The 51,083-nt window shown below is 72.7% G+C and carries 48 protein-coding genes and 1 pseudogene; 28 read left to right on the top strand and 21 right to left on the bottom strand.

All coding sequences use genetic code 11. From position 1 onward, the window contains the following. From ACFWIA_RS29390 to kdpF (ACFWIA_RS29350), 9 genes and pseudogenes are all read right to left on the bottom strand, one after another. Positions 1-311, bottom strand: a pseudogene (locus tag ACFWIA_RS29390) (histidine kinase); the annotation flags it as partial. Positions 312-321: 10 nt separating this feature from the next. Next, a complete protein-coding gene (locus ACFWIA_RS29385) occupies positions 322-1,005 on the bottom strand; it encodes a response regulator (RefSeq protein WP_387010261.1) in 684 nt (227 codons plus the stop codon). A gap of 85 nt (positions 1,006-1,090) precedes the next feature. Then, positions 1,091-1,756, bottom strand: coding sequence for a potassium-transporting ATPase subunit C (locus ACFWIA_RS29380; RefSeq protein ID WP_387010259.1), 666 nt, complete (start codon positions 1,754-1,756; stop codon positions 1,091-1,093). A 5-nt stretch (positions 1,757-1,761) separates the two neighbouring features. Continuing rightward, a complete protein-coding gene (kdpB, locus tag ACFWIA_RS29375) occupies positions 1,762-3,915 on the bottom strand; it encodes a potassium-transporting ATPase subunit KdpB (protein ID WP_387010257.1) in 2,154 nt (717 codons plus the stop codon). Next, the gene (gene kdpA, locus ACFWIA_RS29370) at positions 3,915-5,576 is read right to left on the bottom strand and encodes a potassium-transporting ATPase subunit KdpA (RefSeq protein WP_387010255.1); all 1,662 of its coding nucleotides are present in this window, start codon (positions 5,574-5,576) and stop codon (positions 3,915-3,917) included. Before kdpA ends, kdpB begins: the two co-directional genes overlap by 1 nt. A gap of 8 nt (positions 5,577-5,584) precedes the next feature. Beyond that, positions 5,585-5,674, bottom strand: coding sequence for a K(+)-transporting ATPase subunit F (gene kdpF / locus ACFWIA_RS29365; RefSeq protein ID WP_385493318.1), 90 nt, complete (start codon positions 5,672-5,674; stop codon positions 5,585-5,587). Then, positions 5,671-5,901 carry a hypothetical protein gene (locus tag ACFWIA_RS29360; protein ID WP_387010252.1) on the bottom strand — a complete coding sequence of 77 codons (231 nt, stop codon included), beginning with the start codon at positions 5,899-5,901 and terminating at the stop codon, positions 5,671-5,673. The genes kdpF (ACFWIA_RS29365) and ACFWIA_RS29360 overlap by 4 nt, the downstream gene beginning before the upstream one ends. A 37-nt stretch (positions 5,902-5,938) precedes the next feature. Further along, positions 5,939-8,539 carry an ATP-binding protein gene (locus ACFWIA_RS29355; protein WP_387010250.1) on the bottom strand — a complete coding sequence of 867 codons (2,601 nt, stop codon included), beginning with the start codon at positions 8,537-8,539 and terminating at the stop codon, positions 5,939-5,941. 28 nt (positions 8,540-8,567) lie between these two features. Further along, positions 8,568-8,657 carry a K(+)-transporting ATPase subunit F gene (kdpF, locus tag ACFWIA_RS29350; protein ID WP_385493321.1) on the bottom strand — a complete coding sequence of 30 codons (90 nt, stop codon included), beginning with the start codon at positions 8,655-8,657 and terminating at the stop codon, positions 8,568-8,570. A 306-nt stretch (positions 8,658-8,963) separates the two neighbouring features. Here kdpF (ACFWIA_RS29350) and ACFWIA_RS29345 point away from each other — a divergent pair, with 306 nt between their 5' ends. The 5 genes from ACFWIA_RS29345 to ACFWIA_RS29325 all read left to right on the top strand — a co-directional run bounded on the left by ACFWIA_RS29345 (position 8,964) and on the right by ACFWIA_RS29325 (position 14,133). Next, complete coding sequence (locus ACFWIA_RS29345; RefSeq protein WP_387010248.1) at positions 8,964-9,809, top strand: polysaccharide deacetylase family protein; 846 nt, start codon at positions 8,964-8,966, stop codon at positions 9,807-9,809. Positions 9,810-9,862: 53 nt separating this feature from the next. After that, a complete protein-coding gene (locus ACFWIA_RS29340; RefSeq protein WP_387010246.1) occupies positions 9,863-10,303 on the top strand; it encodes an SRPBCC family protein in 441 nt (146 codons plus the stop codon). A gap of 41 nt (positions 10,304-10,344) precedes the next feature. Further along, on the top strand, positions 10,345-11,229 hold the full coding sequence (locus tag ACFWIA_RS29335; protein ID WP_387010244.1) for a hypothetical protein: 885 nt from the start codon (positions 10,345-10,347) through the stop codon (positions 11,227-11,229). Positions 11,230-11,389: 160 nt separating this feature from the next. Next, positions 11,390-13,168, top strand: a complete 1,779-nt coding sequence (locus ACFWIA_RS29330) for a PucR family transcriptional regulator (protein ID WP_387010242.1) — start codon at positions 11,390-11,392, stop codon at positions 13,166-13,168. Positions 13,169-13,320: 152 nt separating this feature from the next. Continuing rightward, complete coding sequence (locus ACFWIA_RS29325) at positions 13,321-14,133, top strand: hypothetical protein (RefSeq protein WP_387010240.1); 813 nt, start codon at positions 13,321-13,323, stop codon at positions 14,131-14,133. Between the two features lie 43 nt (positions 14,134-14,176). Here ACFWIA_RS29325 and ACFWIA_RS29320 read toward each other — a convergent pair whose 3' ends face one another. After that, the gene (locus ACFWIA_RS29320; protein ID WP_387010238.1) at positions 14,177-15,040 is read right to left on the bottom strand and encodes a GntR family transcriptional regulator; all 864 of its coding nucleotides are present in this window, start codon (positions 15,038-15,040) and stop codon (positions 14,177-14,179) included. 144 nt (positions 15,041-15,184) lie between these two features. On the opposite strand from ACFWIA_RS29320, the gene ACFWIA_RS29315 reads away from it, so the two are divergent. Both ACFWIA_RS29315 and ACFWIA_RS29310 read left to right on the top strand, forming a co-directional pair. Continuing rightward, a complete protein-coding gene (locus tag ACFWIA_RS29315; protein WP_387010236.1) occupies positions 15,185-16,123 on the top strand; it encodes a (2Fe-2S)-binding protein in 939 nt (312 codons plus the stop codon). A gap of 187 nt (positions 16,124-16,310) precedes the next feature. Beyond that, complete coding sequence (locus ACFWIA_RS29310) at positions 16,311-17,366, top strand: DUF2637 domain-containing protein (protein ID WP_387010234.1); 1,056 nt, start codon at positions 16,311-16,313, stop codon at positions 17,364-17,366. Positions 17,367-17,473: 107 nt separating this feature from the next. On the opposite strand, the gene ACFWIA_RS29305 is transcribed toward ACFWIA_RS29310, so the two are convergent. After that, positions 17,474-17,878 carry an ATP-binding protein gene (locus tag ACFWIA_RS29305; RefSeq protein WP_387010267.1) on the bottom strand — a complete coding sequence of 135 codons (405 nt, stop codon included), beginning with the start codon at positions 17,876-17,878 and terminating at the stop codon, positions 17,474-17,476. A gap of 251 nt (positions 17,879-18,129) precedes the next feature. Here ACFWIA_RS29305 and ACFWIA_RS29300 point away from each other — a divergent pair, with 251 nt between their 5' ends. Both ACFWIA_RS29300 and ACFWIA_RS29295 read left to right on the top strand, forming a co-directional pair. Continuing rightward, positions 18,130-18,963: a hypothetical protein gene (locus ACFWIA_RS29300; protein WP_387010232.1), complete on the top strand. Its 834-nt coding sequence runs from the start codon at positions 18,130-18,132 to the stop codon at positions 18,961-18,963. Between the two features lie 101 nt (positions 18,964-19,064). Beyond that, a complete protein-coding gene (locus ACFWIA_RS29295; protein WP_387010230.1) occupies positions 19,065-19,895 on the top strand; it encodes a hypothetical protein in 831 nt (276 codons plus the stop codon). A gap of 105 nt (positions 19,896-20,000) precedes the next feature. Here the strand turns inward: ACFWIA_RS29295 and ACFWIA_RS29290 are convergent, their stop codons facing one another. Further along, entirely contained in the window at positions 20,001-21,743 is a 1,743-nt protein-coding gene (locus tag ACFWIA_RS29290; protein WP_387010228.1) for a pyruvate dehydrogenase, read from the bottom strand. A gap of 133 nt (positions 21,744-21,876) precedes the next feature. Beyond that, on the bottom strand, positions 21,877-23,676 hold the full coding sequence (locus tag ACFWIA_RS29285) for a protein phosphatase 2C domain-containing protein (protein WP_387010226.1): 1,800 nt from the start codon (positions 23,674-23,676) through the stop codon (positions 21,877-21,879). 461 nt (positions 23,677-24,137) lie between these two features. On the opposite strand from ACFWIA_RS29285, the gene ACFWIA_RS29280 reads away from it, so the two are divergent. Together ACFWIA_RS29280 and ACFWIA_RS29275 are read left to right on the top strand one after the other, a co-directional pair. Further along, entirely contained in the window at positions 24,138-25,142 is a 1,005-nt protein-coding gene (locus ACFWIA_RS29280; protein WP_387010224.1) for a helix-turn-helix domain-containing protein, read from the top strand. Positions 25,143-25,178: 36 nt separating this feature from the next. Then, positions 25,179-25,661, top strand: coding sequence for a DUF456 domain-containing protein (locus ACFWIA_RS29275; RefSeq protein ID WP_387010223.1), 483 nt, complete (start codon positions 25,179-25,181; stop codon positions 25,659-25,661). A 123-nt stretch (positions 25,662-25,784) separates the two neighbouring features. Here the strand turns inward: ACFWIA_RS29275 and ACFWIA_RS29270 are convergent, their stop codons facing one another. The 3 genes from ACFWIA_RS29270 to rsgA all read right to left on the bottom strand — a co-directional run bounded on the left by ACFWIA_RS29270 (position 25,785) and on the right by rsgA (position 28,988). Then, the gene (locus ACFWIA_RS29270) at positions 25,785-26,309 is read right to left on the bottom strand and encodes a methylated-DNA--[protein]-cysteine S-methyltransferase (protein ID WP_387010221.1); all 525 of its coding nucleotides are present in this window, start codon (positions 26,307-26,309) and stop codon (positions 25,785-25,787) included. 5 nt (positions 26,310-26,314) lie between these two features. Further along, positions 26,315-27,751, bottom strand: a complete 1,437-nt coding sequence (locus ACFWIA_RS29265) for a DNA-3-methyladenine glycosylase 2 family protein (RefSeq protein WP_387010265.1) — start codon at positions 27,749-27,751, stop codon at positions 26,315-26,317. Positions 27,752-27,890: 139 nt separating this feature from the next. Continuing rightward, on the bottom strand, positions 27,891-28,988 hold the full coding sequence (gene rsgA / locus ACFWIA_RS29260; RefSeq protein WP_387010219.1) for a ribosome small subunit-dependent GTPase A: 1,098 nt from the start codon (positions 28,986-28,988) through the stop codon (positions 27,891-27,893). A 426-nt stretch (positions 28,989-29,414) separates the two neighbouring features. Between rsgA and ACFWIA_RS29255 the strand changes: the two genes are divergently transcribed. Next, complete coding sequence (locus ACFWIA_RS29255; RefSeq protein ID WP_387010217.1) at positions 29,415-29,963, top strand: hypothetical protein; 549 nt, start codon at positions 29,415-29,417, stop codon at positions 29,961-29,963. A gap of 48 nt (positions 29,964-30,011) precedes the next feature. Here the strand turns inward: ACFWIA_RS29255 and ACFWIA_RS29250 are convergent, their stop codons facing one another. Beyond that, entirely contained in the window at positions 30,012-31,379 is a 1,368-nt protein-coding gene (locus ACFWIA_RS29250; protein WP_387010215.1) for a radical SAM protein, read from the bottom strand. Between the two features lie 216 nt (positions 31,380-31,595). Further along, positions 31,596-33,158, bottom strand: a complete 1,563-nt coding sequence (locus ACFWIA_RS29245; protein ID WP_387010213.1) for a carboxylesterase/lipase family protein — start codon at positions 33,156-33,158, stop codon at positions 31,596-31,598. A 194-nt stretch (positions 33,159-33,352) separates the two neighbouring features. Between ACFWIA_RS29245 and ACFWIA_RS29240 the strand changes: the two genes are divergently transcribed. Further along, positions 33,353-33,745: a VOC family protein gene (locus ACFWIA_RS29240; protein WP_387010211.1), complete on the top strand. Its 393-nt coding sequence runs from the start codon at positions 33,353-33,355 to the stop codon at positions 33,743-33,745. A 61-nt stretch (positions 33,746-33,806) separates the two neighbouring features. Here ACFWIA_RS29240 and ACFWIA_RS29235 read toward each other — a convergent pair whose 3' ends face one another. The 3 genes from ACFWIA_RS29235 to ACFWIA_RS29225 all read right to left on the bottom strand — a co-directional run bounded on the left by ACFWIA_RS29235 (position 33,807) and on the right by ACFWIA_RS29225 (position 37,068). Continuing rightward, positions 33,807-34,484: a helix-turn-helix domain-containing protein gene (locus ACFWIA_RS29235; RefSeq protein WP_387010209.1), complete on the bottom strand. Its 678-nt coding sequence runs from the start codon at positions 34,482-34,484 to the stop codon at positions 33,807-33,809. Positions 34,485-34,494: 10 nt separating this feature from the next. Beyond that, the gene (locus ACFWIA_RS29230) at positions 34,495-35,460 is read right to left on the bottom strand and encodes an AraC family transcriptional regulator (protein WP_387010207.1); all 966 of its coding nucleotides are present in this window, start codon (positions 35,458-35,460) and stop codon (positions 34,495-34,497) included. A 132-nt stretch (positions 35,461-35,592) separates the two neighbouring features. Further along, positions 35,593-37,068 (bottom strand): YihY/virulence factor BrkB family protein, encoded by a 1,476-nt coding sequence (locus ACFWIA_RS29225; protein ID WP_387010205.1) that lies wholly within the window; start codon positions 37,066-37,068, stop codon positions 35,593-35,595. Between the two features lie 17 nt (positions 37,069-37,085). Here ACFWIA_RS29225 and ACFWIA_RS29220 point away from each other — a divergent pair, with 17 nt between their 5' ends. The 15 genes from ACFWIA_RS29220 to ACFWIA_RS29150 all read left to right on the top strand — a co-directional run bounded on the left by ACFWIA_RS29220 (position 37,086) and on the right by ACFWIA_RS29150 (position 50,972). Then, positions 37,086-38,747, top strand: a complete 1,662-nt coding sequence (locus ACFWIA_RS29220; RefSeq protein ID WP_387010203.1) for an acyl-CoA dehydrogenase family protein — start codon at positions 37,086-37,088, stop codon at positions 38,745-38,747. A 242-nt stretch (positions 38,748-38,989) separates the two neighbouring features. Next, complete coding sequence (locus ACFWIA_RS29215; protein WP_387010263.1) at positions 38,990-40,330, top strand: GAF domain-containing protein; 1,341 nt, start codon at positions 38,990-38,992, stop codon at positions 40,328-40,330. A gap of 59 nt (positions 40,331-40,389) precedes the next feature. Next, complete coding sequence (locus tag ACFWIA_RS29210) at positions 40,390-40,959, top strand: GNAT family N-acetyltransferase (protein ID WP_387010201.1); 570 nt, start codon at positions 40,390-40,392, stop codon at positions 40,957-40,959. A gap of 115 nt (positions 40,960-41,074) precedes the next feature. Next, positions 41,075-41,158: a putative leader peptide gene (locus tag ACFWIA_RS29205; RefSeq protein WP_353961789.1), complete on the top strand. Its 84-nt coding sequence runs from the start codon at positions 41,075-41,077 to the stop codon at positions 41,156-41,158. A gap of 210 nt (positions 41,159-41,368) precedes the next feature. Beyond that, a complete protein-coding gene (locus ACFWIA_RS29200; RefSeq protein WP_387010199.1) occupies positions 41,369-43,078 on the top strand; it encodes a nitrite/sulfite reductase in 1,710 nt (569 codons plus the stop codon). Then, on the top strand, positions 43,075-43,254 hold the full coding sequence (locus ACFWIA_RS29195; protein ID WP_385493355.1) for a hypothetical protein: 180 nt from the start codon (positions 43,075-43,077) through the stop codon (positions 43,252-43,254). Before ACFWIA_RS29200 ends, ACFWIA_RS29195 begins: the two co-directional genes overlap by 4 nt. Then, complete coding sequence (locus ACFWIA_RS29190; protein WP_387010198.1) at positions 43,251-44,006, top strand: phosphoadenylyl-sulfate reductase; 756 nt, start codon at positions 43,251-43,253, stop codon at positions 44,004-44,006. Before ACFWIA_RS29195 ends, ACFWIA_RS29190 begins: the two co-directional genes overlap by 4 nt. Continuing rightward, positions 43,988-44,614, top strand: coding sequence for an adenylyl-sulfate kinase (gene cysC / locus ACFWIA_RS29185; RefSeq protein ID WP_387010196.1), 627 nt, complete (start codon positions 43,988-43,990; stop codon positions 44,612-44,614). The genes ACFWIA_RS29190 and cysC overlap by 19 nt, the downstream gene beginning before the upstream one ends. After that, positions 44,611-45,588, top strand: coding sequence for a sulfate adenylyltransferase subunit CysD (gene cysD, locus ACFWIA_RS29180; protein ID WP_387010194.1), 978 nt, complete (start codon positions 44,611-44,613; stop codon positions 45,586-45,588). Before cysC ends, cysD begins: the two co-directional genes overlap by 4 nt. 2 nt (positions 45,589-45,590) lie before the next feature. Beyond that, positions 45,591-46,964 carry a sulfate adenylyltransferase subunit 1 gene (locus ACFWIA_RS29175; RefSeq protein WP_387010192.1) on the top strand — a complete coding sequence of 458 codons (1,374 nt, stop codon included), beginning with the start codon at positions 45,591-45,593 and terminating at the stop codon, positions 46,962-46,964. A 2-nt stretch (positions 46,965-46,966) separates the two neighbouring features. After that, positions 46,967-47,122 (top strand): hypothetical protein, encoded by a 156-nt coding sequence (locus ACFWIA_RS29170; protein ID WP_387010269.1) that lies wholly within the window; start codon positions 46,967-46,969, stop codon positions 47,120-47,122. Between the two features lie 126 nt (positions 47,123-47,248). Continuing rightward, entirely contained in the window at positions 47,249-48,370 is a 1,122-nt protein-coding gene (locus ACFWIA_RS29165) for an aliphatic sulfonate ABC transporter substrate-binding protein (RefSeq protein ID WP_387010190.1), read from the top strand. A gap of 29 nt (positions 48,371-48,399) precedes the next feature. Beyond that, on the top strand, positions 48,400-49,188 hold the full coding sequence (locus ACFWIA_RS29160) for an ABC transporter ATP-binding protein (protein WP_385493361.1): 789 nt from the start codon (positions 48,400-48,402) through the stop codon (positions 49,186-49,188). After that, positions 49,175-50,188: an ABC transporter permease gene (locus ACFWIA_RS29155; protein WP_387010188.1), complete on the top strand. Its 1,014-nt coding sequence runs from the start codon at positions 49,175-49,177 to the stop codon at positions 50,186-50,188. Before ACFWIA_RS29160 ends, ACFWIA_RS29155 begins: the two co-directional genes overlap by 14 nt. 4 nt (positions 50,189-50,192) lie before the next feature. Continuing rightward, positions 50,193-50,972 (top strand): sirohydrochlorin chelatase, encoded by a 780-nt coding sequence (locus tag ACFWIA_RS29150; RefSeq protein ID WP_387010186.1) that lies wholly within the window; start codon positions 50,193-50,195, stop codon positions 50,970-50,972. Positions 50,973-51,083 lie beyond the last annotated feature (111 nt).

The raw sequence follows: 51,083 nt of genomic DNA, 5'->3' as shown, positions 1-51,083 counted from the left end.
TTCGCATTCCGCGACCCCGGCACATTCGTATGCGCCAACTCATCCACCAACGCCACCACAGGACGCCGCGCCAACACCGCCCCCACATCCATCTCAGAGAACACCGCACCCCGATACCCCAACTCCACCCGCGGCACCTGCTCCACCCCGTGCAACATCACCTCCGTACGAGGCCGCCCATGATGCTCCACGAAAGCCACCACACAATCCGTACCCCGCTCCACCCGCCGATGCGCCTCCGACAACATCGCATACGTCTTCCCCACACCCGGCGCCGCACCGAGGTAGATCCGTAGCTTCCCGCGTCCCATCCGTTGGTCCTCACCTCTCGAAGCGGTAGCCCATGCCGGGCTCCGTGATCAGATAGCGGGGGTGTGAGGGGTCGGGTTCCAGTTTGCGGCGCAACTGGGCCAGGTACACCCGCAGGTAGTTCGATTTTCCGCTGTGCGAGGGGCCCCACACCTCGCGCAGCAGTTCCCGCTGGCCGACCATGCGGCCGGGGTTGGTCACCAGGATCTCCAGGACGTGCCATTCGGTGGGGGTGAGTCGGATGTCCCGGCCGGCGCGGGCGGCCCGTTTGGCGACGAGGTCGACGGTGAAGTCGTCGGTGGTGACCAGGGGCGGGTTCAGGCCGCCGACGACGCTGCCGCCGCGTCGTACGGCGGCCCGTAGCCGGGCCAGGAGTTCGTCCATGCTGAACGGCTTGGTGACGTAGTCGTCGGCGCCGGCGTCGAGGGCCGCGACCTTCTCCTCGGGCGTTCGGCGGGCCGACACCACCACGACGGGGACCGGGCTCCGTCCGCGCAGCACCCGGAGCACGGCGACGCCGCTCATGTCGGGCAGCCCGAGGTCGAGGAGCACGGCGTCCGGTGGTCGGTCGGTGGCCCGGCTGAGGGCGGTGACGCCGTCGGCGGCGGTGTCGGTCTCGTAGCCGCGGGCTCTGAGAGTGATGACCAGTGCAGTGACGAGTTGGGGATCGTCCTCCACCACCAGGACCCGGGTCATCGGTGTGCGGCCTCCTCGGTCGGGGCGCCGTGCGGGTGGCCCGGGTCCGGCACCGCGCTGGGCGGGCCGGACCCGGGTCCCGGCGTCAGCGGCGGGTGAGTTCCTTGAGGGCGACGTTCAGTTCGAGGACGTTCACGGTGGGCTCCCCCATGAAGCCGAGCAGTCGGCCCTGTTCGTGTGCGTCCACGAGTTCCTGGACCCGCTCGACGGGCAGCCCGTTGCGGGCGGCGACCCGGCGGACCTGGAGGTCCGCGTACGCGGGGGAGATCGCCGGGTCGAGACCCGATCCCGAGGAGGTCACCGCGTCGGCGGGGACGTCACCGGGGGCGACCGGGTGGCCGGGCACCGAGTTGTCCTTGACCACCGCGGCCTGTGCGGCCTTGACCTGTTCGATCAGCGCCGGGTTGTCGCCGGCCAGGTTGGTCGCACCGGAGAGGATCAGGCGGTACTGGGTGTTGACGGAGTTGGTGCCGAGGCCGTTCTGGGGCCGGCCCTGGAACCACTTGAGGTCGGCCGTCGGGGTCCCCTCGCCCTCCTTCAGCGGCAGGTTGTACGCCTGCCCGATGAGCGCCGAGCCGACCACCTTGCCGTCGGACGTGATCTCGGAGCCGTTCGCCTTGTCCCGGAAGAGGCCCTGGGCGACGCCGGTGACCGCGAGCGGGTAGAGCACGCCGGTCACCAGGGTGAGCACCAGCAGGGCGCGCAGTCCGGCGGTCAGCAGCCGGGCGGTGTTCGATACGGAGGTGTTCATGGCGGTCAGCCGATCCCGGGGATGAGGGAGAGGAGCAGGTCGATGGCCTTGATGCCGATGAAGGGCGCGATCAGTCCGCCGAGGCCGTAGATGCCGAGGTTGCGGCGGAGCAGCTTGTCGGCGCTCACCGGTCGGTAGCGGACGCCGCGCAGGGCGAGCGGGACCAGCGCGATGATGACGAGCGCGTTGAAGATGACCGCGGACAGGATGGCCGAGTCGGGCGAGTCGAGCCGCATCACGTTGAGGGTGTCGAGACCCGGGTACACGGCGGCGAACAGCGCGGGGATGATCGCGAAGTACTTGGCGACGTCGTTGGCGATGGAGAAGGTGGTGAGGGCGCCCCGGGTGATGAGGAGTTGCTTGCCGATCTCCACGATCTCGATGAGTTTGGTCGGGTTGGAGTCGAGGTCGACCATGTTCCCGGCCTCCTTGGCGGCGGAGGTGCCGGTGTTCATCGCGACGCCCACGTCCGCCTGGGCGAGGGCGGGGGCGTCGTTGGTGCCGTCCCCGGTCATGGCGACGAGCTTGCCGCCGGCCTGTTCCCGCTTGATGAGGGCCATCTTGTCCTCGGGGGTGGCCTCGGCGAGGAAGTCGTCGACTCCGGCCTCGTCGGCGATGGCCTTGGCCGTCAGCGGGTTGTCCCCGGTGATCATGACGGTCTTGATGCCCATGCGACGCAGTTCGGCGAACCGTTCGCGCATGCCCTCCTTGACGACGTCCTTGAGGTGGATGACACCGAGGACGCGGGCGCCGCGGTCGTCCTCGACGGCGACCAACAGGGGCGTTCCGCCGGCTTGGGAGATCCGTTCGGCGGCGGTGTCGGCGTCCGGGGCGAGGGTGCCGCCCTGGTCGCGGACCCAGGTGAGGACCGAGCCGGTGGCGCCCTTGCGGATCTTGCGGCCGTCGACGTCGACGCCGGACATCCGGGTCTGGGCGGTGAAGGAGATCCACTCGGCGCCCGCCAGTTCGCCCTGGTGGCGCTCGCGCAGTCCGTACTTCTCCTTGGCGAGGACGACGATCGAGCGGCCCTCGGGGGTCTCGTCGGCGAGGGAGGACAGCTGCGCCGCGTTGGCGACCTCGGACTCGGTGGTGCCGGCGACCGGGACGAACTCGGCGGCCTGGCGGTTGCCGAGGGTGATGGTGCCGGTCTTGTCGAGGAGCAGGGTGGAGACGTCGCCCGCGGCTTCGACGGCGCGGCCCGACATGGCGAGCACGTTGCGCTGCACCAGTCGGTCCATGCCGGCGATGCCGATGGCGGAGAGCAGGGCGCCGATGGTGGTGGGGATCAGGCAGACGAGCAGCGCCACCAGGACGACCATGGACAGTTCGGTGCCGGCGTAGTCGGCGAACGGGGGGAGGGTGACGACCGCGAGCAGGAAGACGATGGTGAGCGAGGCGAGCAGGATGTTGAGCGCGATCTCGTTCGGGGTCTTCTGGCGGGCGGCGCCCTCGACCAGGCCGATCATCCGGTCGATGAAGGTCTCGCCGGGTTTGGTGGTGATGGTGACGACGATGCGGTCGGAGAGGACCTTGGTGCCGCCGGTGACGGCCGAACGGTCGCCGCCGGACTCCCGGATGACGGGGGCGGACTCGCCGGTGATGGCGGACTCGTCCACGGAGGCGACGCCTTCGACGACGTCGCCGTCCCCGGGGATGATGTCGCCGGCCTCGCACACCACCCGGTCCCCGACGCGCAGTTCGGTGCCGGGCACTTGTTCCTCGCCGTGGCCGTCCTGGGTGAGGCGGCGGGCGACGGTGTCGGTCTTGGCCTTGCGGAGGGTGTCGGCCTGGGCCTTGCCGCGGCCTTCGGCGACGGCTTCGGCGAGGTTGGCGAAGAGCACGGTGAGCCACAGCCAGGCGGAGATGGTCCAGCCGAACCAGTCGCCGGGGTCCGCGAGGGAGAACCCGGTCGTCAGGACCGAGCCGACGAGGACGACGAACATGACGGGCGACTTGACCATCACGCGGGGGTCGAGCTTGCGGAAGGCGTCGGGCAGCGACCTCACCAGTTGCGCGGGGTCGAAGAGTCCGGCGCCGACCCGTCCGGCGTCCTGGTGCCCGGTCGGGACGTCCTGGTGGGGCGCCCGGCTCGGGGAGGCACTGGGGGGCGCGGGAACGGTCATGGGGTCACCTGCGGGGTTGTCGGTGCGCGGGGTCATCAGGCCAGCCCTTCCGCGAGCGGGCCGAGGGCCAGGGCGGGGAAGTACGTGAGCCCGGTGATGATGAGGATGGTTCCGGCGAGCAGCCCGGTGAACAGCGGCTTCTCGGTGCGGAGGGTGCCGGCCGTGACGGGCACGGGCTTCTGTTCGGCGAGGGAGCCGGCGAGGGCGAGGACGAACACCATCGGGATGAACCGGCCGAGGAGCATCGCGAGGCCGATCGTGGTGTTGTACCACTGGGTGTCCGCGGTGAGTCCGGCGAAGGCGGAGCCGTTGTTGTTGGCGCCCGAGGTGAAGGCGTAGAGGACTTCGGAGAAGCCGTGCGCGCCGGGGTTGAGCATGGAGTCGGGCGGGGTGGGCAGGGCCATCGACGCGGAGGTGAAGACCAGGACCAGGGTCGGGGTGACGAGGAGGTAGCAGGCGGCGAGTTTGATCTCGCGGGTGCCGATCTTCTTCCCCAGGTACTCGGGGGTCCGGCCGACCATGAGTCCGGCGAGGAACACGGCGATGACGGCCATGATGAGCATGCCGTACAGGCCGGAGCCGACGCCGCCGGGCGCGATCTCGCCGAGCATCATGCCGAGCATGGTGATGCCGCCGCCGAGGCCGGTGTACGAGGAGTGGAAGGAGTCGACCGCGCCGGTCGAGGTGAGGGTGGTGGACACCGCGAAGATCGCCGAGGCGCCGACGCCGAACCGGGTCTCCTTGCCCTCCATCGCGGCGCCCGCGATCTCGTAGGCGGGCGAGCGGTGGGCGAACTCGGTCCACCACATCAGGGCGATGAAGGCGACCCAGATGGTGACCATCGTGCCGAGGATCGCGTAGCCCTGGCGCACCGAGCCGACCATGACGCCGAAGGTGCGGGTGATCGAGAACGGGATCAGCAGGATCAGGAAGATCTCGAAGAGGTTGGAGAACGCGTTGGGGTTCTCGAACGGGTGGGCGGAGTTGGCGTTGAAGTAGCCGCCGCCGTTGGTGCCGAGTTCCTTGATGGCCTCCTGGGAGGCGACCGCACCGCCGTTCCACTGCTGGCTGCCGCCGGTGAACTGGCCGACCTCGTGGATGCCGGCGAAGTTCTGGATGGCTCCGGTGGCGACGAGCACGATCGCGCCGATCACCGCGAGGGGCAGCAGGATGCGCACCACTCCGCGCACCAGGTCGGACCAGAAGTTGCCGAGTTCACCGGTGCGGGAGCGGGCGAAGCCGCGGACGAGGGCGACGGCGACGGCCATGCCGACGGCGGCGGACACGAAGTTCTGCACCGCCAGGCCACCGGTCTGGACGACGTGGCCCATGGCCTGTTCGCCGTAGTACGACTGCCAGTTGGTGTTGGAGACGAACGAGGCGGCCGTGTTGAACGCCTGGTCGGGGTCGATCGAGGCGAAGCCGAGGGAGCCGGGCAGGCTGCCCTGGATTCGTTGCAGCAGGTAGAGGAAGAGGACGCCGACGGCGGAGAAGGCGAGGACGCCGCGGAGGTAGGCGGGCCAGCGCATTTCGGCGCTCGGGTTGGCGCCGATGCCCTTGTAGATCCACTTCTCGATCCGCAGGTGGCGGTCGGAGGAGTAGACGCGGGCCATGTGGTCACCCAGCGGGCGGTAGGCCAGGGCGAGCGCGGCCACCAGCGCCAGGAGCTGGAGCACTCCAGCGAGTTCGGGGCTCATGACCGGGCTCAGAACCTCTCCGGATAGATGAGGGCGAGGACGAGGTAGCCCAGCAGGGCGACGGCCACGATCAGGCCGATGGTGTTTTCGACGGTCACAGCTTCGTCACCCCCTTGGCGACGAGCGCCACCAGCGCGAAGACCGCGATCGTGGTGACGACGAAGGCCAGGTCGGCCATCGTGAGCTCCTGGGTTGAGATCGGTCGACCAGGTCGACCGAATGCAGTCGGATAAGCGGACTGTTTGAGGAAACCTGCTATCCCGCCTCCGACCACCGCCGTTGACGCTCCTCTTACGGCGCCCCGCACGGTATTGACGGCTCCCATACGCGTTCCCGGCCTGCCGCTCTGACCTGCGGAAAGATCACCTGAACGGGGGCCGGTCGGCCGCGCGGTCCGGCTCCGGTGCGCTCCGCGCCACGGGCAGGCGCAGCACCATCGTCAAGCCGCCGCCCGGGGTGTCCTCCGGGGTGAGGGTGCCGTCCATGGCCTCGGTGAGCCCCCGCGACAGGGCGAGGCCGAGGCCGAGTCCGCTGGTGTTGTCGGTGTCGCCGAGCCGTTGGAAGGGCTCGAAGATCCGCTCCCGTCCGGCCGCGGGCAGCCCGGGTCCCCGGTCCGCGATCCGCAGCTCGACCCGGTCGGCGAGGGCGCTGGCGGTGAGCAGCACGGGGTGCACGGGCGGAGCGTGGTGCACCGCGTTGGCGACCAGGTTCGCGAGGACGCGCTCCAGCAGCGGAGGGTCGGCCAGGACGTCCGGGACCCGTTCCAGGTTGCGGACCTCGACCGTCGGCAGCCCGCCGGGCAGGGACTCCAGGGCCGGGGCGATGACCTCCTCCAGGGCCGTGGGACGCAGGCACAGGGTGAGCGCCCCGGCCTCCAGCCGGCTCAGGTCGAGCAGGTTCTCCACGAGGGCGCTGAGCCGGGCCATGGAGGTGTCGGCGGTGGCGAGGAGTTCTTCGCGGTCCCGGGCGCTGAACTCGACGTCCCGGCTGCGCAGCGAGGTGACGGCGGCCCAGCCCGCGGCCAGCGGGGTCCGCAGGTCGTGTCCGACGGCCCGCAGCAGCGCCGTCCGCATCCGGTCGGCGGCCCGTACCGGCTCTATCTCGGCTGCGGCCCGGGCGAGTCGGTCCCGTTCGACGGCGGCTCCCGCGTGCGCGGCGAACGCGACCAGCACCCGCCGCTCGGAGGCCGCCAGGGTGCGTCCGCGCAGCACCAGCCGGGTGTCGGGCCCGGCGGCGACGGTGGTGACGGCTTCTTCGGCGGGGTCGGAGGGGGCCCGGGTGCCGGTGGGCGGGGTGGTCGTGGTGTCCGCGAGGAGGAGCCCCCGGGCCGCCGGACGGATGTCGACGAGTTCCACCGAGGTGACGCCGAAGGTCTCCCGGGCCCGGTCGAGCAGGGCCGGGATGGTGGCGTCGCCGCGCACGATGCTGCCGGCGAGGGAGGAGAGGGTCTCGGCCTCGGCGGTGGCGCGGGCCGAACGTCTGGACAGCCGTAGCGAGCGGTCCACGACGGCGGCGACGGTCGCGGCGACCACGGCGAAGACGGCGAGGGCGATGAGGGCGTTGGCGTCGTGGAGGGTGAAGCGGCCGACGGGCGGGATGAACCAGTAGTTGAGGAGCAGGGAGGCGGTGACCGAGGCGACGACGGCGGAGGTGACCCCGCCGATGCAGGCGACGGCGCCCACCGCGAGCAGGAACAGCAGGGCCTCGCTGGTGAGGTCGAGCGCGGCGCGGGCGGCGTCCAGGTCGAGCAGCAGGGTCAGCAGGACGGGGAGCAGGAGCCCGGCGACCGGTCCGGCGGCGGTGCGCGCCGGTGGCAGGGTCCGCCGTCGGGAGGGCAGCAGGGTGCCGCGGCCGGCGCGCTCGTGGGTGACGATGTGGACATCGATGTCGCCGGAGAGCGCGACGATGGTGTCCCCGGTGCCGCGTCCCGTGAGGAAGCGTTCGACCCGGCCCCGGCGGCTGGTGCCGAGCACCAGTTGGGTGGCGTCCTCGGCGCGGGCGAACTCGACCAGGGCGGTGGGCACGTCGTTCCCGACGACCGAGTGGTACGTCCCGCCCAGGCTCTCGACGAGTCGTCGTTGCCGGGCCAGCGCGCCGTGCGAGGTGCCGGCGGCGAGTCCGTCGCTGCGCGTCACGTGGACGGCGAGCAGGTCGCCGCCGGCGGCCCGGTCCGCGATCCGGGCGGCGCGTCGGATCAGGGTGTCGCCCTCGGGGCCGCCGGTCAGGGCGACGACGACCCGTTCGCGGGTCTCCCACACGCCCCCGATGCCGTGCGCGGTGCGGTACTCGTGCAGGGCCTGGTCCACCTGGTCGGCGAGCCAGAGCAGCGCGAGTTGGCGCAGGGCGGTGAGGGTGCCGGGCCGGACGTAGCTGGCGAGCGCGGCGTCGACCTCGTCGGGCGGGCAGATGTCGCCGTGCACCAGTCGGCGGCGCAGGGCGTCCGGCGGGACGTCGACCAGCTCGATCTGGTCGGCGCCGCGGACGAACTCGTCGGGCACCCGCTCGGGTTGCGGTACGTCGGTGATCTTCTCCACCACGTCGCTGAGGGACTCCAGGTGGCGGACGTCCACGGTGGTGGCGACGTCGATGCCGGCGGCGAGCAGGGCCGCCACGTCCTGCCAGCGGTGGGGGTGGGGCGAGCCGGGCGGGTTGGCGCGGGCGAGGTCGTCCACCAGGGCGAGGCCGGGGCGGCGGGCCAGCAGGGCGCCGAGGTCGAGTCCGGGCGCGGCGCCCGGGGCGCGGGGCAGTGCGGTCAGTCCCCCGGTCAGGGCCAGGGTGCGGGGGCGGCCGTGGGACTCGACGATCCCGATGACGACGTCCGTGCCGCGGGCCGCCCTGCGGTGGGCCTCCTCCAGCATCCGGCAGGTCTTGCCCGCGCCGGGCGCGGCGCCGAGGAACACTTTGAGACGGCCGGGGCCACTGCTGCGGCCCGGGGGTGCGGGGGGCACGTGGGTGTGATTCATGGGCGGGGCGCGAGGGACCGGGCCCGGCTCAGAACCGTTCCGGGAAGATCAGGGCGATCACGAGGTAGCCGATCAGACTGAGGGCGACCAGCAGGCCCACCACGTTCTCGACGGTCATGGGAGCGACTCCTTCAGGGTGCCGCGGACGCGCTCGCAGCGGGTCCGGCGGGCGGGGGTGGTGCTTCCACGGAACCCCGGGCGGAGCGGGCGCGTACCGGTCTTGACGGTGCCTTGTCGGCCGGGCCGGTGACGTTGACACCCTGTTGACGCGCGGACGCGGGCGGGTTCCGCCGGACGGGTGGGGTCGCCCACCGCTCGCCGTGGGGCCTCGGCGACCGGGCGGAGAGCGGTCCCCGTCAGTCGGTGCACCCAACACCTACCCCGCTATGAACCCCGTGTATACACCGTGCGTATAGTGACGGCCATGCACGAGACCGATCAGCTCGACGCCACGACGGCGCCCCAGGAATCCACCACGGCGGACAAGACGGAAAAACGACGTTTCAGGTTGCGTCCGCGCACGGTGGTGATCGCTGTGGCGGTCCTCACAGCCGGGGCGCTGGCCGCCGTGGGCATCGTCGACTGGCTCCGCATCGACACGGAGTCGCCCGCCGACGTCCGCTCCGCCGCGGGCGACGACGGCAAGGGCGCCTTCGGCTCCGTCGACTGCCGCGAGAAGAAGTGCATAGCCCTGACCTTCGACGCGGGCCCGGGCAAGTACACCCCGCGACTGCTGCGCATCCTGAAGGAGGAGAAGGTCCCCGCGACCTTCTTCCTGCTCGGCCGCAAGCACATCGACACCTACCCCGAACTGGTCAAGCAGATGGCCGCGGAGAAGCACGAGATAGCCAGCCACACCTGGACGCACCGCAACCTCACCGACCTCTCCACCGACGAGGTGCGCGAGGAACTGGAGCGGACCAACACCGCGATAGAGAAGCTGATAGGCCGCAAGCCGACCCTGATGCGACCGCCGCAGGGGCGGACCGACGACGACGTGAACGAGATATCCCGCGACCTCGGCCTCTCCGAGGTGCTGTGGACCGTCACGGCCAAGGACTACAAGACCAACGACTCGGACCTCATCGAGGAGCGCGTCCTCGACCAGGCGGGCCGCGACGGCATCATCCTGCTGCACGACATCTACCGCGGAACGGTGCCCGCCGTGCCCGGCATCATCACCAAACTGAAGTCCCAGGGGTACACCTTCGTCACGGTGCCCCAGCTCTTCGCACCGGGCGTCCCGGAACCGGGCAAGGTCTACCGCTGAGCCCCGCGGCCGATGAGCCGGGGAACCCCCGACCGGGGACCTACCATCGGGGCATGGCCCTCGTCGCGCTGGAACGCACCACCCCTCTCGGGCCCGTCGAGGCCTGGGAACGGCTGGTGGACTGGGAACGGCACGGTGCGTTCGTCCCGTGCACCCGGCTCACCGTGACCACCGCCCCGCCCGTGGGCCGGGGCACCCGACTGGTGGCCAGGACCGCGATCGGCGGGCTCGGGGTCGACGATCCGATGGAGATCGTCGAGTGGGTGCCGCCGCAGCAGGACCGGGCCGGGCACTGCCGGCTGGAGAAGCGGGGGACGTGGGTGCGCGGCTGGGCCGAGATCCACGTCCGGCCCGACCCCCGCGGCAGCCGGGTGTCGTGGCGGGAGGAGATCGGCGTCCGCGGAGTGCCCTCCTGGGGCGACCCGCTGCTCGCGGCGGCCGGCCGCTCGATGTTCGGGCGCACCGTCAACGGACTGCTACGCGGGCGGCGTTAACCCGCCACCCTCCCCACACCACACGCACATATCATCCGTTCATGTCACCGCGCAGCAACTCGCCCACCCCGGAGACCGTCCTCGTCCACGACGGCACGACCGCGCGGTTCGACGGGGCGCGACTGCTCATCGTGCGCCAGCGCACCACCTGGACCATTCCGGTGCGCGCCCTGCGCTCCACGGACCTGCGGTCCGACGGCACGGTGCGGGTGGAGATCAGCGGCCCGGCCGACGCCGCCGCACACGGCCTCGATCCCGTCCTGGAACTGCGCGGGCCCAACCGCCGGGCGGCCGAGGCCTTCTTCGCACAGCTACGGCCCGCCATCGCCCGGGCGGTCACCCACTCCAACGGCCACTCCCTGGTGGACCGGTACGACGCGTCCTCGACCCGCAGCGAACTGTCGCCCGGGATGCGCCGCGCGCTCCTCATCACCGGCCTGGTCCTGCTGTACTACGCGGTACTCGTCGTGACCGACTGGTTCGTGACCCGGACCCTCTGGCTGGCCATGATCCTCACCTTCGTGAGCGGCACCGCCGGAATCGGCGGCGGGATCACCCTGTGGCGGGTCGGGCGCCGGTTCCGGTCGCTTCGGCTGCTGCGCCGACGCGGGATCACCGTGGTCGGCACGGCCACCGGCCGGGTGCGGATCTGGAGCGACGGGCTCCACCTGTGGGAGTTCTCGCTGATGGACTTCACCACGGTCGACGGGAGGCGGATGAAGGAGGTGCACTCCGTCGTCACCGTCTGGTGCCTGTCCGAGGCGGCACGGGGCCCCGTAGAGCTGACCTACGACCCGGAGCACCCCACCCGGGCCAGCCGGCGCCCCACCGTCGGCTTCGTCGCCCGGACGCTGCTGCTGGCCACGATCGGCCTGGTGCTGTGCGGGGCCTTCGTCCTCGCGCACCTCGTGGCGTTCACCGCCTGAGTGGCCGCCGAGGCCCCCGGCGGTTGGCTGGCCCGCACCCCGGTCTTGTAGATTCGTATGAAGAACAGGACACGGGGTTCCCACGGCTCCCGGACGTTCGACCGGAACCACAGGGCGCCGGTCACCTCGGAACACAGACGGACGGATCGGCGGCGACACCATGCGGCTGCGCGCACTGTTGGACACGGACGCGCTGGGGCTGCGGCTACTCGGCGGCGAGGACGAGCTGGACCGCACGGTGCGCGGGGTGATGACCACCGACCTGCGGGACCCCAGCCGCTATCTGTCGGGCGGCGAGCTGGTGCTCACCGGGCTCGCCTGGCGGCACGACCCCGACGACTCCGAACCGTTCGTCCGCATCCTGGCCGCCGCAGGGGTCGCCGCGTTGGCCGCCGGCGAGGCCGAACTCGGGGACGTGCCCGAGGACCTCGTACGGGCCTGTGCCCGGCACCGGATACCGCTGTTCGCGGTCAACGAGCGGGTGGCCTTCGCGACCATCACCGAACACGTCGTCCGGCAGGTGTCCGGCGAACGCGCGGGCGACCTCGCGGCCGTGGTGGACCGGCACCGACGGCTGATGACCCCCGGCCCCGCCGGCGGCGGCCCGGACGCGGTGCTGGAGCTGCTCGGCACCGACCTGGACCTACGGGCCTGGGTGCTGTCGCCGACCGGTCGACGGATCGCGGGGCCGCACACCGCCGGACGCACCCTGTCCGAGGAGGCGTCCGCCGCCCTCGCGACGGCCCACCTGGCCGCGGCCCGCACGGGCCGCCGCGGCCCGTACCGGACCCGGGTCGGTGACGCCCCCTACGCCCTGTTCCCGGTGCGCGGCGGACGCGGCGGCGCACCGGCCGGCGGCCCGGGCGCCCACGAAGGGGCACTGGCGGAGTGGGTGCTCGCGGTCGCGGCGGACACCTCGGACTGGCCCGAGGAACGACTCGACCTGCTGCACGGGGTGACCCAGCTGATCGCGGTGGAGCGGGACCGCAGGGACGCGGCGCGCACCGTGCGGCGCCGGCTCGCCCACGAGGTGCTGGAACTGGTGCGCTCGGACGCCGCACCGACCGAGATCGCGGCACGGCTCAGGGTGGCCGCCCCGGTCCTGCTGCCCGGACTCGCCGGGGCACCGCGCTGGCAGGTGGTGGTGGCCCGGGTCCAGTGGGCGGGAGCCCGGGACCAGCGCGACGAACGCGAGGAGCGGAGCACCGAGGCGGGCGACGGCGAGCGCAAGGGCGCCGAGGAGCGCGGCCGGCTCGCGCGGGCCCTGCTGGAGGAGATCCTGGTCGACCCGCTCGCCACCGGCACCGAGCCCGCCGATCGGATCGCGGTCGCGTACACCGGGGACGAGGCCGTCGCCCTGGTGCCGCTGCCCTCCACCGCCGCCGGATCGCCCGAGCCGACCGACGCCACGGAAGCCGATGCCGGTGACGGCGCCCGGGGCGGCGAGCTGGTGGCCGATCTGCTGTTGCGGTCGGTGCGGGAGCCGCTGGCCGCGGGGCTCGGCGCGGACGGACGGCTCACGCTCGGGGTGAGCGCGGCCGTGCACTCGGCCGAGGGACTGCGCGGGGCGCTGGAGGAGGCCCGGCACGCCCGGCGGGTCGCCGCCGCACGACCGGGACCGGTCAGCGCGGCGGGCCACCAGGAACTGGCCTCGCACGTCCTGCTGCTGCCGTTCGTCCCGGACGACGTGCGCCGGGCGTTCACCGCACGACTGCTCGACCCGCTGCGGGAGTACGACCGTCGGCACCGGGCGGACCTGGTGGAGACCCTGGAGGCGTTCCTCGACTCCGACGGCTCCTGGACCCGCTGCGCGGCCCGGCTCCACCTCCACGTCAACACGCTGCGCTACCGCGTCGGGCGTATCGAGCAGTTGACGGGACGGGACCTGTCCCGGCTGGAGGACAAACTCGACTTCTTCCTCGCCCTGCGGATGAGCTGACGCCCCAAGGGCCCCGTCCGTTCCGCGGCGTCGCTTCTACCCCGGTCGAGCGGGTTTCGCACCCCGAGGCTTTGTGAAAACTTTCACCCACCCCCTTGGCCCGGCCCGCCGATCCGTGCTGAGATTCCGCATCGGCTCTGGAAACGCGGGACATGCTCGGGGAGGGCAATGTGGCGTTTACCGCCATGTCTGGTTCAGGAACGACCGAGGGTGACGATCCGCTCCAGATCGCCGTATGGCGGTTGCGTTCACGCGCCTGTTGGAGCGACGCCGCGGCACTGCTGGAACGACGGGCACGGGCGGACGCGGGAGCCGCGCTCCAGCGGGTCGCCCTGTTCGTCGAACGGTGCCTCTACACCGAACAGGGATGGGCGGAGGCCGAGGACGCGCTGCGCACCGCCGAGGCACTCGCCCGCAGCGACGACGAACGCGGCGCCGCGGCCTGCGAACGCGGACAACTCGCGTACGCGGCGACCCTCCTCGGGGTCCGGGACCGCGCCGACGAGGCCCGGTCCGCCCTGGGGCGGGCCGCCGCGCTGATCGCGCCCGGAGCGCCGGCGCGCGCCCTGCTGGACTACCGCCGGGGTCTGATCGCCGAGAACCTGGCGGACTCCCCGCAGGCCGCCCGCGCCGCCTACCGGCGCGCCCACGCCGGGGCCACCGCCGCCGGGGACGCGCTGCTGCTCTCCTTCACCTGGCGCCAGCTCGCCGGGCTCGCCCTCCAGGACGGCGAACTCGCGGAGGCTCGGCACGGCTTCGCCGAATCGCTGCGCATCCGCGAGGAGCTCGGCTACCTGGTGGGCACCGCGCCGGCGCTCGCCTCCCTGGCCACCGCCGAAACGGAGCCGGAGGCGACCCGGCTGCGCCAGGAGGCGGGACGACTGCTGCGGCTGCTCGGCGGCGTGCCCACCTGGTTGGCGCAGCAACTGGCGACGGCCCAGGTGGCCGCGGCGAAGCCGGTCTAGCGGCGGGCAGGACCCGACCCGGCAGCGGGCGGCGGGCGCGGGGTCAACAGCCCGCGAAGTGGGCCCGGACCAGCGCCCCGACCGCGGCGGCGTCACGGGCCGTGAGGGCGTCGAGGAGGGCGGCGTGCTGGGCCGCGTCGGTCATCAGGTCGACCCTGCGCATCGACAGCGGCCCGCTGAGCAGGGGCCACTGCGCCCGGCGGTGCAGGTCGTCGACGACCTGGATGAGCTGCTGGTTGCCGGACGGGGCGAGGAGGGCGCGGTGGAAGGCGCGGTCGGCCTCCGCGTAGGCCGCCAGGTCGCCGTCGGCCGCCGCGACCGTCGTCGCGTCCGCCAGGGGACGCAGTGCGACCCAGTGGGACGCGGGCACCACGGTGATCAGCCGCAGCATCACGGGCACCTCGATCAGCGCCCGGACCTCCGCCAGTTCGGCGAGTTGGCGGGCGCTGCGCTCGACGACGCGGAACCCCCGGTTGGGCACCACCTCGACGGTGCCCTCGGCGGCGAGTTGCTGCATGGCCTCGCGCACGGGGGTGGCCGAGACGCCGAGGCGTTCGCCGAGCGCGGGCGCCGAGTACACCTCGCCGGGTACCAGTTCCCCCTCCACGAGGGCGACCCGCAGCGCGGCGAGCACCTGCCCGCGCACGCTGGCCCGGACCACCGGCCTGGGGCGCCGGGGCAACGGGGGCTCCCCGTGGGTGTGCTCGCCCCGGGCCGTCGGGTCCGGGGCGGGGGAACGCGGCTGCGGGGGTATCCGGGCGGGCGGGGCGGCGCGCTCGGGGCGGTGGCCCGGCGCCGGGTTCGCTAACGGGCGCGGGGCGGTACCGAACGGCGGGCTGGACGCCTCGTCGCCCGCCGCGCCGGGGCCTGTCGAGCCCCGTGCGGGGAGCGGTCCGGGACGGGTCATCGTGGTCCTCCTCCGGCGCTCGTGCGCTGCGGCGGCCACTCGGCCGCACCCGGAGAACGATAGGGGGCGGGCCGTCACTTCACACCACGATCATATCGGGTAAGGTTACCCTAACCTGTAGGCATTCGTGATTCGGTGGTCCCCATGAGCGCACCCGCACCGGCCGCGGACGCCTCCCGTCCGGGTGACGCCCCCCGGGGCGCCCCGGTCGAAGACTGCCTGCTCGGCGGGGGCGTGCCGGCCGTCCCGCCCCCGCCCCACCCCTCCCCCGTCGCCGCGGCGTACGCCCGACTGACCGAGGTGTTCCCGGGACTGCGGATCGACGAGCTCGCGCCCGGGGAGCAGCAGCCGGAGGGCGGCGGCTGGGTGTCCGCCACGCGGCTGGCCGAGGGCGGCAGCGCTCTCGACGCCTTCCTCGCCTGGGACGAGGCGCAGGTCCGCAAGGACTACGGCCAGCCGGCCCGCCCCGACGTCGTGGCGACGTTCGGGCTCCACCGCTACGCGTGGCCCGCCTGCCTGCTGGTCACCGTGCCGTGGTTCCTGCACCGCCGGGTCCCCCGGTTCCCGGCCGGACGTGTCTCCTTCCAGCGGGCGCTGGGCCGGATGTCGGTGCGCACCGGGGCGTTCGCGTGCCTGCCCGACGACCCGCTGTCGGGCCACCCCGACGCCCGGGTCGTGGCCGACGAGGAGGCCCTGCGCGAGGAGGTGCGGGCGGCGGTCGCCGAACACCTGGAGCCGCTGCTCGACGGATTCGGTCCGCGGATGCGCCGCCGGGGCAGGGCGCTGTGGGGCATGGCGACCGACGAGGTCGTCGAGAGCCTCTGGTACGTCGCGCACCTGATGGGCGAGGAGCAGCGGGCCATGCGCGAGCTGGAGGCGCTGCTGCCCGGTGCGACGCGACCGTTCGTCGGGGCGGCCGGATTCCGGACGTTGACGGGTCTTCAGGGGCAGTCTTTGCCAACCCGCGACCGCGCGAGCTGCTGTTTGTTCTATACGCTGCGGCCCGAGGAAACCTGCGTCACGTGCCCCCGGACGTGCGATGGCGATAGGGTGTCAAGGCTCAGTGAGGCAGCTTCCTCCTGAACGACCCGTACCGGTACTGTGATGCGAACTCAACTCGCATCACTCGCGCGGGAGTTCGGGTGGGCGGCGGCACGTGGCGGTTCCCCACACCCCCTTGGCGTTCTCTTGCACCGAAACCTCCTGAGCAACCCCGGGTTTGAGGAACGATGGCGCCCGAAAAGCCCTACTGCGACGCAAGGGACGCGTGATGAGATTGACCGACATATCGCTTAACTGGTTGCTTCCGGGCGCCGTACTGCTCCTGGGCATACTGGCGGCGGTAGCGGTGCTGACGCGGTCCAAGCGGGCCAAGGACCCCGCCAACAAGGCCGTGGACGACTCCTGGGAGCGCAGCGAGGAGCGCCGGCGGCGCAAGGAAGCGATGTACGCCACCGCTTCCTACGTGTTGCTGTTCTGCTGTGCCGCGGTCGCTGCCGCGCTGTCCTTCCACGGGCTGGTGGGCTTCGGCCGGCAGAACCTGAACCTGTCCGGCGGCTGGGAGTACCTCGTCCCGTTCGGTCTGGACGGCGCGGCCATGTTCTGCTCCGTCCTCGCCGTGCGCGAGGCCAGCCACGGTGACGCGGCGCTCGGTTCGCGGCTGCTGGTGTGGACGTTCGCCGGTGCGGCGGCCTGGTTCAACTGGGTGCACGCACCGCGCGGCCTCGACCACGCGGGCGCTCCGCACTTCTTCGCCGGGATGTCCCTGTCGGCGGCCGTGCTCTTCGACCGCGCGCTCAAGCAGACCCGTCGTGCTGCGCTCCGCGAGCAGGGCCTGGTGCCCCGTCCGCTGCCGCAGATCCGGGTGGTCCGCTGGCTGCGTGCGCCGAGGGAGACCTTCGCCGCTTGGTCGCTGATGCTGCTCGAAGGCGTCCGCACCCTCGACGAGGCCGTGGACGAGGTGCGCGAGGACCGTCGCCAGAAGCTGCACAACCGTCAGGTCCGGCGTGAGCAGGAGAAGCTGAAGCGTGCTCAGCTCAAGGCCATAAGCCGTAGCCACCACCGGGGCGTCCTGACCCGCGGTGGCCGCCAGGTGGAGGTGCAGCCCGCGGTGACGGCGGGCACGGGGTCGGCCCAGTCCGGCGCGGACCCCGCTATACCGGAGGAACAGCTGCCCTCTCCCACTTCCCCGCGTTCCCTCACCCCCGTCCGCCGCGGCGGTGAACCCATCACCGTCGACTTGACGGCCGAGGACGACACCCAGGCCCTACCGAGGCTCGATTCGCTGGAGCGCAAGCTCAAGGACCTGGAGCAGCAGTTCGGCTGAGGACCTTTCACGGGTTCCGGCCGGTCCGGGAACGGGCGCCTTCCGGGGCGGTGGCACACGGCGCGAGCCGGGGCCACCGCCCCGGCGTCGTTCCCGCCACCGCCGGTTCAGGGGTGGCCGGCCTCCAGCTCGAACCAGACCGTCTTGCCGATGCCGAGGCCCCGTACGCCCCACCGGTCGGACAGCGATTCCACCAGCATCAGCCCCCGGCCGCCCGTCGCCTCGTGCGGCACCGGTCCCCGGGGGCGCGGGCGGTAGCGGACGAAGTCCCGCACCTCGACCCGTAGCCGCCTCGGTCCGGCGGCCACCCGCAGCACGGCGGCACGGTCCGTGTGGACCAGTGCATTGGTGACCAGCTCGCTGGTGAGCAGTTCGGCGGTCTCCGCCTGGCCGGGGCGCCCCCAGTGACCGAGGAGTTCCCGTACCGCGCGGCGCGACTCCGGGACCGCCCGCAGGCCGTCCGTCCGGGAGAACCTCCGCTTCAGCCGCCGCACCCTCGCCCGCCCCGCCATGGCCCCCGCCCCCATGCTGTGTCCGCCTCGCCTTCCGCGCATCGTTCGAACGCCTACACCGGAATGCATGCCCGCCACGGTCGCCAGCACACCTGGGGGTCGCCGGCCCGCGCCCGGCTGACCACGGCGATTACCTGACGGGTAATCGCCACGCCCCCGGGGGGTGGAACAGACTTCGGGCATCACGACGGAGCGCGCGATGCAGGCGCTCGTTGTCGTCCGAGCACCTGCCCATCGGGAGAAGAACCACAGTGAAGCGCCTCGTCTCCACCGCCCTCGTGACCGCCCTCGGCACCGCCGCCCTGGCGGTCCCCGCCTCCGCCGCCCCCGCGGACGGGGTGCCGACGACCGACTTCAGCGTGACGGCCACCGGACCCGAGCGGGCCACGCCGGGCGAGACGGTGGAGTACGTCGTCACCGTCACCAACAAGGGGCCCGGCGCCGCCCCCACGATCGTCGGCGTGTGGCTACCCAAGGGCTCCAGCGAGATCACCTACGCCTCCCGGCGCGTGGCGAGGAACTCGATCATGCTGAACACCTTCAACCCGGGCGAGGTCCGGAAGTTGAAGATCACGGCGAAAATGGGCAGCCGAGACAACCAGATGGAGCTGCCGGCGGCCTTCGGAACGTACTCGGGGCCGAAGAACGAACCCTTCTACAAGGAATCGAACATGGGGGACGACTACTCCCACGTGACGACCGTCAACGAGAAGGGCGATCCCTTCCAGGGCCCCGACGCCCAGCTCGGCTTCACCGGGGAGATCGGCGCCGGGGACCAGGAGGGTGACCTGGTCACACAGCAGCTGACCTTCACCAACACCGGTCGCCACCGCACCTCGGTCCTCGAACTGTCGGGCCGCGTCCACCCTGGGTCAGGCACCATCGTCGAGGTGACCGGGCTGGAGGACGCCCGCGGAGTGATCTCGACGGTGGGCTTGCAGTACACGGTGCCCGCCCTCGACCCCGGCAAGACCCGTGTGGTCGTCATCACGACGAAGATCACGCCCACCGCCGGGGGGATCGGCGGCAAGTACTTCGTGGGCGCGGCCAAGGGCGGCGACCAGGAACTCGACCTGCGCCGCTGACCCGTCCCCCGCCCCCGCCCCTTCACCGGGGCCACCGAGACGCGCTCCGGGGCCCGTCCCACACCCGGGCCCCGGAGCGTCCTTCCACACTGGAGCACACCGTGCGACGCCTCACCTCCACCACGATCGTGACCGCCCTGGGCGCCACCGCGCTGCTGGTCCCCGCCAGCGCGGCCCACGCCCACGAATACGAGTACGACACCGTCCAGACCGACATCGGCGTGACGGCCGTCGGCCCGGAAGCGGCGACCCCCGGGGATGCGGTCACCTACACCCTCAAGGTCACCAACTGGGGCCGCGCGGCGACCTCCACGTTCGTGCGGCTCACCCTGCCGACCGGGACCACCGACGCCACCCACGAGGACCGCCCCGTCGTGACCAACCGGCTCCTGGTGAACAATCTGCCCCCCGGCGAGACCGACACGTTCAAGGTCACGGCCAAGATCGGCAGCCACGGGAACGCCAAGGACCTGCCCGCCAACTTCGTGGTCGACGGGGGCGAGGGTGACTTCCCCCTCTACCGGGACACGAACCCGAGCAACGACACCGTCAACGTCACCACCAAGAACACCAAGGAGGTCGTCGGGCCCCGGCTCAGCCTGAAGGGCGTGCTCAAGGGCATCAAGCAGACTGGGCGGACGCACGTGCACAAGGTCACGGTCACCAACACCGGTGACGCACCGACCGAGCGGGTCCAGTTCACGGGTTCGATGCACCCCAAGTCCAAGGGCGTCTTCGGGGTGCAGGGAGTGAAGGGCGCCAACGGCACGTTCAACTCGACGGGGCTGAGCTACTCGCTGCCCGCACTGAAGCCCGGCGCCTCGCGAGTGATCACCGTGGGCGTGCGGACGACCAAACAGCCCGGTGGCTTCGGCGGGTTGTACACGGCGGGGGCCGGCACCACGGACGTCGACCTCGACCTGCGCGGCTAGGCCCTCCCCTACGGGCCCGGCCCCGGGGCCGGTGTTCCTGCCGGGCCGGGGGGCTCGACAGGACGAACCGGGCCGCCCCGACCTGGAGCGAGCTGACCGGCTCGCTCACGGTCGGGGCACGTTGCGGAGGTTGGAGCGTGCCATCTGGACCATCCGGCCGACCCCGCCGTCCAGCACCATCTTGGAGGCGGAGAGGGCGAAGCCGGTGACCATCTCGGCACTGATCTTCGGAGGGATGGACAGGGCGTTGGGGTCGGTGACGACGTCCACCAGGGCCGGGCCCTTGTGTCGGAACGCCGCCTTCAGCGCGCCGGGGAGGTCCTTGGGCTTCTCCACCCGTACCCCGTAGGCACCGCAGGCCCGGGCGACGGCGGCGAAGTCCGGATTGACGTTGTCGGTCCCGTACGAAGGCAGACCCGCGACCAGCATCTCCAGGTCCACCATGCCGAGCGACGAGTTGTTGAAGAGGACCACCTTCACCGGCAGGTCGTGTTGTACGAGGGTCAGGAAGTCGCCCATCAGCATGGTGAACCCGCCGTCCCCGGACATCGACACCACCTGACGGTTCCGGTCGACGAACTGCGCACCGATCGCCTGCGGCAGCGCATTGGCCATCGAACCGTGCGAGAACGAACCGATGATGCGCCGGCGGCCGTTGGGCGAGAGGTAGCGGGCCGCCCACACGTTGCACATCCCGGTGTCGACCGTGAACACCGCGTCCTCGGCCGCCAGGTCGTCGAGGACGGAGGCGACGTACTCGGGGTGGATGGGGACGTGCTTGTCCACCTTGCGGGTGTACGCCTTGATGACGCCTTCGAGGTCGTCGGCGTGCTTCTTCAGCATCTTGTCGAGGAAGCGGCGGTTGCGCTTCTCCGCGACCCGCGGCAGCAGGCACCGCAGCGTCTCCCGGACGTCCCCCCACACCGCGAGGTCCAGTTTGGAACGCCGTCCGAGCCGCTCGGGGCGCACGTCGACCTGGGCGATCCGCGCCTTGTCCGGCAGGAACGCGTTGTACGGGAAGTCCGTGCCGAGCAGGATCAACAGATCGCACTCGTTGGTCGCCTCGTAGGCCGCCCCGTACCCGAGCAGACCGCTCATGCCCACGTCGTACGGGTTGTCGTACTGGATCCACTCCTTGCCGCGCAGGGCGTGGCCGACCGGCGCTTTGATCCGTCCGGCGAACTCCATCACCTCGGCGTGCGCCCCCGCGGTGCCGCTGCCGCAGAAGAGCGTGACCTTGTCGGCGGCGTCGATCATCCGGACCAGCTTGTCGATCTCCCCGTCGCCGGGCCGGACGGTGGGCCGGGAGGTGACGAGCGCGCTCTCGGCGGCCCGGTCCGGTGCGGGTTGGTCGGCGATGTCCCCGGGGAGCGACACCACGCTCACCCCGCCCTGTCCGACGGCGTGCTGAATGGCCGTCTGGAGCAGCCGGGGCATCTGCCGCGGGTTGGAGATCAGTTCGCTGTAGTGGCTGCACTCCCGGAACAGCTGATCGGGGTGGGTCTCCTGGAAGTACCCCAGACCGATCTCGCTGGACGGGATGTGGGAGGCGAGGGCGAGCACGGGCGCCATCGAACGGTGGGCGTCGTACAGGCCGTTGATCAGGTGCAGGTTGCCCGGCCCGCAGGACCCGGCGCAGGCCGCCAACTGCCCGGTGACCTGGGCCTCAGCACCGGCAGCGAAGGCGGCGGTCTCCTCGTGGCGGACGTGCACCCAGTCGATGTCCGAGCTGCGCCGGACGGCGTCGACCACCGGGTTCAGGCTGTCGCCCACCACCCCGTACAGCCGTTTGACGCCCGCGCGCGTGAGGATGTCGACGAACTGTTCGGCGACGTTCTGCTTGGCCATGGATCCACGTGCCCCGTCCGTGCCGCGGGCGGCGGTCCGCGGAGCCGCACGCCCTGAGTTTCCGGTCGTCCACGCCGGCTTCCCGTTTCCGGTCGCGGTATGCGTTGGCTCCATGAAGGCACAGGTGACGGGTTCACGCCTCCCAGACCGCTGCCGCCGTCCTGTCGTCGGCGTAGCCCTTGACCCGGACGGTGGCGTCCGCGAGGAAGGCGGCGAGGCCCGGTGGTCCGTCTACCCAGCGCCCGGCCAGGTGGGTGGCGAGGGCTTCCTCGCCGCGCAGCGGTGCGGCGAGGCCCTCCGAGCAGAGCAGCAGGGCATCCCCCGGGCGGGCGACGGAGGCGCGGAAGCGGAACGGGTCGCGGGCGGGTTCGGGGGCCGGTCGGTACGGGCTCGGGGGCGTGCTGATGCGGAGGTCCATGGTCAGGCGGTCGTCCCCGGCGGGCTCGGCCGCGTCCTCGGTCGAGGAAGCGGGCCCCGGCCCGGGCCCAGGCGCGGTCCCGGGACCGCCGGCGGGATCGCTCGGGGGCGAGCCGAAGCCGACGACCGGTTCCCCCACGGTGTCGGTGAGCCGCGGTTCGATGTCCTGCCAGACGCCCTCGCGCAGCCGGAACAATCCGCCCTCCCCCGCGCCGAAGAACACCCGGACCCGGCAGCCGGGGTCGGCCGGGAGCAGCAGACAGCGCAGGCTCGCCACGGGCTCCTCGGCGGCGTCGGGGTCGCCGGCCCGGGCCCGTGAGGTGCCGAGGCTGCGGTCGGTGAGCCGGTGCAGTCCGGACTTCAGGTCGCCCCGGCTGCCGGCGCGGATGTCCGCCGCGAGCCGCGCGTGGTTGCGGCCGACGGCCCGGGCTATCCGCTCGGTCGCTTCGGCGGCGGCCCGGTGGGCACCCGCCGCGGCGCGCGCCCCGGTCGCCACGGCGATCAGCACCAGGGCCTGTTGGCCGGTGCCGAAGCGGGCGGTCAGCAGGGCGTCCCTGCGGTGCTCGCCCCGGTACCGGGCGGAGTCGCCCCGGGTGGAAACGGCCCGTAGGGTGCTGGCGCCGTAGCGGGCTCCGTCCAGGACCGTGTCGGCGACGAGGTCCCGCAGGGTGTCCGGGTCAGCGACGGGCAGTGCGGTCGGCTCGGCCTCGTAGGTGGGTGGCCGGTCGCCCAGGTGACCCACCTGCGACGGAAGCGGAACGGGGGCCACCGTCTCGTCACCGGCGCCTCCCGGTGCTCCGGAGGGGTCGCCCTTGCCCCGGCCGAACCGCCCCAACCGGAAGGTGCGGGGTTCGGAGGCGGAGCCTTCGGGCTGCCAGGGCGGGCGGGAGCTCCGCGGTACCCGGGGGTCCGCGGCGGCCGGTGGGCGGACCGCCGGGGCATTCGCGGCATCCGGTGCGGGCGGTGCATCCGGTGCGGGTGAGGCGGGTGAGGCGGGTGCGACGGATGACGGCTTGGTTCCGGGCGGGGGCGACGCGGCCCGGGGCGCGGTGTCCGTCCGGGCGGGCGCCGTCGGGTCCGGCGGGGCGGAGTCGCGGGGAGCGGGGGTCTTCTCGGGCGCGACTACTGACGGGCGGTCGCACGGCGCGACGGACGCTTCTTCGCCCCTCGGGTCCGGGGTGGTGGCGGCCCCGGACGTGCCGGAACCTTCCGCATCGGCGGCGGCGTCGGACGTGCCCTCGGATGCGGACACGGCGGCGGTCGCGCCGGTGGTTCCGGCGTCGGCTGCGTCAGTGGCTGCGCCGGTGGTCGTGTCCGTGGCTCCGGGGGCGCGCGACGGCGGGACCGGGCCCGCGGATTCCGCCGGCGCCACGGCTTGCGTCCCGGTGGTGCGCGAGGCCCCCGCGCCGTCCTGACCGTCCGCGGGGCCCGGGGCCACCTGCGGCCAGCCGGCGTACAAGTCGCCCCACCAGTCGTCGTCTTGGCGGGCCGACGGCCGCTCCCCCTGCTGGCTCATGCCGACATTGTCCACGGCTTCCGGCGCCCGAAAACGGTCATTCAGAAAATCAGCCGATCCATAAGAAGATGAATCGACAAAGCGAGCCTTCGTCGAAGGTGCGCCCCCGATCGGCGCCCCGCCCGCGGCCGTCGTCCCACCTCAGCGCCGTGCGCCGACGGCCGATCGGCCCTCCGTCGCGCTCACGACCCCCATCGGGCGCACCGCAGGGAAGCCGGCGCGAACGCCGGCGCAGGCGTACGGACGCCGTTCGCCCGGTCGCCCAAATTGGCCGAAGTGCATCCGTTCCCGATCTCACGACACCCCACGACACCCCTCAGGCCCACGAACATCACGGAACCACCACAACCACCTCATTCCGGGCGGGGTCGAGCAACCGGGAGGGGCCGCCTTGCGCCCGGGACGGGAAAAGCGGCGATGATGAACGCGAACGGTGAACGTACGGGGAGGAAAGCCGTCTCATGCTGTCCGCGTTGGGCCTGGACGAGGTGCACGAAACGGCGTACCGCGCCCTGGTTTCGGTGGGCGCCGCAGACGTGCCCGATCTGGCCCGCCGGCTGACCCTCGGCGAACCCGCCACCGACCGGGCGCTGCGCCAACTGGAACGGCACGGGCTCGCCGCGCAGGCGACGGGACGGCCCGGCCGGTGGGTGGCCGCTCCCCCCGAGGTCGCGCTGGGCGCACTGCTGGCCCGACGGCGCCAGGAACTCGAACGCGCCGAACTGTCGGCGGCGTTGCTCTCCCAGGAGTACCGGGCGCGGGAGGTGGAACCCGCCGTCCACGACCTGGTCGAGGTGGTCACGGGGCGGGGCGCCATCGCCCAACGCTTCCTCCAGCTCCAGCTCGGGGCGACCGAGGAGGTCTGCGCCCTGGTGACCGGCGACCCGATCGCCGTCTCGGGGGCGGACAACGAGGCCGAGGCCGAGGCGGCCGGCCGGGGCGTGGCGTACCGGGTGGTGGTCGAGCAGGAGGTGCTGTCCCGACCCACGGGAGTGCGTGACCTCTCCGCGGCGCTCGGTCGGGACGAGGAGATCCGGGTCGCCGACCGGGTCCCCACCAAGCTGCTGATCGCCGACCGGTCGCTGGCGATGGTGCCGCTGACCGCGCGGACGGCCGAGCCCTCGGCGCTGGTCGTGCACGACTGCGGTCTGTTGGAGTCCCTGTCGGGACTGTTCGAAGCGGTGTGGCGGCACGCCCTGCCGCTGCGGTTGGGCCGGGGCGGCACGGTCGCGACGCACCCGCAGGGCACCGGTGAGGACCCGGACGGCCCGGACAGCACCGATCTGGAGGTCCTCTCCCTGCTGCTGGCGGGCCTGACCGACGCGAGCGTGGCCAAGCAGTTGGACCTGGGGCTGCGCACGGTGCAACGACGGGTCCGGCGGCTGATGGAACTGGCGGACGTGACGACCCGGCTCCAGCTCGGCTGGCACGCCTACGAGCGCGGCTGGGTGGCCCGCACCCGCTGACGGGCGCCGGTGGACGCCCTCCGGCACGCTGGGCTGATGGGAGCGTGGGAACTCCTCCTGGTCGGTGTGGTGCTGTTGATCGGCCTGTGCGGAGTGATGGTGCCGGGCGTGCCGGGATCGTGGCTGGTCTGGGCGGGCGTGGCCTGGTGGGCCGTGCAGGACACCCGGACGGTGGCCTGGGGGTTGCTGGTGGGCGCGACGGTGGTGCTGCTGGTGGCGCAGGCGGTGCGCTGGCAGCTGCCGCCGCGCCGGCTGCGGCAGAGCGGGACCACCCGACGGATGGCCCTGGGCGCGGGGGCGGGCTCGCTCCTGGGGTTCTTCCTGGTGCCGGTGGTGGGCGCGCTGCTCGGCTTCGTCGGGGGCGTCTACCTGGCGGAACGGGTGCGCCTGGGCAGCCACGGCGAGGCCGCCGCCTCCACCCGCAACGCACTGCGGGTGGGGGGCTGGAGCGTGCTCGTGGAGTGGTTCGCCTGTCTGCTGGTCATCGGGGCGTGGCTGGGGGTGCTGGTGTGGGGGTGACCTGCCACGAGGGCCTGTCGTCGAGGGCCTGTCGTCGAGGGCTTGTCGTCGAGGGCTTGTCGTCGAGGCGCCGTCGTCACCCGGACGGCCCAGCGGAGCGCGGTCCCGTGCGGTCGGGCCGCGTCATGCGTGCGGACGGGCGCCTTCGAGGTCCAGCAGGAACGTCTTGCGGTCGAGGCCGCCCGCGTACCCGGTCAGCGAGCCGTCGGCGCCGATGACCCGGTGGCAGGGGCGCAGGACGAGCAGCGGGTTGGCGCCGATCGCACCGCCCACCGCGCGGACGGCGGCCCGGGAGGCGCCCACCTGCGCGGCGATCCGCCCGTACGTGGTGGTGGTCCCGTACGGGACCGCGTCGAGGGCGTCCCAGACCCGCCGGCGGAAGTCGGTGCCCGCCGGGCGCAGTGGGAGCCGGAACGCGGTCAGTTCCCCGGCGAAGTAGGCGGCGAGCTGCTCGCGGGCCGCCCGGAAGGGTTCGTCCGCGCGGCGGCGTGCGGGTCCCGCGGACCGGCCGCCCTTCTGCCCGGGGACGGACAGGGAGGTGAGGGCACCGTCCTCGTCGGCGGTCAGGAGCAGCTCCCCGAGGGGGCTGTCGACCGTGGTCCACGGGGATTCGGTGGCCCGGAGGGATGCGGTGGTCGCTGCGGTCATGGTGATCACGTACTCGCTTTCGCAGGGGCGGGGCATGGCTCGCCAGCGGCTCGGGCCGCGTGCAGGTGCCGTAGGGCGTAGGACCGCCAAGGGCGCCAGGTGTCCGACACCGGCACGTCGGGCGGGGCGACGTCGGGGTCGCCGAGGGCGCGGACCCGGATCTCCGCGACGGTCCGGGCGTCGAGTCCGGGCAGCCCGAGCAGCGTGCGGTGGGCGGTGTCCCGGTCGGCGCCCGCGTCGAGTCTGAGGGTGCCGTCGGCGAGCGCGGCGCACAGCGTCCCGAGCGCGCCGTCCGGCTCCGCCGCGGTCAGCACGGCGGGCTCCGGGAAGAGGTGGGTGAGGGTGCCGCAGGGCGCGTCCAGCGGCTTGCCGTACCGCTCGACGAGGCGGGCCGCCGCCACCGGGCCGACCAGGGCGCGCACCGCGGCCTCCTCCGGGTCGGCGCTGGCCGGGGAACGCAGGCCCGGCCGGGCGGCGACCGCCGGGGCGAGCCGTGGATCGGCGCCGAGTCGTTCGTCGATGGCGTACGGGTCGGCGTCGAGGTCGAAGAGCCGGCGCAGGCGCTGCACGGCCGTGGTGAGGTCACGCGGGTCGGTGAGCCGCAGACTCGCGTCCAGCCAACCGCCGGGCCGCGTGGCACCGGTGCCCCGACCCGGGGCGGAGCTCCGCTCCTCGACGGTGGCGATCCCCGCGCCGTGCGGCAGCCGCAGGGTGCGCCGGTGGGTCCGACGGCCGGGCACGCCCGTGACCTCTTCGACCCCGGCGACGGCTTGGGCCGCCAGCAGGTCGAAGACGGGGCCGGCCAGGTACGCGCCCCGGTGGGCGAGGCGGAGCGGGATATCCGGCGAGCCGCCCGTGCCGGTGACGGCGGGCCGTCGGGCGCTGCGCGGGGCGACGGCCCGCAGCCGGGTCGGGGTCATGCCGTAGCCGGCCCGCAGGGTGTCGTTGAACTGCCGGACGCTCGCGAAGCCCGCGGCGAACGCGACCTCCGTGACGGGCAGCGCCGTGGTCTGGAGGAGCGTGCGGGCGGTGTGCATGCGCTGGGCCCTGGCCAGGGCGATCGGCCCGGCACCCAGTTCGCCGGTGAGCTGGCGCTGCACCTGGCGGGGGCTGTAGCCGAGCCGGGCGGCGAGGCCGGTGACGCCCTCGCGGTCGACGACGCCGTCGCCGATCATGCGGACCGCGCGGGCCACCGCATCGGCCCGGGCGTTCCACTCCGCGGAGCCCGGCACGGCGTCCGGGCGGCAGCGGCGGCAGGCCCGGTAGCCCGCGCCCTGGGCGGCCGCCGCGGTCGGGTAGAACCGGACGTTCTCGCGCCGGGGCGTGACCGCCGGGCAGCTCGGCCGGCAGTAGATGCCGGTCGTCCCGACGGCGAAGAAGAACTCCCCGTCGAAGCGGCCGTCCCTGCTGCGTACGGCCTCGTACCTGGTCTCGTCGTCGATCACACCACCGATTGTCCCCGGTCCCGGGGCCCGTCGCTGGCGGGAATCGGACACGACGTCCGGAGGGGACGGGGCCACCGCCGGGGGCCACGGCACGGGGCGCAGTGCCCCGGGCGGTGGGCCCCGGCGCCGGCGGAACTCAGATCTGCCCGGTGCGCTTCGCCCGGTAGGCGGCGCGTCCGACGGCTCCCTTCTGCTTCCACTCGCGTCGCAGGTCGGCGCGGGTCCGGGCGTCGGTCTTCGCCACGATGTACCGGTTCTCGCGCAGCAGCTTGCGGAAGCTGTCGAGCCGCCGCTCGGGCAGGAGGCCGTCGGCCACCGCGGCGAGGACCGCGCAGCTCGGCTCGGCCTCGTGCGCGCAGTCGTGGAACTGGCAGCCCCGGGCCAGTTCCTCGATCTCGGCGAACACCCGCTCGACGCCGCTCCCGGCGTCCCAGAGCCCCACGCCGCGCAGTCCGGGCGTGTCGATGAGGGTGCCGCCGCCGGGCAGCAGGAGGAGGTTGCGGGTGGTGGTCGTGTGACGGCCCTTGCCGTCGACGTCCCGGGCCGCCTGGACGACCTGGGCGTCCACCCCGAGGAGCACGTTGGCGAGCGTGGACTTTCCGACGCCGGACTGTCCGAGCAGCACGCTGGTGCCCCCGGCGACCACGGCTGCGAGCACGTCGAGCCCTGCGCCGGTGGTGGCGCTGACCGGTAGGACCGGCACACCCGGAGTGCTGGTCTCCACGTCCCGGACGAGGTGGGACACGGTGGTCGCGTACGGGACGAGGTCGGCCTTGGTGAGGACGACGACGGGCTGCGCACCCGACTCCCAGGCGAGGGCGACGAACCGCTCGACCCGGCCGAGGTCGAGTTGCGCCGCGAGCGACACCGCGATGATCACGAGGTCGACGTTGGCGGCGAGGATCTGCCCCTCGGACCGCTTGGAGGAGGTGGAGCGCACGAACGACCGGCGGCGCGGCAGATAGGCCCGGACGTACCGGGGGTCGCAGCCCTCGGGGTCGATGGCGGCCCAGTCCCCGGTGCAGATGACCTTCAGCGGGTCGCGCGGCACCACGAACTCGGTGTCGGCCCGCACGGTGCCGAAGGGGGTGACGACGTCACAGAGTCCGCGGTCGACGCGGACGACCCGGCCGGGCACCAGACCCTGTTCGGCGTACGGGGCGAAGGCGGCGGCCCAGTCGTCGTCCCAGCCGTAGGGGGCGAGGGCACGGTGTGCGTCGTCGGAGGAAGACATGCTGTTGAGCAAGGTGTGGGACAAGGGGAACCCTTCGAGGGGCGGCCCCGGCAGCGCGCTCGGCGCGCGGATTGCGTACGGGTGTCAGCCGGAGACCACAGGGGTGGAAAGGACGAACTCCTGAGTGCGGGCAGCGCCCGTGACCATGACCGTCACCACTGACCTCACCTCCTGTTCCCTCAACGAACCGACGAACCGACCCGGGTGCGGCGCACGGCCACGTCCCGGCGGAACGGAATGAAGACTAGACGCACCCCACGACCGCGTGCCAGCCATTTTTCGACGGATGCCCACGGTCTCCGCCGCCGGGGCCGACTGCTGTGGCCGCAAGCACCGTTGATCACGAGAACGTCACTTCGCCGGACCGGTGGGGGGCGGTGTCGCATCATGGGGCGGGGGACATCCGTCGCACACTGGGGGGAAACCGTGCACCGTCGTGCCGTCGCCGTACTGCTCACCGTGGGGCTGACCGCCCTGTCGGGCTGCGGCAGCATCGAGGAGAAGACCGCGAAGTTGCCCGACATGAAGGGCAAGGGGCTCCAGTCCGCACAGGACCAGGCCCGGGAGGCGGGCTTCGACCGGCTGAGCTCGCACGACGCGCTGGGTCGCGGGCGGCTCCAGGCGATGGACCGCAACTGGAAGGTGTGCGGGCAGACTCCGAAGCCGGGGACGCACGCCACGAAGACGAAGGTCCGCTTCGCCACGGTCAAGCTGGACGAGAAGTGCCCCGCCAAGGACGGCGCGCTCCAGGAGACCAGGAGCACGCTGCCCGACTTCGTCGGCAAGTCGGTGCGGGCGGTCCGGCAGTCGCTGGACAGCTCCACCAGCATCTCCGTCAACGACGCCTCCGGCGAGGACCGGTTGGTGATCGTGGAGTCCAACTGGAAGGTGTGCGCGCAGAAGCCGAAGGCCGGCACCGACTTCGACGGGCAGCCGGTCACCCTCGACGCGGTGAAGTTCGGCGAGCGCTGCTGAGGTGCGGGGCCCCCGGGGCTCTTCAGTTCCGGGGACCCCGCGAGGTGTTCAGCTCTCTTCGGCCGCTTCCTGCGGGGCCAGACTGTCCATGAAGGAGCTGACCGAGAAGACCGCCCGCCCCGGGCCGGCCGGTCCGTAGCCGGGAGGCGAGGACAGTCCGAACTCGTCCATGGTGGCGCGGTAGGACTCCAGCAGCCGGATGTGGTACTCCAGCGGGGCGCCCTGCGGATTCGCCTTGCCCAGCGGGGTGGTGGGCTCGGGGCACCAGGTGGTGAAGCGCGGCGTGATGCCGTGCGACATGAAGAACCGCAGGCCCTCGGTGGTGGAGGCGATGGCCTCGTCGACGGTGGTGAAACCGAAGGGTTCCGCCATCTCGACGCCCGCGACGAAGTTCGGGATGACGTTGCGGGCGCCGAACACGTCCGCCGAGTCGAGGATGCGGCGGTGCCACTCGTCACGGCCGACGTAACGCTCCTTGCCGGGGCAGTAGAGCTCGAACAGACGGCGGTCCCACACCTCGTAGTTGGGGTGGTAGATCTGCACCCCGTAGTCCTTGAAGCGCTGGACGTCGTCCCTGGGGAGGGCCTGGGCCACGACCTTGCCGATCCACCGGCCGGGGAAGCGCTCCTCGATGGCCTTGGCGTAGTGGCCGTAGAAGTCGGCCTCGTCGCGGCCGGCGACCTTCGAGGTCACGGCACCGCCGGTGAGCGTGTAGGCGGTGGAGGTGCGGGCGGTGTCGTACTTGTCGATGATCTCCAGGGCCTCCAGCACCTCCTCGACGTCCTTGACGCCGGTGTAGGGGCGCCCTGCGGCCTTGTGCTGGCGCCAGTTGTGGTTGATGTCGCAGTACTGGCACTCCTCCTTGGCGCCGAAGTACTGGCAGACCCGGAAGACCGTCAGGTAGACGAGGTAGCCCCACTGGATGGTCGGCGCGACCTCCATCACCGACTTGCCGCTGGCGAGGGTGTGACGGTAGTAGTCGGGCATCGGCGGCAGGCCGACGTCGGCGATCCGGCGGCCGTCCAGGTACAGCCCGAGCATCCCGTCGGCGTCGGCGGCGACCCGGTACGGGGACGCCGGGTTGACCCGGACGGAGACCACGGTGCGACGCAGGTCGTACGGGCCGCCGGTGAGGACGATCTCCTCCGGCGGGCGGCGCAGCGCGGCGGCGCCCAGCTCCGGCAGGGTGCCGTGGTCGAAGGAGAAGATGAAGTACGACTTGGGCTTGACGTCGCCGGTGGCCTCGTTGGTGGTGTCGCTGAGGGCCGACTCGTCGAAGGCGATGCCACCACGCAGCAGGTCCTCCTTGAAGACCGCTTCCCTCGGTACGTGCGGGAACCGTTCCAGCAGATCCTCGACCAGCGCGGTGCGGCGCACCGTACCGTCCGTGGTGTCGGTGCCGTCCGTGGTGCCCATCGTGTGTCTCCTCGCTCCCCCCGGCCGCGGAGGTGTGTCCGACGGGGCCCGGGGTGTCGGTGCCCGCCGCTCGCGGTGTGTGCGTCCGGCCCTCCACCGTATGCCCCCGTCCGGGGCGGCCCGACCGGGGCCCGGGGACGGAGGGCTTAGGTCGGGGGACCGACCCGCCGTGGGGTGCCGGGCCGGGCGCTCCGAGCGGGTTCGGCCCCGGGGCCGTCAGCGGTCCGCGGCCCGGGACGGCGGGGCTGCGTCGCGCACTTCGGCGGGCGCGGCGGGCGCGGCGGGCGCGGCGGGCCACAGCGCGAACGCGCGGTCGCGGGGACCGTGCAGCACCGTGGCGCCGGGTCCGGGACCGAACCTGCGCACCGGGTGTCGTGCGTCCCACGCGGGCCATCCGGGGTCCCCGTCGACGACGAACCGCACCCACGCCCCGTGCATCTCGTCGGCGAGCCACTGCGGCGCCCCGGGCCCGGCCAGCATCGCCGTGGCCGGCGAGGAGACGGTGTCGAAGACGAACCCCAGTTCCAGTGCGTGGCAGGCGCCGAGCCCGGCGATCGAGGACGGCCAGGCGAACTCGTAGAGGTAGGTGTCGCCGGGAACCGGGGCCGCGGCCCTGCGGGCTTCCGCCAGCCGGTGAACCGGCCGTCTCAGCAGGTGGTCGGTGACGAGTTGGCCGACGACCTCCGCCGGGCCCGCCCCGGGGTGCAGCGCACGGTAGCCGCGGACCGTGCCCGGGCCGCAGCGGGTGCGGGCCCGTGCCCAGGCCAGGGCGAGCGGACCGAGCCGGTCGACCCGTTCCCGGAGCCCGTTCGGTGCGAGCCACAGCCGGTGTTCCTGGGTGGTCCACCCCGCCAGCAGTCCGACGTCGGCCGCCCCGTCCCCGCGGGTGAGTGCCTCCATCGGCTCGGCGGGGACCAGGTCGCCGTCCACGACCACGCCGAAGGCGGGGCCGCCGAGCAGCGGGTTCGCCCGTCGGCCGGCCTCCTGTTGGGCGGCCAGCAGCGCGGCCGGCTCCAATTCGGCGAACGCCGCGGCCGTGGCGGGGACCTTCAACCGGGTGGCCATCCGGCGCACCATCCGGCGGGCCCGGTCACGTTCCACGGTCTGCGGCGGTCCGCTCTGGAGGACCGCGCGCCGGAACAGGCCCCGGGCGCGGGGGCTGGCCAGCAGCACGCCCGCGCTGATCGCACCCGCCGACGCGCCGAAGAGCGTCACCCGGTCCGGGTCGCCGCCGAACGCCGCGATGCCGTCGCGGACCCACTCCAGGGCGGCGAGTTGGTCGCGCAGCCCCAGGTTGGGCGGGGCGTCGGGGAAGAGGCCGTACCCCTCCACCCCGAGGCGGTAGTTGAAGGACACCAGGACCACGCCGTCGCGGGCGAAGGCCCCGCCGTCGTACACCGGCACCGCGGAGGACCCCCGGGTCAGGGAGCCGCCGTGGGCCCAGACCGCCACCGGGAGCCGGGCGGCCGGGTCCGGGTCCGGGGTCCACACGTTCACGGTGAGCCAGTCGTCCCCCGTGATCACCGGATCGGCCAGGATGCGGGCGAAGGGCGCACTGTACGGGGGCTTGGGCGGGGTGGCGCCGAAGGCGGTGGCGTCCCGCACGCCGTCCCAGGGCTCGGGGGGTCGAGGAGGTCGGAAGCGGAGGGCGCCCCGCGGCGGCGCGGCGTAGGGGACGCCCCGGAAGACGGCCACCCGCCGCCCGTCCCCGCCTGCGAGGTCTTCGTGGCGTCCGCGCACCGTTCCGTACGCGGTCCGGACCCGTGGACCTGACACCATCGTTGAACGCACTCCTCCGCATCGTCGCGCGTCCCCGGACGGCAACCGGGGGCGCGCGTCCGTCGTCACGTCGCCCCAGGGTGTACCAGGAGCCCCGGCAGGGCCACCCGGACGGGTGCGGCGGGGCGGCGCGGCCGGGGGTGCTGTCCGATTCCTTCAAGACCGGGGCGGCGCGGTGTGCCTACGCTCCAGCCATGAACGCACGATTCGATCTGGTGAGCGTGGTCGTCTCCGACATGGCCGCGTCCGTCGCCTTCTACCGCCGTATCGGCCTCGACTTCCCGGCAGGAGCCGAGTCCCAACCGCACGCGGAGGCCGAACTGTCCGGGGGCCTGCGGTTCGCCCTCGACTCCGAGGAGGTCATCCGTAGTTTCCTGCCCGACTGGCACGGCGTGCCGGAGGGGCGGGTGGGGCTCGCCTTCCGCTGCGACGGGGGTCCGCAGGGCGTCGACGACCTGTACGCGGCGCTGGTCGCCGAGGGGCACAAGGGGGTGCGCCCGCCGTGGGACGCTCCCTGGGGTCAGCGGTACGCCCTGGTGGCGGACCCGGACGGCAACGGGGTGGACCTCTTCGCTCCCCTGTCCTGAGCCGCGGACGCCCTGAGCGCCGCGGATGCCCTGAGCGGACGCCCTGAGCCGCGGGCTCCGGTCAGGGGGCCAGGCGACCGAGGGTGGTGCCCGCCAGGGCGCGGGTCTCGCGAGCCAGGTGCGCCTGGTCGGCGTACCCCGTGCGCAGGGCCGCGTCGGCGTGCCGCGTGCCCGAGCGGACCAGGGCCAGGGCGCGTTGGAAGCGCAGCACCCGGGCCAGGGTCTTGGGCCCGTAGCCGAACGCCTCCAGGGACCTGCGGTGCAGGCCCCGCGCGCCGAGCCCCACCTCGTCGGCCACCGCGCCGACGCTCCGTCCGGCGCGGAGCCCGGAGACGATCGGCCCCACCAGCGGGTCGGTGCGGCGCGCCGCCCATCGTTCGGCGGCCAGGTCCTCCAGGGCCACGGCGGGGTCGGTCGCCGCCGCGATCCGTGCCGCGAGGGCACCGACCTCCCGGGCGGGCCACAGTTCCGCGAGGTCCACCCGCCGGTCGCGCAGGACGTGGGCGGGTACGCCCAGGGCCGGTGCCGCGGTCCCGGGCGCGAACCGCACTCCGGTGTACGGGGCGGAGCCGTCCGGCCGGTGGGCCCGGGTGTCCGGTCCCGCGACGAGCAGCCGGCCCGCGCTCCAGAGCAGGTCCATGCACCCGTCGGGCAGGACCGTGCCGCCCCCGCCGGGCTCCGGCTCCGCACTCCACACGACCGCCCCGGGCACCCGGGAAGCCCTTTCCACGTACCCCATACGGCCCAGGTTACGGCGTGGGGACAGGTGTGGGCGCAGGTCGCGGGCGGTGCTCGCGGTATTCCTGGGGGCTGACCCCGTAGACCCGTTTGAAGGCGCTGGACAGGGCGAACGCGCTGCCGTACCCGACCTGTCGGGCGATCGCGCCGATGGTGAGGTCGGTGTCGCGCAGGAGGTCCGCGCAGTGGGCGAGGCGCCATCCGGTGAGGTACGCCATCGGGGGTTCCCCGACGAGCGCGGTGAAGCGGCGGGCGAGGGCCGCCCGGGACACCCCGGTCTTCGCGGCGAGTCCGGCGACGGTCCACGGATGGGCGGGTTCGTCCTGGAGGAGTCGGAGGGCCGGCCCCACGACCGGGTCGCCCAGGGCCGCGTACCAGGCGGGGGCCTCGGCCTCCGGTCGGGAGAACCAGGCCCGCAGCGCTTGGATGACGATGAGGTCGAGCAGTCGGTCGAGCACGACTTCCTGGCCGGGCTCGTCGCGGGCCATCTCCGCGGCGAGCAGCGTCAGCAGTCCGCGGTCCCAGTCCCCGGCCGTGAGGGTGAGCAGCGGCGGCAGCGCGTCGAGGAGTCGTCCGCTGATCTCGCCGCGCAGGTGGTACGTCCCGATGAGCAGCGCGACGGCGGCGTCCGTGCGGTCCCCCCAGGTCCGTAGCCCGAGGTCCATCACGCCGTGCAGGGGCTCGCCGTCGGGCGTCGCGCAGATGCCGCCGGGCAGACAGCGGACCAGGGGGACGGTGTCGGGGGCGTCGGCGCAGGTGTAGTGCTCGGGGCCGCGGGCCAGTGCGATGTCCCCGGGCCCGATGCGGAGCGGGGTCCCGCTGGTGGGGACGATCCATGCCTCCCCGGTGACCACGACCATCAGGGAGAGGGGGGCCTCGTCCTCGACCCTGACCGACCAGGGCGGGTCGAAGCAGGCGCGGATGAGGAAGGCGCCACGGGCCCGTGGGCCTTCCAGTAGTCCGGCGAGCGCGTCCATGCCGGTCAGGTTAGGGCAGTGGCGGCCGGAGCCCTGCTGAGGACCGACCGGCGGGCGCGTGGGATCGGGACCTTCCGGACGGAACGCCCCGATGACGAACCCGACGGTGGCCCGGGGGACCCGGTGGTCCCGTCAGTCGCGGTGGCGTTCCCGCCCGGGTCCCTCGGCCGCGCGGGACCAGACGTCTCCTGCGGCGCCCGGGTCCTGTCGGTGCCGACCGGGGAGGACCGCGCCGTGGTGGACGCCCCCGGCGACCTCGCCGTGGGGGGTTCCCGGGTGGTGCGCGGGCGGGGTGCGCAGGGCGGCCTGGGGCCCGGCGGGGCCGCCACCGTCGCGGCCCGTCTCGCGGGCCTCGCCGTCGCCGCCTGCGGTCCCGGTGCCGGAGGCGTCCGCCGGTGGGCCGTCGGAGGGGCGCCACAGGGGGGTGCGCAGCCGGGAGCCGAGGTCCTCCGGGGGCAGGAACTTCGACCACCGCTCGGGGAACTCGGACGGCATCTCCGGGTCGTCGGCCTGGTCCGCCTGGTCGGAGTAGTCGGCGTAGTCCGCGTCGTCGGAGTACCCGGAGGGCTCGGGGAAGTCGGGGAAGACGGAGTACTGTTCGCCGCCGTGGCGGCGCCAGGCGGCGGCGCGGGCCACGTACTCGGCGATCTGTGCCTGCTTCGCCCGCTCCTGGGCGGCGCGGGCCGCCGCGGTGGCGACGGAGGGCCAGACGCGGTCGATCGCGGCGTTCACCGCGGCGCCGACCAGCACGGCGAACGCCGAGACGCCGATCCACAACAGCACCGCGACGGGGGCCGCCAGCGAGCCGTAGATGGTGGGGCCCTCGACGGTGTTGGTCAGGTAGATGCGGAGCAGGAAGCTGCCGAGCACCCACATCCCGAGGGCGATCAGCGCCCCGGGCACGTCCTCCACCCAGGGCGAGCGCACCGGTACGGAGACGTGGTACAGCGTGGTCAGGAAGGCCACGGAGAGCACGATCACGACCGGCCAGTAGAGCACTTGGACGACGGTGGTCGACCAGGGCACCACCTTCACCACCGCGTCCGGCCCCGCGACGATCAGCGGGAGCGCCACCGAGCCGATCAACAGGGCGACGATGAACAGCAGGAAGGCGAGCAGCCGCGTCTTCACGATGCCGCGGGCGCCGTCGAGCCCGTACATGACGGTGATGGTGTCGATGAAGACGTTCACCGCCCGGGAGCCGGACCACAGGGCGAACAGGAAGCCGATGGAGATGATGTCGGGTCTGCCGCCCTCCATCACGTCGTCGAGGATCGGCCGGGCGATCTCGTTCACGCCCTTGTCCGACAGGACGGTGCGGGACGCCTCCAGCAGATTGGACTCGACGCTGGCGATGGTGGAGGCACCGGTCCAGGAGTCGACGTACCCGAGCAGTCCGATGAGGCTCAGCAGCAGGGGCGGCACGGACAGCAGCGTGAAGAACGCGGCCTCGGCGGCGAGGCCGAGGATGCGGTACTCGATGCACGAGTTGACGGTGTCCTTGAGCAGGAGCCAGGCGGTCCTGCGTTTGGAGACATCCCGATACAGGGCTTTGGCCCGGTGAAGGCGGCCGGCTGGCCGATCAGGTGTTTCTTTTGCCTCGTGCACCTCCTTACCGTATCGGCATGGCAGCACGCACTCACACCGTGACCAACCAGCCTCCGCCCTTGACGGGGTATGACGTGTTTGCTGGTGACCTGGCCCTTTCCGAGGCGGTCGGCCGCCATCTGGACCCGGCCCTCAGGGACGCGGCGGACGCGGAACTGTCGCTGTTGGGGCGGGCCGCGGGCTCGGCCCAGGTCCAGGAGTGGGGGGCGCTGGCGAACGAGAACCCGCCCGTGTTGCGCACCCACGACCGTTACGGCCACCGGATCGACGAGGTGGCGTTCCATCCGGCGTGGCACCGCCTGCTCGGCAAGGCGGTCGGGGCCGGGCTGACCGCGGCGTGGACGACGCCGGGCGGGCACGTCCGGCGGGCGGCCGGGTTCCTGGTGTGGTCGCAGGCGGAGGCGGGGAACGGCTGTCCGCTGTCGATGACCCATGCGGCAGTGCCCGCGCTGCGCGCCGAGCCGGCCCTGGCGGCCGAGTGGGTGCCCCGGCTGACCTCGCGCACCTACGACGCGGGGCTGCGGCCGGCGGCACGCAAGGCCGGCGCCCTGTTCGGCATGGGCATGACCGAGAAGCAGGGGGGCAGCGACGTCCGCGCCAACGCGACGGTCGCCACCGCGCTCGCGGGCGACGGCGAGTACGCCCTCACCGGGCACAAGTGGTTCTGCTCGGCCCCGATGTCCGACGGCTTCCTGGTACTGGCCCGGGCCGCGGAAGGGCTCACCTGCTTCCTGGTTCCGCGCGTCCTCGGGGACGGCACCCGCAACGCGTTCGCGATCCAGCGCCTCAAGGACAAGCTGGGCAACCGGTCGAACGCCTCCGCCGAGGTCGAGTTCGACGGCACCTGGGCGCGCCGGGTCGGGGCCGAGGGGCGCGGGGTGCGCACCATCATCGAGATGGTCACGGCGACCCGGCTCGACTGCGTCCTCGGGTCCGCGGCACTGATGCGGCAGGCGGTGGCCCAGGCGGTGCACCACACGACGTACCGGGAGGCGTTCGGCGGGCCCCTGGTGGACAAGCCGCTGATGCGCAACGTCCTCGCCGACCTGGCCGTCGAGTCGGAGGCCGCGACCACCCTGGCGCTGCGGCTCGCGGCGGCGTACGACACCGCCGAGGACGGGACCGACCCCGCGGCGGCCGGTGAGCGCGCCCTGCTGCGGCTCGCGGTGCCGGTCGCCAAGTACTGGGTCACCAAGCGCTGCACCCCCCTGGTGGCCGAGGCCCTGGAGTGCCTCGGCGGCAACGGGTACGTCGAGGAGTCCGGGATGCCGAGGCTGTTGCGGGAGGCGCCGCTGAACTCGATCTGGGAGGGGTCGGGCAACGTGCAGGCCCTCGACGTGCTCCGGGCGCTCCAGCGCGAACCGGAGGCGCTGCACGCGTTCCTGGTGGAGGTGGGACGGGCCCGGGGCGCCGACGACCGGCTCGACCGCGCGATCAGGGACCTGCTCACCGAGCTGGCGGACCTGGAGGGCCTGGAGGCCAGGGCGCGGCGGGTGGTGGAGCGGATGGCGCTGGTGCTCCAGGGCTCCTTGCTGGTCCGGTTCGCACCGCCGGCGGTGGCGGACGCCTTCTGTTCCTCGCGCCTGGCCCGCGACGGGGGCGGCGCCTTCGGCACCCTGGCGCACACCCTGGACCTGGCGTCGGTGGTCGACCGGGCCCGGCCGGTACGGACCGGGTGAGGTGCGGCGGGGGTGGTACCGCGCCGACACGGCGCCACCCCCGCCCGGCCCCGTGGTGCGGAGCGCGCGCCGAACGAACGGCGCCGGGCTCAGCTTTGAGCACCCCTCGCACCTCCGCCAGAGTTGCAGGGGGTTGCACCCCCGCACCGAACTGCGCACTTCCGGGGCACCATGGGGGCGGGACGGGCCCGCTCCCACCGGGAGTACGCGCGGGCGGTGCGTGAAGGGGGAGGCTTGTGGTGATGCCATCGGCCATCGAGGTGGCGAAACTCGCCGCCATGGACGCGGAGCGGGCGTCGCGGCTGCTGCGGGAGGTCCACGCGGCGAACCTGGCGGGGGACCGCACGGGAGCCGCGCCCCGGCCGGTGATAGGCGAGTCCTGGGTCCGGGCGGTGCGCGGCGGCATCGATCCGGACCGGGACCACCGGGGCACGTTGCTGAGCCTGGAGCGGTTGGCCGAACTGCGCCAGCGCTCGCCCTTGCACGAGCTGCTGCCGCTGCTGCGGGAAGCGGTGGAGCCGGTGACCGACGCCTCGCAGTCGATCATGATCGTCAGCGATGCGGCCGGTCGGGTGCTCTGGCGGGAGGGCCATCCCGCGGTGCTGCGCAAGGCGGACCTGTTGGGGTGCGAGCCGGGGGCGGACTGGAGCGAGGCCGCGGTCGGCACCAACGGGGTGGGCACCCCGTTGGTGATCAGGCGGCCGGTGCGGGTGCACGCGGCCGAACACTTCCTGCGGGCCCAGCACCCGTGGACATGTGCCGGCGCGCCGATCACCGACCCCCGGGACGGGCGGCTGCTCGGCACCATCGACGTGAGCGGACCGCACGAGACCCAGCACCCGGCCACCCTGGCGCTGGTGTCGTCGGTCGCGAAACTGGCCGAGGCGCGGCTGCGGGAGCGGCACCTGACGGGGCTGGAACGGCTGCGGTCGGTGGCGGCTCCGGTGCTGGCGCGGCTCGGGGGGCGGGCGCTCGCCGTGGACGGGGACGGCTGGACGGCCGGGGTGACCGGGATGCCGCCGATGGACCGGGTGGCGCTGCCGCGGGGGCTGGCGCAGGGCCGGACGTGGCTGCCCTCGCTCGGCGACTGTCTGGTGGAGGCGCTGCCCGGCGGCTGGCTGCTGCGGGTGGCACAGACCGGGGAGGCCCCGGCCACCCGGGTCCTGCTGGACGTGTCCGAGGCGCGGCGGTGGCACGTGACCGTGACCGGCGGCTCGGGGAGCTGGACGCACGAACTCACCCCCAGGCACGCCGAGTTGCTGTACCTGTTGGCGGTGCACCGGGCGGGGCGCAGCGCGTCCGAGTTGGCGGGGGCGATGTTCGGTGATCCGAGTCGGACGGTGACGGTGCGGGCCGAGGTCTCGCGGGTGCGGAGGTATCTGGGCGGGCTGCTGTGCCACCGTCCCTACCGGTTCCGGGAGGACGTGACGGTGGAGCTGGACCTGCCCGCGCGACCCCACGACCTCCTCCCCCACTCGGCGGCCCCGGAGATCCGCTCGGCCGGCCCGGCCCCGGAGATCCGCTCGGCCACTGCGGACCCGGAGGTCCGCTCGACCACCCGGGAGGTTCCGGCCCGCCCTTGAGGGAGGAGGGACCGACGGGCGGGGCGGGCGGGCCCGGGACGCTTTCGTACCCTGGGCCCATGAGCATCACCGTGACCACCTGGTCCCTCGAACAGACCTCCCCGGCCGATCTGATCCCGGCCAAGGAGCCGGAGGGCGACATCCGGATCGCCCGGGCCGAGGTACCCTCGCCGGAGTTCAGCCGCTTCCTCTACACGGCGGTGGGCGGGGACATCCGCTGGACGGACCGGCTACCGCTGACGTACGCCGATTGGCGGGAGCGGCTGGAGCGTCCGGGGACCGAGACGTGGGTCGCGTACGACCGGGGCACCCCGGCGGGTTACGTGGAGCTGGAGGCCCAGGAGAACGGTTCGGTGGAGATCGTGTACTTCGGCCTGATCCCGGCGTTCCGGGGCCGCCGGATCGGCGGGCACCTGCTCAGCCTCGGTACGGCGCGGGCCTGGGACCTGGCCAGCCGCTGGCCGGATCTGGCTCCCACCAGCCGCGTCTGGCTGCACACGTGCAGCGAGGACGGTGCGCACGCGATGGACAACTACCTGCGCCGCGGTTTCCGCCTGTTCGACACCAAGACGGCCCCGGAGCCCGAGGTGTCGACCCCGGGGCCCTGGCCGGGTGCCGGACCCGTCTGAGACGGGCCGGCGGATCATGTGACCAAGACCACCCTTGTCCCACGATACGGGACAAGGGTGTCCACATAGCGGATAACGCTAGACCGGTCCGACACCGCCGTGCCACGCTTCCGCCATGCCTTCAGCTGGAATCCCCTTGGTGAGTCGACGTCACGTCGACCTCGGCCGCGTGTCCAGCGCCATCTGTCCGGCGCGCTGACCGCCCTCAGCACCGCCGTCCCCCCACTCCCCGACCTCCTCAGCGCCTTCCGCCCCGTCCTGCACCTTCACGCCCTCGCGTGGTGCCGGGATCCGCGTCGTCGCCACCCATCACTGCGCAGTGCCGCGCGCGGATGTCCCGCACCCTCCGCGCTGTTCCCGTATGCGCAGGTAAGAGCCGCTTTCCTGCCTGTCCGAAGGACGTATTCCCATGGTCTCCTCGGCCTCGACGCCGCCGCAGAAGCCCGCCGCAACCGCGGCCCGCCGTAGGGTGACCCGTCACCGTGGCGAAGGCCAGTGGGCCAAGGGCCACTTCACCCCCCTGAACGGCAACGAGCAGTTCAAGAAGGACGACGACGGTCTCAACGTACGGACACGTATTGAGACGATCTACTCTCGGCAGGGTTTCGACTCCATCGACCCGAACGACCTGCGCGGCCGGATGCGTTGGTGGGGTCTGTACACCCAGCGCAAGCCCGGGATCGACGGCGGCAAGACCGCGATCCTGGAGCCGGAGGAGCTGGACGACAAGTACTTCATGATGCGCGTCCGCATCGATGGCGGACGTCTCACCACCGAACAGCTGCGGGTGATAGCCGAGATCTCGCAGGAGTTCGCGCGCGGCACCGCCGACATCACGGACCGGCAGAATATCCAGTACCACTGGATCCGCATCGAGGACGTGCCCGAGATCTGGCGCCGGTTGGAGGCCGTCGGCCTGTCCAGCACCGAGGCGTGCGGCGACACCCCCCGGGTGATCCTCGGCTCCCCGGTCGCCGGCATCGCCGAGGACGAGATCATCGACGGCACCCCGGCCATCGACGAGATCTACCGCCGGATCGTGGGCAACCGGGACTTCTCCAACCTGCCGCGGAAGTTCAAGTCCGCCGTCTCCGGCTCCCCGTTGCTCGACGTGGCGCACGAGATCAACGACATCGCCTTCGTCGGCGTGCGCCACCCCGAACTCGGCCCCGGCTTCGACGTCTGGGTGGGCGGCGGCCTGTCCACCAACCCCAAGCTCGGCGTCCGCCTGGGCACGTGGGTGTCCCTGGAGGACGTGCCGGACGTCTACGAGGGCGTCATCGGCATCTTCCGCGACTACGGATTCCGTCGGCTGCGCAACCGCGCCCGGCTGAAGTTCCTGGTGGCCGACTGGGGACCGGAGAAGTTCCGCCAGGTCCTGGAGGACGAGTACCTGCTGCGCAAGCTGAACGACGGCCCGGCGCCCGAGCAGCCCGTGCAGCGCTGGCGCGACCACGTGGGCGTGCACCGCCAGAAGGACGGCCGCTACTACATCGGGTTCGCCCCCCGCGTCGGCCGGGTCGACGGCACCATCCTCACCAAGGTCGCGCAGATCGCCGAGGACCACGGCAGCGGACGGCTGCGGACCACCGCCGAACAGAAGATGCTGGTCCTCGACATCACCGAGGACCGGGTCGACTCCGCGGTGACCGCCCTGGAGGCGCTGGACCTGCGCGTCACGCCCTCCCCGTTCCGGCGCGGCACCATGGCCTGCACCGGCATCGAGTACTGCAAGCTCGCGATCGTCGAGACCAAGGCGCGCGCCGCCACGCTCATCGACGAACTGGAGCGCAGGCTCCCGGAGTTCGAAGAGCCGATCACCATCAACATCAACGGCTGCCCCAACGCCTGCGCCCGCATCCAGGTGGCGGACATCGGTCTCAAGGGCCAGCTGGTGCTGGACGACGACGGCAACCAGGTCGAGGGCTACCAGGTGCACCTCGGCGGCGCGCTCGGTCTGGAGGCCGGTTTCGGCCGCAAGGTGCGCGGTCTGAAGGTGACTTCGCACGAGCTCCCCGACTACGTGGAGCGGGTCGTCCGTCGTTTCGAGACCGAACGCGAGGACGGCGAGCGCTTCGCCACCTGGGTCACCCGTGCCTCGGAAGAGGCGCTGTCATGAGCGAGCGCGCCGCCCCCTTCCACTGCCCCTACTGCGGCGACGAGGACCTCCGCCCGAACGAACAGGGCCACGGCGCCTGGGAATGCGCGGCGTGCAACCGAGCCTTTCAGCTGAAGTTCCTCGGGCTGCTCGCCCGTGGGCTCCGCCGACAGGACACCGGAGGGGACTCGATATGACCGTCACGGGAACCACCGCACCGCACGACACGGACGGCCGCCGCCCGGCCGACACCACCGACGAACGCGCCGCCGAACTGAAGGCCCTCGCCGAGCGGGCCGGACGCGAGCTGGAGGACGCCTCCGCGCTCGCCGTCGTCACCTGGGCCGCCACCACCTTCGGCCCCCGCTTCTGCGTCACCTCCTCCATGGAGGACGCCGTCGTGGCCCACCTGGCGTCCCGCGCCCTGCCCGGCGTGGACGTGGTCTTCCTGGACACCGGCTACCACTTCCCGGAGACCATCGGCACCCGGGACGCCGTGGAGGCCGTGATGGACGTCAACGTCATCACCCTGACCCCGCGTCAGACCGTGGCGGAGCAGGACGCCGAGTACGGGCCCCGGCTCCACGACCGCGACCCCGACCTGTGCTGCGCCCTGCGCAAGGTCCAGCCCCTCCAGGACAGCCTCACCGGCTACGAGGCGTGGGCGACGGGCCTGCGCCGCGACGAGTCGCCCACCCGGGCCGGCACCCCGGTCGTCGGCTGGGACGCCAAGCGCCGCAAGGTGAAGGTCTCCCCCATCGCCCGCTGGACGCAGGACGACGTGGACCGTTACGTCGCCGAGTACGGTGTGCTGACCAACCCCCTGCTCATGGACGGCTACGCCTCCGTGGGCTGCGCACCGTGCACCCGGCAGGTCCTCGAAGGCGAGGACGCCCGCGCCGGACGCTGGGCCGGCCGGGGCAAGACCGAGTGCGGTCTGCACGGATGACCGCCGCCCGTCCGGGGGGCACCGCCGCCCCCCGTCCCCCACACCAGGAGACCGAGCATGCCGAGGAGAAACACGTGAGCGGAGCCACCATCTGGCTCACGGGTCTGCCCAGCGCGGGCAAGACGACCATCGCGTACGAGCTGGCCGGACGGCTGCGCGCCGACGGCCACCGGGTCGAGGTCCTCGACGGCGACGAGATCCGCGAGTTCCTCTCCGCGGGTCTCGGCTTCGACCGTGCGGACCGGCACACCAACGTGCAGCGCATCGGCTTCGTCGCCGAACTCCTCGCCCGCAACGGCGTCCTCGTCCTCGTTCCGGTGATCGCGCCCTACGCCGACAGCCGTACGGCAGTGCGGGAACGGCACGACAAGGCCGGCACCCCCTACGTCGAGGTGCACGTCGCCACGCCCGTGGACGTGTGCGCGGTGCGGGACGTGAAGGGCCTGTACGCCAAGCAGGCGGCGGGCGAGATATCCGGCCTCACCGGGGTCGATGACCCGTACGAGCAGCCCGAGGCGCCGGACCTGCGGATCGAGTCCCAGGACCAGACCGTCCAGGAGTCCGCGACCGCGCTGCACGCACTGCTCACCGAGAGGGGCCTCCTATGACGGCGACCGCGGCCACGGCCCGCGACGGCCACGGCGACGACGTCCGCACGGGACGCGGACCGGCCGGCCAGGAGAGCCCGTACACGCTCTCGCACCTCGACGCGCTGGAGTCCGAGGCCGTCCACATCTTCCGCGAGGTGGCGGGCGAGTTCGAGCGGCCGGTGATCCTGTTCTCCGGCGGCAAGGACTCCATCGTCATGCTGCACCTGGCGCTGAAGGCGTTCGCGCCGGCGCCGGTGCCGTTCACGCTGCTGCACGTCGACACCGGGCACAACTTCCCCGAGGTCCTCGACTACCGCGACCGGACGGTGGCCCGCCACGGGCTGCGGCTGCTCGTCGCCTCCGTGCAGGAGTACATCGACCGCGGCGCACTGCGGGAACGGCCCGACGGCACCCGCAACCCCCTCCAGACCGTCCCGCTCACCGAGGCGATCCAGCAGCAGCGGTTCGACGCCGTGTTCGGCGGCGGGCGCCGCGACGAGGAGAAGGCGCGGGCCAAGGAGCGGGTGTTCTCGCTGCGCGACGAGTTCTCCCAGTGGGACCCCCGCCGCCAGCGGCCCGAACTGTGGCAGCTCTACAACGGCCGGCACGCACCCGGTGAGCACGTCCGGGTGTTCCCGCTGTCCAACTGGACCGAGCTGGACGTGTGGCAGTACATCGCCCGGGAGTCCATCGAGCTGCCGGAGATCTACTTCGCGCACGAACGCGACGTGTTCCTGCGCTCGGGCATGTGGCTGACCGCCGGTGACTGGGGCGGCGCCAAGGACGGCGAGCCGATCGAGAAGCGGCTGGTGCGCTACCGCACCGTCGGGGACATGTCCTGCACCGGAGCCGTCGACTCGGACGCCACCACCCTGGACGCCGTCATCGCGGAGATCGCCGCGTCCCGGCTCACCGAGCGGGGCGCCACCCGCGCCGACGACAAGTTGTCCGAGGCCGCGATGGAAGACCGCAAGCGCGAGGGGTACTTCTAGCCATGACCAACAGCACTGCGACGGCCGGGGAACTCGCCGGCCTCTCGGCGACCACCCTGCTGCGCTTCGCGACCGCCGGTTCGGTGGACGACGGCAAGTCCACCCTGGTGGGACGGCTCCTGCACGACTCCAAGTCGGTGCTCGTCGACCAGCTGGAGGCCGTCGAACACGCCTCCCGCAACCGCGGTCAGACGACCCCGGACCTGGCGCTGCTCACCGACGGACTGCGCGCCGAGCGGGAGCAGGGCATCACCATCGACGTGGCGTACCGCTACTTCGCGACCCCGCGCCGCCGGTTCATCCTGGCCGACACGCCGGGCCATGTGCAGTACACCCGGAACATGGTCACCGGTGCGTCCACCGCCGAACTGACGGTGATCCTGGTGGACGCCCGCAACGGCGTGGTCGAGCAGACCCGTCGGCATGCGGCCATCGCCGCCCTGCTGCGGGTCCCGCACGTGGTGCTCGCGGTGAACAAGATGGACCTGGTGGAGTTCGCGGAGCCGGTGTTCGCGGACATCGCCGAGGAGTTCACCGCCTACGCCACCGAGTTGGGCGTCCCGGAGGTGACGGCCATCCCGATCTCGGCCCTCACCGGGGACAACGTCGTGGACCCGTCGGCGAACATGGACTGGTACGGCGGCCCGACCGTGCTGGAGCACCTGGAGACCGTGCCGGTCAGCCATGACCTCGCGGAGTGCCACGCCCGGTTGCCGGTGCAGTACGTGATCCGGCCGCAGACCGCCGAACTGCCCGACTACCGCGGCTACGCGGGGCAGATCGCCGCCGGGACGTTCCGGGTGGGCGAGCAGGTGTCCGTGCTGCCCTCGGGCCGCACCACGACGATCGCCGGGATCGACCTGCTCGGCCGGCAGGTCGACGTGGCGTGGACCCCGCAGTCCGTGACGCTGCTGCTGGCCGACGACGTCGACGTCTCGCGCGGCGACCTGATCGTGCCGACCCTCGACGCGCCGGCCACCACGCAGGACATCGAGGCGACGGTGTGCCACGTGGCCGACACGCCGTTGGTCGTGGGCCAGCGGGTGCTGCTGAAGCACACCACCCGCACCGTCAAGGCGATCGTCAAGGAGATACCGTCCCGGCTCACCCTGGACGACCTCTCCCAGCACCGCGAGCCGGGGCAGCTGGTCGCCAACGACATCGGCCGGGTGAAGGTCCGCACCGCCGAGCCGCTGGCGGTGGACGCGTACGCGGAGTCCCGGCGCACCGGTTCGTTCCTGCTGATCGACCCGGCGGACGGCACCACCCTGGCCGCCGCCATGGCGGGCGAGTCGTTCGCCACGAACCGCGCCGGGGGCGGCGCCGCAGGGGACGGTGGCCACGAGGACGGCACCGAGGACGGGTGGGACTTCTAGGCATGAGCACACAGGGGGAGGTGACCGGCCTGATGGACGAACGGGCAACCGGCGTCGGCGTCGGCGCTGATGTCTTCTCGACGTTCGCCAAGGAGGGTGGCCGCGTCGGCAGCGGCGCGCTCGGCAGTGGGCAGGGAGGTGTCGGGCGATGTGTGTGAAGACGTACGCGCACCGCTTGCGCGCCCTCACCCCCCACCTGCTGTACCGAGCATTACGTAAGCCTGCCGACTTCCCGGCCACGACCTGAGTACGTGAACGCCGGGCCAACGAGAGGACCACCTCCCGTGCCTGCCACGCTTCGTTCCACCAGCCTGCGACGCGGTCTGGCCGCCGCCGTCGCGCTCCCGCTCCTCGCGGTCTCCGCGACCGCCTGCGGCTACGGGTCCAAGTCGGACGACGACAAGGACGACAAGGCCGCCCCGGCCGCCAACGCGAAGAAGCTGTCCGCCGACACCGTCAAGATCGGCTACTTCCCGAACCTCACCCACGCCACCGCGCTCATCGGTGACCACCGCGGTCTGTTCCAGAAAGAACTGGGCGGCACCAGAGCCTCGTACGCCCAGTTCAACGCGGGTCCCTCGGAGATCGAGGCGTTGAACTCCGGTTCGATCGACATCGGTTGGATCGGCCCCAACCCGGCGATCAACGGCTACGTGAAGTCCAAGGGCTCCAACCTGCGGATCATCGGCGGATCGGCGTCCGGCGGCGTGAAGCTCGTCGTCAACCCCGACAAGATCAAGAAGCTGGACGACGTCAAGGGCAAGAAGATCGCGACGCCCCAGTTCGGCAACACCCAGGACGTGGCGCTCCTCAACTGGGCCGCCGAGCGGGGCTGGAAGGTCGACGCCCAGAGCGGCAAGGGCGACGTGAACGTCGTCCGCACCGACAACAAGATCACGCCGGACGCCTACAAGGCGGGTTCCATAGACGGCGCCTGGGTGCCGGAGCCCACCGCGTCCAGGCTGGTGGCCCTCGGCGGCAAGGTCATCCTCAACGAGGCGGACCTGTGGCCGGACAAGAAGTTCGTGATCACGCACGTCATCGTGTCGCAGAAGTTCCTCGACAAGCACCCGGACGTGGTGGAGGCCGTGCTGCGCGGCACCGTCAAGACCAACGCGTGGATCAAGGCGAACCCCGATGAGGCCAAGAAGGCCGCCAACGACAAGCTGGAGGCCCTGTCGGGCAAGCCGCTGCCGACGGACGTCCTCGACAATGCCTGGCCGTCGATCGAGTTCACCAACGACCCGCTGGCGTCGACGCTGAAGACCGGGGCGGAGTACGCGGTGAAGGCCGGTCTGCTGGAGAAGCCGAACCTCCAGGGGATCTACGACCTCACGACGCTGAACAAGGTCCTGTCGGCCGAGGGCCAGCCCGAGGTCGACGACGCCGGACTCGGCGTCAAGTAGCGGATTCCCGACCCCAGGAGGTGACGACCATGGCCACGACGTTCGCCAAGGCCGCCGACGGTACCCAGACGACCGCTCCCGCGGCGCGGATCGAGCATGTTTCCAAGTCCTTCGCCGGTCCCGCCGGGCCACAGCTCGTCCTGGACGACATCACCCTCGATGTCGCGCCGGGCGAGTTCGTCACCCTCCTGGGGGCCTCGGGATGCGGCAAGTCCACCCTGCTGAACCTGGTCGCCGGGCTGGACAAGCCCACCGGCGGCACGATCAGCACCGAGGGGCGGCCCGCCCTGATGTTCCAGGAGCACGCCCTGTTCCCGTGGCTCACCGCGGGCAAGAACATCGAACTCGCCCTGAAACTGCGGGGCGTGGCAAAGACCAACCGCCGCGACCGGGCGGAGGAGCTGCTGGAGCTGGTCCGGCTGAAGGGCTCCTACGGCAAGCGCGTGCACGAGCTGTCCGGTGGCATGCGGCAGCGGGTCGCGATGGCCCGCGCGCTGGCACAGGACAGTCAACTGCTGTTGATGGACGAGCCGTTCGCCGCGCTCGACGCGATCACCCGGGACGTGCTGCACGACGAGCTGACCCGGATCTGGCGCGAGACGAAGGTGTCGGTGCTGTTCGTCACGCACAACGTCCGCGAGGCGGTGCGGTTGGCCGAGCGGGTGGTGCTGCTGTCCTCCCGACCGGGTCGGGTGGCGCACACCTGGCAGGTCGACATCCCGCAGCCGCGCCGCATCGAGGACAGTGCCGTCGCCGAACTGTCCGTCGAGATCACTGAAAAACTGCGTGGGGAGATCCGCCGCCATGGCCAGCACTGACACGACGGCCGACCAGGACGGTACGGGCACCGGGAAGGACGGCGCGTCCGCACCCGGCGGACGGTCCACCGCCGCCTCGGTCACCAAGGAGGGCAAGGCGTCCGCACCGGCCGCCGGGGGCCGCGCCGAGAAGGCCCCGGACCTGCACGACCTCGCGGGCGTGGAGGCGGGACTCGACGCGCTGGACTCCGTCCAGACCAGCCGCACCCCGCTCCGCGAGACCCTGCTGCGCAAGGTGCTGCCGCCGGTGATCGCGGTGGCGCTGGTGCTGGTGGTGTGGCAGGTCCTGGTGTGGGCCGAAGTCACCGACAGCTACAAGCTCCCCGCCCCGTCCGAGGTCTGGGACGAGGTCGTCACCGCCTGGGAGCGGGGGGTCCTGCTCGAATACATCTGGACCAGCGTCTCCCGGGGTCTGCTGGGCTTCCTGTTCGCCCTCGCGATCGGCACCCCGCTCGGGTTGCTGGTCGCCCGGGTGAAGTTCGTCCGGGCGGCGATCGGGCCGATCCTGTCGGGGCTCCAGTCGCTGCCTTCGGTGGCCTGGGTGCCGCCCGCGGTGATCTGGCTCGGCCTGAACGACCAGATGATGTTCGCGGTCATCCTGCTCGGGGCGGTCCCCTCGATCGCCAACGGGCTGGTCTCCGGTGTCGACCAGGTGCCCCCGCTGTTCCTGCGGGCGGGACGCACCCTGGGCGCCACGGGGCTGCGCCACACCTGGCACATCGTCATGCCCGCGGCCCTGCCGGGCTACCTGGCCGGGCTCAAGCAGGGCTGGGCGTTCTCCTGGCGTTCGCTCATGGCCGCGGAGATCATCGCCTCCTCGCCCGAGTTGGGCGTCGGTCTGGGCCAGCTGCTGGAGAACGGCCGCAACGCGAGCAGCATGTCGATGGTGTTCCTCGCCATCATCATGATCCTCGTCGTCGGCATCGCGATCGACCTGCTGATCTTCAGTCCGCTGGAGCGGTGGGTGCTGCGGAGCCGCGGTCTGCTGGTGAAGAGCTGATCACATGACCGAACCCGTCCTCCTCGTCATCGCCCACGGCAGCCGCGATCCGCGTCATGCGGCGACCGTCCACGCCCTGGTGGAGCGGGTCCGGGCGCTACGGCCCGGCCTGCGGGTGGAGACCGGCTTCCTGGACTTCAACGTGCCTTCGGTGCCGTCGGTCCTGGAGTCGTTGGCCGCCCGGGGGGTCAGCGAGGTCATCGCGCAACCGCTCCTGCTGACCCGGGCGTTCCACGCCAAGGCGGACATCCCGGCGGTCCTGCGGGAGGCGCCGGCGGGGATGCGGGTGCGGCAGGCCGCGGTGCTGGGGCCGTCCCCCCTGCTCACGGCCGCGCTGGAGAGGCGGTTGTACGAGGCCGGGCTCACGCCCGGCGACAAGCCCACGACCGGGGTCGTCCTCGCGTCGGCGGGCTCCACAGATCCGGAGGCGATCGCGGTGATCGCAGAAATCGCGCGGGAGTGGCGGCACACCGGTTGGTGCGCCGTGCGGCCCGCGTTCGCCTCCGCGTCCCTTCCCCGCACCGAGGACGCGGTGCGGGCGCTACGGGCGGAGGGGGTCCGCCGGATCGCGGTGGCCCCCTACGTCCTGGCCCCCGGCCTGCTGCCGGACCGGATCGCCCGGGGGGCGACCGAGGCGGGCGCCGAGGTGCTCGCCGCGGTGCTGGGTCCGGCGCCGGAGGTGGCCCGGGTACTGCTCCGGCGGTACGACGCCGCGGTGCGCGCCCCGGGCGGGCACGGCTCCGGTACAGCCGCCGAGGAGGGACGGGTGTCACTCGGGGCCTGACGGTACGCACCGTCCCGTCAGGTCGACGCTCCATGCCGAGGGGCGCCCCCCCCCCCCCGGGGGCGGGGCGGCCCGGCCCCCCCCCCCGCGGCTCCGCCGCACCGCACGGCC

The sequence above is a fragment of the Streptomyces sp. NPDC127068 genome, from assembly GCF_042724695.1.
Classification (GTDB): domain Bacteria; phylum Actinomycetota; class Actinomycetes; order Streptomycetales; family Streptomycetaceae; genus Streptomyces.
The sequence above is the reverse complement of the archived record's forward strand: the minus strand, read 5'-3'. Positions and strand labels throughout refer to the sequence as shown.

Excerpts from the sequence above, each read along its gene's own strand:
- ACFWIA_RS29190 (WP_387010198.1), top strand. The coding sequence starts at position 43,251 with ATGACCGTCACGGGAACCACCGCACCGCACGACACGGACGGCCGCCGC.
- ACFWIA_RS29345 (WP_387010248.1), top strand. The coding sequence starts at position 8,964 with ATGCACGAGACCGATCAGCTCGACGCCACGACGGCGCCCCAGGAATCC.
- ACFWIA_RS29305 (WP_387010267.1), bottom strand. The coding sequence starts at position 17,878 with ATGGCGGGGCGGGCGAGGGTGCGGCGGCTGAAGCGGAGGTTCTCCCGG.
- ACFWIA_RS29240 (WP_387010211.1), top strand. The coding sequence starts at position 33,353 with ATGAACGCACGATTCGATCTGGTGAGCGTGGTCGTCTCCGACATGGCC.
- ACFWIA_RS29155 (WP_387010188.1), top strand. The coding sequence starts at position 49,175 with ATGGCCAGCACTGACACGACGGCCGACCAGGACGGTACGGGCACCGGG.
- ACFWIA_RS29230 (WP_387010207.1), bottom strand. The coding sequence starts at position 35,460 with ATGGACGCGCTCGCCGGACTACTGGAAGGCCCACGGGCCCGTGGCGCC.
- ACFWIA_RS29385 (WP_387010261.1), bottom strand. The coding sequence starts at position 1,005 with ATGACCCGGGTCCTGGTGGTGGAGGACGATCCCCAACTCGTCACTGCA.
- ACFWIA_RS29200 (WP_387010199.1), top strand. The coding sequence starts at position 41,369 with ATGGTCTCCTCGGCCTCGACGCCGCCGCAGAAGCCCGCCGCAACCGCG.
- ACFWIA_RS29160 (WP_385493361.1), top strand. The coding sequence starts at position 48,400 with ATGGCCACGACGTTCGCCAAGGCCGCCGACGGTACCCAGACGACCGCT.
- ACFWIA_RS29275 (WP_387010223.1), top strand. The coding sequence starts at position 25,179 with ATGGGAGCGTGGGAACTCCTCCTGGTCGGTGTGGTGCTGTTGATCGGC.
- ACFWIA_RS29235 (WP_387010209.1), bottom strand. The coding sequence starts at position 34,484 with ATGGGGTACGTGGAAAGGGCTTCCCGGGTGCCCGGGGCGGTCGTGTGG.
- ACFWIA_RS29380 (WP_387010259.1), bottom strand. The coding sequence starts at position 1,756 with ATGAACACCTCCGTATCGAACACCGCCCGGCTGCTGACCGCCGGACTG.
- ACFWIA_RS29170 (WP_387010269.1), top strand. The coding sequence starts at position 46,967 with ATGAGCACACAGGGGGAGGTGACCGGCCTGATGGACGAACGGGCAACC.
- ACFWIA_RS29325 (WP_387010240.1), top strand. The coding sequence starts at position 13,321 with ATGCTCGGGGAGGGCAATGTGGCGTTTACCGCCATGTCTGGTTCAGGA.
- ACFWIA_RS29280 (WP_387010224.1), top strand. The coding sequence starts at position 24,138 with ATGCTGTCCGCGTTGGGCCTGGACGAGGTGCACGAAACGGCGTACCGC.
- ACFWIA_RS29290 (WP_387010228.1), bottom strand. The coding sequence starts at position 21,743 with ATGGCCAAGCAGAACGTCGCCGAACAGTTCGTCGACATCCTCACGCGC.
- ACFWIA_RS29205 (WP_353961789.1), top strand. The coding sequence starts at position 41,075 with ATGCCTTCAGCTGGAATCCCCTTGGTGAGTCGACGTCACGTCGACCTC.
- ACFWIA_RS29355 (WP_387010250.1), bottom strand. The coding sequence starts at position 8,539 with ATGAATCACACCCACGTGCCCCCCGCACCCCCGGGCCGCAGCAGTGGC.
- kdpA (WP_387010255.1), bottom strand. The coding sequence starts at position 5,576 with ATGAGCCCCGAACTCGCTGGAGTGCTCCAGCTCCTGGCGCTGGTGGCC.
- ACFWIA_RS29175 (WP_387010192.1), top strand. The coding sequence starts at position 45,591 with ATGACCAACAGCACTGCGACGGCCGGGGAACTCGCCGGCCTCTCGGCG.
- ACFWIA_RS29310 (WP_387010234.1), top strand. The coding sequence starts at position 16,311 with ATGAGATTGACCGACATATCGCTTAACTGGTTGCTTCCGGGCGCCGTA.
- ACFWIA_RS29215 (WP_387010263.1), top strand. The coding sequence starts at position 38,990 with ATGCCATCGGCCATCGAGGTGGCGAAACTCGCCGCCATGGACGCGGAG.
- kdpB (WP_387010257.1), bottom strand. The coding sequence starts at position 3,915 with ATGACCCCGCGCACCGACAACCCCGCAGGTGACCCCATGACCGTTCCC.
- ACFWIA_RS29285 (WP_387010226.1), bottom strand. The coding sequence starts at position 23,676 with ATGAGCCAGCAGGGGGAGCGGCCGTCGGCCCGCCAAGACGACGACTGG.
- kdpF (WP_385493321.1), bottom strand. The coding sequence starts at position 8,657 with ATGACCGTCGAGAACGTGGTGGGCCTGCTGGTCGCCCTCAGTCTGATC.
- ACFWIA_RS29150 (WP_387010186.1), top strand. The coding sequence starts at position 50,193 with ATGACCGAACCCGTCCTCCTCGTCATCGCCCACGGCAGCCGCGATCCG.
- ACFWIA_RS29270 (WP_387010221.1), bottom strand. The coding sequence starts at position 26,309 with ATGACCGCAGCGACCACCGCATCCCTCCGGGCCACCGAATCCCCGTGG.
- ACFWIA_RS29360 (WP_387010252.1), bottom strand. The coding sequence starts at position 5,901 with ATGGGAGCCGTCAATACCGTGCGGGGCGCCGTAAGAGGAGCGTCAACG.
- ACFWIA_RS29340 (WP_387010246.1), top strand. The coding sequence starts at position 9,863 with ATGGCCCTCGTCGCGCTGGAACGCACCACCCCTCTCGGGCCCGTCGAG.
- cysD (WP_387010194.1), top strand. The coding sequence starts at position 44,611 with ATGACGGCGACCGCGGCCACGGCCCGCGACGGCCACGGCGACGACGTC.
- ACFWIA_RS29210 (WP_387010201.1), top strand. The coding sequence starts at position 40,390 with ATGAGCATCACCGTGACCACCTGGTCCCTCGAACAGACCTCCCCGGCC.
- ACFWIA_RS29315 (WP_387010236.1), top strand. The coding sequence starts at position 15,185 with ATGAGCGCACCCGCACCGGCCGCGGACGCCTCCCGTCCGGGTGACGCC.
- rsgA (WP_387010219.1), bottom strand. The coding sequence starts at position 28,988 with ATGTCTTCCTCCGACGACGCACACCGTGCCCTCGCCCCCTACGGCTGG.
- ACFWIA_RS29250 (WP_387010215.1), bottom strand. The coding sequence starts at position 31,379 with ATGGGCACCACGGACGGCACCGACACCACGGACGGTACGGTGCGCCGC.
- ACFWIA_RS29335 (WP_387010244.1), top strand. The coding sequence starts at position 10,345 with ATGTCACCGCGCAGCAACTCGCCCACCCCGGAGACCGTCCTCGTCCAC.
- ACFWIA_RS29330 (WP_387010242.1), top strand. The coding sequence starts at position 11,390 with ATGCGGCTGCGCGCACTGTTGGACACGGACGCGCTGGGGCTGCGGCTA.
- ACFWIA_RS29245 (WP_387010213.1), bottom strand. The coding sequence starts at position 33,158 with ATGGTGTCAGGTCCACGGGTCCGGACCGCGTACGGAACGGTGCGCGGA.
- ACFWIA_RS29220 (WP_387010203.1), top strand. The coding sequence starts at position 37,086 with ATGGCAGCACGCACTCACACCGTGACCAACCAGCCTCCGCCCTTGACG.
- ACFWIA_RS29320 (WP_387010238.1), bottom strand. The coding sequence starts at position 15,040 with ATGACCCGTCCCGGACCGCTCCCCGCACGGGGCTCGACAGGCCCCGGC.
- ACFWIA_RS29195 (WP_385493355.1), top strand. The coding sequence starts at position 43,075 with ATGAGCGAGCGCGCCGCCCCCTTCCACTGCCCCTACTGCGGCGACGAG.